This is a genomic window from Prevotella communis (assembly GCF_022024115.1).
In the GTDB taxonomy this organism is placed as follows: Bacteria; Bacteroidota; Bacteroidia; order Bacteroidales; family Bacteroidaceae; genus Prevotella; species Prevotella communis.
Genome location: NZ_CP091792.1, coordinates 2,132,571 through 2,188,930 on the forward strand (window position 1 = coordinate 2,132,571; position 56,360 = coordinate 2,188,930).

A 56,360-nucleotide genomic window follows, 5' to 3' on the forward strand; every position below is an offset into this window, starting at 1 on the left:
TCACCACCAAAGACCATCATGCTTTCGTCACTGCCTACTATGGCAACGGCTTCAACTCTTCCATCGAAGAGCCGTGTCCTACCATCACGACGAAAGACCGTATCTCAAAGGTCACGACGTGCTTCCTCGATAATCAGTATGGCAACGGCACTCCGTCATCTGCCGACTCGCCCTGTCCGACCATACCAACGAATCCCAAGCAGGCACTCGTAGAGGTAAAGCCGTGGGTAATGAACACCAACTTCCATAACGTAGGCAGCTCTGTAGAGGAACCGGCACAGGTAATCACGGCCAATCGCAAGTGGCATTACCTAATGAATCCTCAGTTTATGTCGAAGGGTGGCTCCGTCGATGACCCTTGCTTCACGCTCATTGCACGCATGGATAAGATGCCGCCGTATCTCGTACAAGCCACCGTTCCTGATGGTTCTCCATCGGGAAAGCCTGCTCTCGCTATCGCCGTCTATGAGTCCGACTCAGAAATGACCAAGCGCATAAAGGAGTTTATGGCCCTCTATGGCATCATCGACATCAAAATGAGGATGCTCAAAATCCCTGAACTCAAAAAGATCATGGGCTTCCCCGAAGATTATGTCCTCGTCGGCACTCAGGCAGAACAGAAGAAATTCATCGGCAATGCCGTCGAAGTAAACATGTCTCGCGTCCTCTGCGAAGCACTCTGTCAGAAACTCTCTAAACAAAATCTCATAGCATCATGAAAAAGAAATTCCAAATGTGTGTCCTCATTTCACTCTATGGGGACAACAAGCTACAGCGACTTCGTGAGCACGTCTTCTCAGACCCTCACTTTGTAGGATTCAACTACTATCAGTGTTATCGTGTGTTCTTCGTTTTTGACGAAGATGAAGATTATGTCGGCTTCTTTGAGACGCTGAAATTCAAACTCTCTATGGGAAGCAAATCGGCAACCGTCACCCTTCTCGCATTGGTGAAGGAAGAGAATCAGAACTTCTGCTTCAATCTCGCCTACTCTGAGTATTTGCAAGACAAATCATTGTTCCCTGGAACTTAGGACTATAAAACTTCTGTGTAATCATGAAAAATCAAGTAGAACAATTCAAAGCCGAGATTGAAAAGGTAAAACTTATCATTCAAAGCAACAGAGCGCAAGGCGCTTTCGCAGAAGGCTATCTTATCGGACAGGAAAGTGTTTTAGAGCACTTCGATAGATTTGTGAAATCCATCCAAGAAGAACCTGTAAGCGAGGACTTGGATGTTATAGCAAGAGAGTACGCAGGTATTCCGTGCGATGCTCCGAAGGATTTGACATACTGCGTTCATGACAAAAAGGCAAAGTATGACGCTGTGCTATTTGGTGCTCAATGGCAGAAGCAGCAGATGATAAAAAATGCTTTTCCAGCCGAGATTGGTAAGCAGCGTTCAGATTATAAGTGTGTACTTCATGGGAATTTCTTTAAACATAATGCAGGCGACAAAGTAAAACTGATAATCATTTAATAGTACTAACTATGGCAAAAACATTGGAACAAATTAAGGCTTCTGGCCTTGCTTTGGATATTCAAGAGTTTATATCCGAGCGCCCTGATTGTAACGACATGACCGTAGAGGACTTTGTGTACTACCTGTGTGATTTTGCACAAGGAAAGGAGGTCTGATTATGAATGTAGTTATCTCTAAAAACGTCTGGCTGTCATCACAATTGTCAATCGCTCGCTACTATGGCGGTTGCACAGTCGATGGCCACCAGTACACCGTCGTCGCAGGCTCAGAAGACCTCGTGCGAAACGACTGGCTACCCATCTATCGCCGCGTCGGTCCAAAGAAGACTGCTGAACTGGCCGCTCGTGGCCTCACTCCCAAAGAGGCTAAATCCGAATGTACTGTGCGACGTGGTTCTGCCACGTCGTCTTCCGAACTCTCAATGTTTGACGAATCATGAAGACTCCTATCACTTACTATGGTGGCAAACAGCAGATGGCAAAGACCATCATCGCTATGATGCCAAAGCACAAAATCTATTGTGAGCCGTTCTTTGGTGGTGGAGCTGTCTTCTTCGCCAAAGGGCCGTCATTCCTGGAGGCTATCAACGACAAGAACGAGCTGCTTGTTACATTCTATCAGCAATGCGTCGATAACTTCGATTCGCTGCAGCACAAAATTCAGAATACGCTTCATGCTGAGTCTGAGTATATCAAGGCGAAGAGGATTTACAACAGCCCGAAGTCTCATAAGAAAATCGATATCGCTTGGGCGGTATGGATGGTGACGAATATGTCAGTGATGGCTACGCCTCGTGGTGGATGGAAACGTGACAATGGTACCGGTGGCTCTCATATTGGTGTGTCAATGGAACGGCACCGTGCAAACTTCACAAGCCGTATCTACGACCGACTGAAATACGTCCAAATATCATGCCACGACGCACTCACTGTTATTCGCGAACGTGACACGCCTGAGACGTTCTTCTATCTCGACCCACCGTATATCAACTGCGACCAGAAGCATTACAATGGCTACGGAAAGGATGAATTTTTCGAACTGCTGTCTCTGCTGACAACTATTCAAGGCAAATTCATCCTTTCTAATTTCTGGTCCAACGAACTCTCTGCTTTCGTTGATCGTGAAGGATGGAACTTTCAGGTCTTCGACAAGAAATGCATGATACCAGCACTCTGCAAGAAGCCTCGGCGTAAGCAGGAAGTGCTCGTGTATAACTTCGACATTAATCCAACATTATTCTGATATGAACGTACAACAACTCACTCAACAGGCTTACCAGATAGCCTGCGCTCACGGCTTCCACGACAAGCCGCTACCCAACGAGCATTTATTCATGCTCATTATCACCGAGGTCTCAGAACTGGTAGAGGCTGACCGTAAGAACCGCCATGCCGACATCACCGACTTCAAAAAGGCTATGCGTGACATCAATCCTGAAACGCATCCATCTTACTTTATGACCTGCTTCGAGGACTGCATCAAAAACTCTGTAGAGGACGAACTGGGCGACATCGCCATCCGTATCTTCGACCTCGCTGGCTATCGTAAGTGGACGCTCGACGAACACTATGAACCTGAGTGGGGTCACGACATCACTCAGTTTGGCAAGTCTTTCACTGAGAAAGCCTACTACCTCTGCACTATCCTATGTGGTGACATCATCGGCGACGATGGAGAACAAAAGGCAAACTGCGCGCTTGCCTACGTCATCGACTTCGCCACGCTTCTTAACGTCAATCTCTCATGGCATATCGAACAGAAGATGCGCTATAACGCTCTTCGTCCAAAACTTCACGGCAAAAAGTATTAAGATTATGAACGAACCTGTCATCAACGGAAAGGCGCTCTACACACCAAAGGGAGCCGCCAGAGAGTATGCTGCCGTTGGCTGCAATTTCTACACTGGCTGTCCGCACGACTGCCAATACTGCTACCTCAAACGTGGCGCACCGTCAAAACAGCTCGGCGGTACCGAAGTGAAACTAAAGAAGTGCTTCAAGGATGAAGACGATGCTGTCACGCGCCTCGGCATGGAAATGGATGCTCACCAAGTCTATCTGCAAAAGGTGGGTATCTTTCTTTCCTTCACCTCTGACCCGCTCATTCCAGAAGAGCGTCACCTCACGCTGGTCACGATTCTAATGGCTCAGCGTCGCTCCATTCCCGTAGTCTTACTAACCAAGAACGCTGACTTCATCGAAGACGATAAATTCATGTCGTGGCTCCCGACAGAAAGTGATAAGAGAAGCATGATTGCTTTCGGCTTCACGCTCACTGGACGCGACGATATGGAACCTAACGCATCGCCAAACGTAGAGCGGCAACTGGCCATGAAACACCTGCATAATCATGGTTTCCGAACGTGGGCTTCCATAGAGCCTATCATCGACCTTGAAAGCAGCCTCGATGTCATCATGCACACGCTCGACTATTGCGACCTATACAAAGTGGGCCTCATGTCTGGCGTGAAGCGCGACTACTACAGCGACAATCTCTTACTCTGGTTCTTGGGAAAGCTGGCAACGCTTCACGACAATCATCATGTGAAGTTCTACATCAAAGACTCGTTCTGTAAGCGCATTCAGCATCCCATCGTCAATGCTATCTCAGTACCGAAGGACTATAATCTCTTTGCGCCATGATACAGGGATTTGAAGAACAGACCGAACCGCTCACCGAATATGAAGAGAATAAACTGCTCCCTCCTATCGTGCGTGGTCTGATGACAAAGGTAGGCAAGGAGAAAGCGGTCACGAATAGCGACATCGTGAATGGTCTCAGAAACAACCTTCACCTGTCGCTCACGGGTGCCAGGGTGCGTAAGATTATCAATCACATCCGCACACACGACATCGTGCCGTGCCTAATTGCTACATCCAACGGCTACTATATAGCATCTACCGAACAGGAACTTCGTGAATACGAAGACTCCCTGCTCGGGCGCGAAGAGGCCATCCGTCAGGTGCGTCAGTCCATACAGCGCCAACGCATAGCGCGTTACGCGCCACAACAACCTGTGTTGTTTCCATAATAAAGCGAGGGTCAAGGTTCATTACGCCTTGGCCCTCTTTTTTTTTTCAGCCACCGTGCCCTTCGGTTTTCCGAAGGGTCAGAACGGCCACTTCCAGCCCTTTATCTTCGCCACTACAAGCAAGATAACGAGCAAAATCCCTATAACCGTTCCTCCAAGCATCATCTTCCCGTAGTCACAGCAGAAACTTTGCCATTTGGTCAGCTCTTTCTCTACAGGAACAATCACCTGAACGCTGTCAACCTTTACCACGGTATCTGTCTTCTGCTCCTGCAGCTCTTTCAGCCGTCGTTCCAGTTCTTTCGTCTGAACGAGCCAAGCCTTCTGCATACCTTCCAGCCTGATACCATACTCAGCCATAGCAGCAGAGTCCAGTTCTCGGATGATAGTCTCTTTCTCGTGAAAGATGGAGTCTATCTGCTTCACCGAATCGGTGTGGTTGTGATACTCCTTATGCACCGTCTCTACCGGCACATACTGGGTCTTGCAACCCACCAAGCCCATAAGACCTATCAGCCCTATAAGCCACACAAAAATCATTCTCTTCATAACTATTCTGTATGTTGCGATATTATCGCAACCTCTAAATATGTGAATACTCAGACTTCGCATCAAAACTCGGACACGCCTTAATCCATTCGTTAGGCTCAATCATTCCGTCACCGTTCAGGTCGGGCGACGTGTCTCTGTGCCCAATGATCTTAGCATTCGGATAGAGAACACGCAGGTTCTTCAACAGAGCCTTCAACGATGCTTTCTGGTCGCCAGTCCTCGTGTCCTTGGCTTTCAACTTCTCGTAGGCAACGCCTGGCTTGTTCTCCAAGCCACCTACATAACTCACACCGATGGAGTGCGCATTATGGTTCTTGCAATGGGCACCTACAATGTTCACGTCCCTGCCCTCATGGATGCTGCCGTCTCGGAACACCACATAGTGATAACCGATATCGGAAAAGCCACGCTTCTTGTGCGAGGCACGTATCTGAGGAATCGTGCAGTCCTGTCCTTCGGGCGTAGCCGTGCAATGGACGATAATCTCGTCTATACGGCGCTTGCTCTTCTTCGGTACTGCATGTTGCTGTGTCACAGTAACCATGAGCTTCGCCATGGTGGCAGGACCAACCTTTCCGTCTATTGTCAGGTGATTCTCTCTCTGGAAGTCCTTGACGGCTTCTTCTGTCAACTTACCAAAGATACCGTCAGGAAGCAGGTGCAACGCTTTCTGCACCTGCTTCACGGTCTCACCTCTTGAACCAATCTTCAATATCGTCATAGTTCTGTCTGGTTAATTGTCATCTTTGTCGAGGATAGTGCGAGTAGCGGCCTTGCCGCCCTTGCCCTTACGCTCTTTCTTTTCTTCAAGCACGGAGTCTCTGTCTTTCATCTGTGCTCGTAGTAGCTCCAGCACTGTTTCCTTGTCAAGAACCTTAGCTAAGGCGGCAGATGCTTCGTCCATGCGCTTACGTGCTTTCTTGTCGGCTTTCTCCTTAACACTCCACGCCTCGACAACACACAGAATAATACCCCAGCCAATAGTCATCAAAGGAACATAGTACGAACCTTCCATAAACATGTCCCATGCGAAGTGAATCATCGTGTCTATGCAGACACCGATAATCAGGATTCCTTCGTAAATCAGGAACTTCGTCAGCGTTCGGCTGGCAGCATAGCTGGTATGCTCGTCACCGCGCATCTTTGCCTTGCGCCAGCCACTTACAAAATCTACCGCCATAGCAAAGATGACAGCAATCATCGCAACGACACTCAGTATATACATCACACCGAGGCCTTCAAAAATCTCTCTCATAGTCTATAAAAAACAAAAGAACAAAGTTGTCAGAATACATATCACTTCGGCCACAAACATATTCTTGTCGGCCTTTCGCTCCAAGAGGGTGTAAACCACGTAGAGCGCCCACAGAGAAAGCCACCACGGCCTGTTGAGGGCAACGAGCAGCTGAGAACAAACACCGCACAAGGCGGCGCACACATAATGTAGGGCATCACCGTGTATGGCGGTTTTGCCCTCATCTTTCGACAGCAGGGGATTGACACCTACGCCAATCACACCTGCCATCGACAGAAAGGCAAAGAACTCAGTATTTTCACTTGCGCGCTCCAACAGAAACGGCATCAGCAACAGCCCAATGCCGACCATCACGGCTGCAAAAATCCACTTGTTCCTGTCTTTCAGCAGAAACACCATCTGTGAAATGCTGTTAGGCATGTTCACGTCAAGCCAGTTCAAAAAATCCTTCATAGTCGTATCGTTTTATTATTATTCTTCTCTCTTCTTCCACTTGGTAAGCATCCAGTAAGCATTATACTTGATGGTGTCTTCCCAATACTGCGTATCTTTGTACTTCCAGAACGGACCTTCTACGGCTGTCAGCTCTATCCACTCATAGTCGCTGATGTCTAACTCGTTCTCCAAGTTGGAAGTGAACACGGAGGCGCCTGATGATTGAATGGTCTCACCAGTCCAGATACCTGCGGCATGGATAGGACCTGCGCCGCCACGCTCCGGCACGTTACAGATATAGGGCATACCGTTCTCGCCGTCATCGTCATGCTCGCCCTCGCCATCATCCTCGAAGTAGGCTTCCTGACCAGTAAGGCAGATACCTTCTGAATAGTCGGTGCGCGAGTAGTCCATATAGTCCAATGTGACAAACACACCACTCCAAGAATGGTCGGAAGGTATATTGCTGGCCATATTTGTAATCTCGATGCGCTGACCGACAAACAGATGGGGCGGCGGCAAGAAGACCCATACTTTCTTGGTGCCACCAAGCGCACAACCGATATACACTTGGTCGAACAGCAGCCTGCAGTTACGCAAGCCATAATAGACGGCAGGAGATTCACCTTCATAGATACGAACGGGATAGCCGTTGCTCTTGGCCTCGTACATCTTGACCATACCTTCCGTACTCCAGTAGTTGCTTTCGTAGGCAGCATGTTCCGGGTAGGTTACATAATGGCTCGGTGTAGTCACGAGTTTCACATTATGACTCATCAGCGCGCCATCAACTTTGATGTCACCATCACCGTCAAGAATGAACTTATCCTTCGCGCCATGCATCTTACCTTCTTTCAGGTTCACCCACCAGTTCGGATAGAAATGGCCTGTCAACTCCCAGTTGGCCATGAACGAGGCTTTGGTAGAGGCATCCTGACCATAATACACAATGGTATATTCTCCTGACTGAGCGGCAGTAAACGTCAGCGTGACCGTCCTTCTTAATCTGTAAATCCAAACTGAACTGCACATAGCAGTACTGCCCTTATAGATATTGAAGTAGCCATACTTGTTGTTGGTACCGTCGTAATAGGTAGTACCTGTAATGCGAACATTCAGAGTCACACCTCTCAGAACATAGATAGTAGCCAACTGCGCTTTGTCGTTAGAAATTGGCCCTTGGATATTCGTCCTATTGAAGTAGCCGTTCTGAATGGTGGGGTCACCCATGAACCGCGTGTAGGCAGGCGGGTTGCTGGCGCTAACGGCATTGCCGTCGGCACCTTCGCCATCGACTCGCTCAACGCCATTGATACGTCCATTGGCTGAATAGTAGTAGTCACCGGCCATCACGCCAGCGCCATTCTTGGCGAAACGAGCGAACTGTGCGCCTACCATTACAACGCCATAGTTCTCGGCGCGCGCCCAATAGTCGTTCTCGTCGCTCGGCGCATAGTGAACATTGTTCACAACGTTGGTGTCCTTCACCAGATACCAGTACTCACCATAAGCCTGAGCGTACTCGTTCCATGTGGCCATATTTGGATCATCGACAAACACAAGTGGAGTACGCGTACCGCTCTTCGTATAGGTCTGCTCGTTGTCATAGATACCGCAGGGGTAATAGGTAGGACCAGTGTCACCGTGCTTGTAAACAGGTATCTCCAGTTCGGCAAGATAGTCGCTGTGTGCTGTCGTGGCACTGTCATAAATACAGATGACCAGAGCGTCGTAGGTTCCAGCATTGATGCTCCTGCTGAGACTGCTCCAGCCAGTAGCCTTGCTGCTGAGTCTTGTAAGATAGATATAGCTGCTGCCCTTCTTTCTGAACAGACTGCAATGACAACTATAGGCTGTCTTGGCGGCACTGCCTACCTTCTTCCAGAACGTCAAACTGCCGCTGAATGTAGCAGTATTGGTGTTGCTGTCAACGGTAATACTTCCCATCGTTGACATAATGGAATAGACCTCACCGCCAGGGCCAGTACCGCCAGTGTTGCCGTTCTTCTTAATCAGTATCTCCTTCTTGGCAAGATAGGTCGTAGGAGCGGCACTTGCAAAACTGCTACTGCCGAGCGAATTACTATTGATAAATACCACAAAGGCATCATACAACGTGCCGTTCACCGTCGTACTGATGTCGGCAAACTGCTTCGTTGCAACCTTCGAACCGCTAAAGCTGATTCGCGTATAACTGTTACCCAAGCGTCTGTAAAGCGCCCAATGACACTCAAAGGCTACTGGATTGCTGCCTACTTCTTTCTTATAGAAGTCAACGGTGGCGTTCAGGGTGGCAGCAGTATTGTCTGCAGCAACGGTGATACTGTCCGACGTAGAGCGTATCTCATACTGAGGGTCTGCATCATTACCCTTCGTGTTACCGCTGATGGTGATACTCGTTGTCCTCGTAACGTCGGTACCATCAATGGTAGATTTCACGTCAATGAATATCTTTTGAGGCGAAGAGAGATTGGTACCGTTCTTGCAGTAGATTTTCACCTTGGCCGACGTGGTGCCTAAGCCTGTAATGGTGACCTTCCACATCTGGGCAGGTGTTGGCGAGCTTTCGCTGGCATAGTCAGGGCCAAGTTGATAGGATAGACTGTCAATGTAACATACAATACCGCCACTACTCTTGATGGTCTGAGCAGTGCCGCCCTTCTCTAACTTGATGTTGGCCTCGACATACTGCTCACTGGTGGTATTGCCGCTGGAGTTGCAAGTTAAACTGCCAGCAACGGTATCAATGTTGATGTTGATACTATCCTTGCCGTCATCACCTTTCGGACCTTGAATCTTTCCCATGTTCTGCCACCTCACCTGTGAGGCGGTGGCTTCGTCTGCAACCTTCATCCAAAGATAGCCGTCTACCAGATAGCCGTCACCAATGGCTTTCGTGTAACCTTCCCACGTACCGCTCTCATAGACATCAATATCATCGGCCGAATTGTTATTATGCAAGTAGGTGTCACCCTCGCTTGGCGATGATGGCAACGAACCGCCCCAGGCGATAACGCCCTTGGCTTCGCCTTTAATGCTGATGCTCCTACCGTCTTCCGACAGATAACTGTCAATGACAGGTGGCGACCATGATCCCCACACGCCGTTCTGGAAGCGGCGCTCAGTCATGTAACGGTAACGCTTCGAGCTGTCAATGGCCGTCGGTGTCGATGACCATCCGTAAAGGCTGGTGTTAGGGTCACTACCGGTATAGGTACTGGTACTGAGCGATTTGTACATACGCTCGTAACCGTCACCACTGACACCGTCCTTACGCTGTCGTCTGATGGGTATATGACCCTGCGCTCTCATTGTTGTCATATCTCAATATTCCTTTTTCGTTCATTTCCGTTTGCAGCGGTCTGCCGCTGTCTCGTGCATTTTGGTGGTGTTTTCGCCACCATGTCCTTCGGTTCTCCGAAGGAAGTAAGCGGCGGGGACAGAACCCCGCCGTCACGTCCTTACTCATAGATACTCCAGTCAATGGCATCTTTCTCTGCCCAGCCGTCATCAAGACACTGCTGAACGTATGCCACTGCGGCCAGATAGAAGCCGTTCAACTCGGCTACGCTCGTGAAGGTGTGATACACAGGGTTGCCCTCGGCATCCTCACCCATCTTGAACTTCACAGGAAGGCTTGCGCCCTCGGTCATCACAGCCACCCTCTGGGCCTCAGAGAAGTTATGCTGTTTCTCTTCACTCAGCCAGACATTGATACCTGCCTCGGCACCCTCTGGAGTCCATACAAAACCGCTCACAATCTTCTCGTCGGTTCTCGCGTTGATGTCACCGAGAACGGTCTTCTTCACTGTGTCGAAGCCAAGGTTTGGAACCTGCTTCTTGTACAGATAAACCTCAAACCACTCATAGTGATTCTTGTCAACTTTCGTCAGACCGTAGCTGACGATGTGGCGACTCTCATCCTGTCTAACAGGAGCGAAGTCTGTCAAAAGTCCATAAACTCTGTTCATAATCGTTATCCTAAAAAGTAAAACAATCTGTTTCTGTCTCTCTATGCTGCATCAGCGATACAGCCTCTTTCTATCTTGTAGAATTTCGTCATCGTCGTATCAAAGCCACCAGCCCGAAGAACATCTTCTCTCAGGAAGGTGGCACAGCGTATCTTGTAACTGTCATAATGAACCATCATGCCAAGGAAGGAGTTAATGCTTCTCCACACCTTCTCGGTATCGCTCATATCGAGATTGTTCAGACTGGTAAGCGTCCTGTGAAGGGTGTCGTTACTGATGTACGTTCTCCAAGGCTTCACAAAGGCACCAAGGAACTCCACACCGTATTTTACATCGGCAAGAATCAGCTTGCCTCTGTGCAAGTCAAGTCCAAGTTCTTCTTTCAGGAACTTCTCTATCTCAGGAACAATACTCAGCAGCCATGCCTTATCACGACTCACAACGTAGGCATCATCGACATAGCGGCCATAGTGTCTGCACTTCAACACGCGCTTCATGAACTGGTCAAAGGCATTCATATACACATTTGAGAACAGCTGACTCGTCAGATTGCCGATAGGCAGTCCACAACCTTCTGCAGTCCAGAACAGGCTCTTGTTCTTGTCAAGACCATCCCAATCGCTCTTGTCGCCCACGATCCTGCAATGGGTCTTTGGGTCAAGCATGATAATCTGACTGGTAAGCCACTTGATGAAGTCCATATCAATGACATCCTGCCACCGTTCAGTGTGCCCTGCGATTTTGTCGCAGGGTCTTAACGCCATCTTATCCAATGTCTCAATGGCAATAGCCAGCAGCTTCTTTCTGTTGATATGCATAAAGTAGCCCCTGATGTCGAGTTTCATCACATAGCACTTCTCTTGCCAGTTCCGGCTCTCTTGTCTGATATGCTGCTTCATGCGCTCAATGCCGTAGTGTGTGCCACGGCCAGGAATACAACTGTAGGTGTCCTGAATGAAGGTGCGCTCAAACAGTCTGTTGGTATAGTTATAGTAAAGATGATGCACAATTCTGTCACGGAACTGAGCAGCGAAGACCTCACGCTTCTTGGGGCGTTCTATGATAAAACACGAAGAGGGTTCTGGCACATACTGATGACTCAGCAATGCGTCGGCAAGCGCTTCGAGATTCTTGTCAAGGTCTCTCTCGAAAGTGCGCACGTATGCCTTACTCGTCTTACCCTTCTTCGCACATGCAAAGGCGACGTGTAAGTCAAGTATCAAAGCCTTTCTTGTCAGTCTATATGCCATAATATCCTTTCGTTTTCTATTTCAATATTTTCAGTTTGCGACGTGGTTTCCCAGCGTCGTTATTCAGATGTCGGTAAATGCTGAACAGCCCGCACAGAGAAGCCGTTGCGCCGATTGTTGTTGTTCTGAGGATTGACATTCGAACTATTGAAGTTCAAGTTGCGCGCATTCGTGGCAGAGTTGTACGTGGACGACCAGTAGTTGCCGTTCGATCCGCGATTGTTGAGCGACGTACCATCGTAGTTGCCAGCCGCAGGAAAGAATCCCCAATGGCCAGTTGTCACCTATTATGACAGAAGGAAAGAATTGCAGTTGCAAAGCCATCCTCCGTACCTTATTTTTCCCACCGTTTAGTATGTTGCCATGTTATGGCAACCAGCAGGACGGACAACCTATGAATTTGCCTAAATCTGAACAGCCTTGTAAAAGAACGCACCTCGTTTCATAGCGTGAGGCCCCGCTTTCTCAGGGTTATAGCAATGCCGCTATCTGTTGTTTCATCCTACTGATAAACTCGATATTCTGAGCAGGGGTGCTCGCCTCAACAGGGTACGACAGAATCTGTGACGCAATGTGAAACAGTCCTGAACGTCCAAGGTTCGCACTCTGGCTATTGCCATTCGTAATATCTTTCTGACCTTTGGCCTTCTTAGGCTATGCAACAGGCAACGACTCGCGCCAAGCAGCGTAAGCAGCTTCCATGTCAGCCACATCACTCGAAGCATCGGCTTCGGGAAGTTCAACCTCCACAATCAGGTCATCACCTTCAATCGTCTGAACGCTCTTGTACGAAGGTATGTACTTACTCAACGACTGCAAAGGAAAGCCGTACATCACATACTCCTTATCCTTGCCAGTGTATCGCTGTACCTTCGGTGTGGGAGCGCCCTCACCAACGCAACAGACGGTGCAGACAAGCCACGCACTCCAGTCATAGACATGATAGAAGCTACCGTCTTTGTTAAGCAGAATCTTGTTCTTGCTCTCTTCGTCGCTGCGCATCTTTTCATATTCAATCGCTGCAACCAGTTTCATAAATCATCTTCGTTTAATGAGTGAATAATTATTTTTGTAGTCGTTTCCTCTGACCATGCCGCGCCGCCCTTGTGGGTCGGCGGTAATCGGCATGGCCAAAGAAAACGAGTGTAGGCAAATTCTACTGAACAGCCCGCACAGAGAAGCCGAGGCGCCGATAGCTGTAGTTCTGAGGAAGGACATTCGAACTATAGAAGAGCAAGAGGCGCGCATTCGTGGCAGAGTAGTACGTGGACGACCAGTAGAGGCCGTACGATCCGCGATCGTAGAGCGACGCACCATCGTAGAGGCCAGCCGCAGGAAAGAACAGCGTGTTACCATTCACATTCGAGGTAAAAAGCCGACCAGCGACACCATTCATCGTAGTCCATACGCAGGTACAGTTGTCATACAACTCCTGGAACTCAGAAGCAGTAGGCAAACGCCAAGGCTGACCAAGGTTAGCACGAGCCATGTCCTGACTCAGCGACAGGTTGGCGCTAATAGAGGCGGCAGGTGTGGTGTCATACACGGCCTGAGAGAAGTCGTAGCCGCTTCCTTCTGCATGACCTTCTGGATTGCCCCAAGAGAAATACAGGCCGTAGCCTTCTGGAGTGGCTGCACCGATGTTACAACGCGCCCACTTCAAACCGCTGGGCAGGCCCATATCAACCATATCCTCGAAATCGTTGGCCAACTTCTCTCGACTGATGATATTCCAGTTCGTACCGTCATACTGCATCATGGCAACGGTTCCACTGGTGATGACACCTGCTTCCAGGGCGGCACCATGCAGGAAGATAGGCTTTGCGCCTGTGCTGCTGACATTCAGCGTAGCACCGTCAACGCTAACGTCTAAGTTGAAGAACACGCTTACGATAGCATTTTTCAGCAACACGAAATTGCTGATGCTAACGGTCTTAGCTGCTGTGGCAGCAGCGGTAGAGCAAACGCCATAGCCCATGCCAAGGCGCGCACCGTCGGCAATAGCGGCAGTGATAGCCTGAACGCTCATACGCCGGATGCTTCCACCAACTTCAACCAAAATCTTGTCATTACTGGTAAGGGAGCCGCTGGCGGCAGGAGCCTCACCCAAATTCTTCATTTCTGGCATAATTCTAATGTGTTAAATAAATAATGATTATTCAAAGAGGCAACTGTGCCCTGCGTTCTACGCAGGGACTCACAGCTACTCAGTCCAAGCAACATCGGCAGTCACCTCGACATCATACATCTCACCGTTACGGTCGGTATGTGTCGTGCTTACAGTGATTGTGTCGGTACTGCTGCTGGCAAGGGCAGTCCAGTTCTGCACGTTCATCACTTTCAGACTCCACGTAGGATTCTTGCCGGTCAGCGAATACTCGCTGTTGTCACTCATCTTCACCACGTAGGCCTGAACGGTAACAGGATTGCCGTCGCTGACCTCGGTGTTGGCACTGGTGATACGCAACTGAACGTCAAACTGGTCGCCTGCGTCGGTCAGCTTCACAGAGGCTTTGGCCACTGGCTGGGCATTGGTATTAACGCCGGGGTCTTCAAGATAGAAGTAGGCGGTCAGCATGGCCATGCCGCTGATGTCGGCACGAGTGATACTCTTCGTGGCCTGATAGAACGGCGAGTGACTGGTGGCCTTCACGGCATTACCAATGAAGCCGCTCTCGTTGTTCAGCACCTTGATCCAGAAATTCTGAACGTCGGCGGCACCCAAATGCAACTCACCGCGAACGGTGGTGCTCGGCGAATCAAGAGTCAACAGCTGACTGTCGGCAACCAGCGTAGCGTAGTAGCTCGAAGAGCCACCCTTCACAATCTCAATCGTCAGCACTTGGCTCATGTCATAGCCTACATTGTCTACGACGGCCTTACACTCAAAGCGCAACTCGTCATTCCAAGTGTTCGTGGCCGAAGCAAGGTTCTTGATGATACGGATTTCACCAGTAGTTGGAATCCAGGCAAAAGCACCATTATGATTGCTGCTCACATAATAGGTCTTGCTGTCGGCCTCGTAGGTCGTACTGCCCCAAGCGATAAGCGAGTCATTGTAGTACCACTTCGCATCATCCATCACAACGGTCTTACCCTTGGCACTACGCATCACAGGGGTACGGGTGGGCTGGTTGGCGGCGGTGTTCCAGTTGGGACTCACGCTGCCAAGACCTGTTGGGTCGTAGCCCTGCCACAAGGCAATGCCGTTGGTGTTCATCGACAGGTTGATAACATCACCTGTTCGCAGGCGTCGCACGGTTATGCTTCCCTGCGCAGAAAAATTCATTGCTCCCATATAATCTCATTATTAGAGGTTTTCAACCTGATGCTTTCCAGCGACTCAGGATAACCGCCAAGATACGTGCAGCGGTCTTCCATACTGCCATTCAAAAGCTGGTTCTGCATCACTTCTTTCTCATTCAGCAGCACCTTATTGTCTGCTGTCACCTTATGGCCGTCAAGTTTGAACTCAGCGGCCACGGCGCGCGTCTTGTCTATCAACGTATATCTCATAGCCCTATTCTCCTTAGTTAAAGATGAATGGCACATTGTTCTCGTCACAATAGACCTTACCACCATCAGAAGCACTCTCCTTGGCGATAAGATGCTTACCCTTTACCTCACTCTCTACCCACTGGTCAATCTCAGCGGTAGTGTAGTCCAGACCAAGGCCTGCCTGACCAAGATTGTACTCGGTGGTCTCGCCCTCGTTCTGCGTGTTGACGGTGTTACTGCCTACGGCCTGCGTCTTCCATAGAATCTTGATGGCACAAGCGGGATGGTCGAGGACATTACCTTCATAACGGCCTTGCAGAACGTCAATACGGTTCACGTCGGAAGGAGCGACACCTGCAGCATTGACAGGGGTGAGCTGATAGTCACCGTTGTGACGCTTCATGCCAAACGACTGTCTTGCCACCTCGGTAGTGCCGTGCTTGGCGATAAGCACATACTCTTCCTTCTCTATCAGGCGAAGGTCGATATTTAGCTGTGTCAGCGACATAGAGATAACCTCGTTCAGGTCCGACGTACTGATCTGCGTCAGAGCGCCAGTGCTGGCGTTCACGCGATACAACTCCAAGGTGTAGCCGCTATTCTGCAACGTAGTGCCTCGACGAACCTCAATGGGAATAGCCTGTCTGTAGCTGGTATCATCGTCGGCAGCTTCTTCGGCAGCATCGGTATGGACTATCTGACCGTGGGCTACCATGTAGTGATACAGGTGCAGTTGGTCTCTAATGGGGTCGTACTCCAAGGCTGGGTCAACACAGATACTAAGGCTCCACTGGTCTTTGCTCTTGTCAGTAGTTCTAAGAACGATAGGACCTGCGGTAACAGGAATGTTTAGGTTGGTACGTGGGTCGTTGATGACACCCTCGAAGGTCAGCTCACAACGCTCACCGACAGGGATATTCTTATACACCGTCAACGTACCTTTCAGCGAGTCATTGGTGTTCCTGATAGCGTAGCAGTCAGTCCATGCCTGAATGGTGGTGATGTCAACGCCGTTCACATACCACTTCATGTTGGCAAGGAACTGGTTGCCTCTGGCATTGACCATACTGCCATCATCGGCATTCAGCTCAATTATGGGGCGAACCATACAGGGGCTACCAACACCGCTCGACGTGCCGCCACGGTCTGGCTCGTAGCTCTGCGTCTCTGCGTCATAGACCTGCGTGAACGGGCTGCTGCTGCCAGTATGGCAAATCATGGAAGTCGCCACAGTCAGCGGCGAAAAGGTTCTTCTCAGTCTTCTTTTTTCTGTCTTCATATCTCGTAACTATTAATAGTTTTTCGTTCTCTCTCAGCTACGGGTCTATACCTCCACCTGCGCCTGCGCAATGACGGTGTTGTTCTTCTTCGCCTTGATGATGAAGATGGTAGGCACCTCGTCGCCAAGGTCATTAGTAGAGGCATTGTTGGTGTAGCGAATGGTAAAGGTGCCGTCGAAAGCCTGGGCGCGCTGGGTGGCGTTCCAAACAGCATCTTCTGCAGCATCACCGCTGTCACGCTCTATAGTCCAGTCATCAACCTTGTCGGTCACGTCTTCCTCACCGTAGTACACGGTGCAAGTCAGCTCGTTCTCTTCGCCAATATCCATGAAGTCGCCAAGGCTCAACTGCAAGTCTATCTTCACGACATTGCCGCTGATGGGAGTCCAATCGTCGCAGTCGAAGGCTGGCTCTTCATCGGTCTCGTCTTCAAGACACTCCCACAGGATGCCGTAGTTATACACCCTACTGGTTTCGAGGTCGTCCTTCCACTCCTTCAACATCTTCTTCCACAAGTCCAAGTCGCTCAACGACGCATTGGCAGGAGAAAGGCGCTCAGTCAGCCACATGGCCTTGCTGAAACTCTCGAAGTGATAGGGGTCGCTGATGGTGTCACCCTGAACATACGTTCCTTCCCAAGTGCGCACATGCTTCAACTCATTGGCCTGCTTCTCGGTCATCCTGCCTGCTGTCACCTCAATGGTGAGGTTGGCATCACTCAGCGTTCCGTCATGCTCGTACTCACCGCCTACACCGTTGTAGGTGGCAGTAGGAGAATCGTTCCAGATTCCTCGATCAACCTTCACCACGGCACAGGGGTAGTAGATGTGGTGCTGATGCTCGTAGAAGATGGTGTTCACATACAGACTCGGCATCTTCTTGTCGCGAGTGCTGGGAAGAATACCGGCATCGTCAAGAATCGTCGGCAAGATACCAAGACACAGAGCATAGTTGTCGGCTCTTAACTTTGGCTGGTCAACATTCCAGTAGTAGGTGATGCGCTTGTCGGTGGTGCTCAGCTCCCACAGGCCCTGTCTGTCGGGGTCGGTAGTATTACCGCGCTTGGCAACGGTCATCATCGGCTGTGGAGCGAAGTTCTGATTTCCAGGAACCATATTGTCCTCCCACAGCTGCACCGTCACCTCGTCTGGCTCCATGCCGTCATTCAGCGTCACACCGCCTTCAACGACACGCATCCATGAGGTGTAGTACATATAACTGCCACCGCTCTCCTGTAGGTCATCAACCTTGCCGTAGAGGATGTCATACTCACCAAAGCTGGTGTGTCTGCCCTCTTTCTCCTTGTGAATCTTCAACGTGTAGGTACCGTCGCCATTATCCACAACATCCTCGATATCGCCACCACCACTGAAGAGGTAGTCTTGCTCCATCACTTGGATCATGTTGTAGATAAGTTTGGCAACACGCATCCAACCGCGCACGTCCAAGCCGTCGGTGGCGATAACGCCTGTCTCGGCATCCATGTAGATGCCTGTGCCGTTCATGTCTGGAGAACCGCCAAGACTCTTCAAGATGCTGGTGAAGATGATGTCGGTGGCGGTCATGCGCTGTTCAATAGTCAAGTTACCAAGAACCTTCTGAATGACCTTCAAGTTCATGAAGTCACCGAGGCCGTTAGTAAGGATGGCAGCACCGTTATCATCGACACCTGCCACGTTTCGAGCGTAGGTACCGAACTCAGCAATGGCCTGTGACAACAGACCTTGCGCGAAGGTAATCTTACCCTGCGCCACATCATCGACAACCTTACTCAGCTTGTCTTTCAACTGGCGGGCGATACTCTCGAAACTGGCTGTGAAGTCGGCATTGGCTTCGTGAATCTTCACTTCGACCTTCTCCATTAGCGTAGCCTCGACATCATCATTGAGCTGTATCTCATACTGAGGGATGCAATAGTCATTGTCGCCTCCTTCTCCTTCCTTGATGACCAACTGACTGATAGTGACTGCGGCTTCCTGTATGCCAAGTTCAGTATCAGAGAACATCAGCTTCATGCCCTCAGTCAGACTGTCGCTCAAATCGGGATGCTCAGCCATGAAGATATTGTCTATCTCTGGTTGGTAGGTGTACTTCTCGTGGTCGTTCTCACTCAACCATTGCTGGGCAGCGGCCAGAAGACGTTGCTCGGCGGCTTCTACATACACGTCGGGCATCGAGATACCACTCAGAATGAAGTAGTCGCCAGCCAGCACTTGGAAGGTGCGGTTCGGGTAGTACATATTGATAGCGTTGTCATAGACACGCTGTAACGTCAGCTCATAGCCTGCGCTGACCCACTGAGGGTCTTTCTGCTTCACACTCAGTATCTCGAACTTGCCGTGGTCGCTCATACACATGCCACTGGTCATTTCGATATACGGTGTCTCGCCATTGATGCGCTGGTCCCAGATATTGAAGCCTACATTGGGAATAGTGATTTTGAACGAGGTGGTCATGGCCACGCCGTCGGTATCATGAGAGCCGTCTTCGTAAGTGCCGTCCTCGCTGACACCATTATCCTGAATGGTGGAACCTTCCACGACTCTATCCAAGGCACCGCTGTTGCCATAGCTCACCGTGCCATAGAAGCCGTCGAGACCCTGCAACTGTGAGGCGTTCATGCCTACCAGCGAAGGATAAATCTCTTCCCACTCTTCATCGCTGCCGTCAAAGAACTTCTCACCGTCCTTCTCGCCGTAGATGTCGCTGCTTTCACTGGTGATATAAGCATCCCAAGGATGTGTGCTCCAGGCAGAGTAAGGAAGCATCAGCTTAGGCATATACTTGCTCTCCAGTATGCTCCTGCCCTGCTTGAACATTTCAGGATGCAGTTCTGGGTCAAACAGTTCAGGATGCTTGCGCTTATAGTACTCATTATAGAAGCGATAGGGGATATTACGCTCAGAACCGTAGGCGCGCAACTTCGTCACAATCTTCTGCTCAGTGTTCACCGTCTGCGTCAGCATCTTCAAGCCGTGACCCTTGCCATAGATGAAGGTATGGTCGGCGGTCGTCTGACGAGCGCCAAGGGTGATAATCCTGTTACGGATGGTGAAGTTGACCTTGAAGATATTGTTGAACTGAGCCATCGCGTTCCACACGCTCGTTCCGGCACTGACAGAGAAGTTCTGGTCTTTCTTGATGCTGGCATCCTGACCATACTGAACCTTCCATACGTTCTTGCCGTACTTGTTATCCAAGCAGGCCTGAACACGATTACCGAAGTCCTGAACCTTCGACACGTAGAAGTCGAAGACGCTCAGACCTGTGTAGTGAATGAGGTTGTCATCCTGCACGTAGTCGGTAAACTGACAGTCTTCCAACTCGCCGTTGGTGCTCTTGAACTTGATGCTGTCATAGACAATGGCTGTGCCAGTGGCTCCACTCCTTGCCTGACGCTTCACGGCAGGGATATAGTTCAAGACAAAGGTGTCACCGCGATAGACGATAATATCACCTATCTCGAAGTTCACAGGGTATGGCGACTGAACAGTGACAGAGAGGTAACGGTCTGCCATATACTGACCGTTATACTCCAACTTACGAACAACGGCCTTGACCGTCGTACCAGTCTTATCGTATATATTCCACTCTCTTGCCATCGTTTACTGTTGCTCTATTTCTGAACCGTTCTCACTCTCTCCTGCTACCTGTATGGGGGCGCGCGACTCAGCAGAGAGTTTATTATGAACCCAATCTGGGAATACGCGCGTTCGTGGGTCGGTAACCTTCAACTTCACCTTGCACACCAACACCTCGCCTTGCTGGGTCTTGATATACTCTGGCTCATTCGAGATACTTACCAGTCTCACCTTCTGACGGCCTATGCCATTCCATTCGGAATAGAACATCAGCCATACGCCTGTGCCGTCACGACCTGTCAGATACTCACGGAAGGTATCTAAGGCGGCTTGCGCCTCGCCCATACGGTTATTGATACCATAAGGGCCATTGGAACCGCGCCAACGGAAGCCAAACTGCAACTCAATGTCGTAGGCACTCAATGGCAGACCGTCGCTCGGGCAATACTCTTCCACACCGTCATCGCCTGGCCATTCGTTGGTAGGCAGCTTCTTCACCTCACCACCTGCGGCGAAAGGAAGACTCATGCACCACCACCTGAAAGCGCTGACAGTCTCTTTCAAGTCGTATTCCACACTCTGACCGCCTGCGGTCGTCGTCGGCATCTTCTGTATGTAAAACTTCTCGTATCTCATCCTGAAAACACTCTTTTTGTTCCGTATGTTGCGATATTATCGCAACAATCCCTTGCAAATTTAGCGAATAATGATTGCATAAATATGCAGTCCACCGAAAAATTAAGCTTTTTAACTTTTTGCCACCGTTCCCAAGGCATCAGCCTTGTGCCTGCTCTCGCTCACGATAGGCCACTCTTCCCGACATTCTCACCTTACCGCCATGATGATAAATGAATATTCTTGCATCATCAATGGCCTCGGCATCTATCTCTACATCGTCGTAAGTGGTCACACGGACAATGGATTTTCCAGCAGCTACAATGCGCAACTTTCCTTGGTGCCTCACATAGATGTCCTTCGAGTCAAAACCGCCAAATTCAAGTGTCCCTTCGTTCTTGCCAAGGAACACCAAAACGCTCGGTTCTGTTTGTTGCGATGTTATCGCAACCTCTTCATCAATATACACGCCCCACCGTCTGCGAAACTCTGGCTCAAAATTCTTCTTGATAAACTCAGGACTCGGCCAGTTATGCTTCGTCGCAAAGTCAATACCGCGAATGAACTTCTCAGCCAGTTCGTCACGAGTGGAGTTGTCTCGCCACTCTCCTTGCCACTGCTGACAAAGCCCAAGGGAGATTGCCTCTCCCTTAAGCCTGTCACTCAGCGTCTTCTTCTTGAATAATTCCTTAAACATAATCATCCTTTCTTTTAGCTACCGTGCCCTGCGGTTCTTCGCAGGGTTATGCGTAAACCTTAACACTCAGTTTCTTCACACCTGTCATCAGCTGGTCTAACTTCTGATTCATCTTGTCAACACCGTCGGCACCACGAGCAACCTCCTTGCGAATCTCTTCCAACTTAGCCAACTGGGCGCCAAAACTCCTCGACATATCGGGAAGAACTTGATCCATCAGCCTGCGAAGGTCCTGAACATGGATGCTCAAATCGGCGCGCATGGCATTGATGTAACTCAGCAGGAGGTTAGTCTGGTCTTCGGTGATGCTCTTGATGGCGCTCTGACCACTGCTCTCTTCGGTGTTTTTAAGAGTCTCGCCGTGCTGGTTGGCAATCTTCTCCAAACCGTCCAGATAGGCATTGGTCATTTCAGCGGCCTTGTCGGCATCGTCGTACATACGTGCCAGTATCTCCATACCCCTCTCGTCGAGAACACCGTTGTTATCCTCGAAGTACTTCATGAACTCTTCCATGTTCTTCTCCAACAGGGGTTCGAGATACTTCTGCATGATGACCTTCGTACCAACCTCCTTCAAGATAGAGGTAATCTTCTTCTTGTAGGCATCGGCAGCATTGCCACCTGCCTCCCAGGCACTCACCAGAGCCTCAGCCAAACCGCCAGCCCAACTCTTATAGTCAATACTATACAGGTCTTTGGCCATTTCCTCGGCAAGATACCTAATCTGGTCGTTCAGCTCCTTAATCTGCTGCTCGTAGTCGGCAATCTTACCATCATCAGAGTCTTTCTTATCCTTCTCAGACTCCATCTGATGGGCGGCTTCGTCACGCTGGGCCATCAGATTAGCCTTGTATGCATCATAATAGCTACGGCTCTGCTGTGCCTCCTGAATCTGGTCGGCTGTCTCTTTGCTGACATAGTTCCTGCGAGAAAGCAACGAGTCATATAGTTTATTCTCGCTGGTGCCATTATCCAAACGGCCCTGTGCAGCAGTACCTCGATCGTACTTGTCTTTGTACTCAGCAAGTTTGTTCATGGTGGCATCGTCAGCCTTGGCTGTATAGAGACCGCCCATCGTATGCTCCAGCATCGTTTCCATGTTCTTGACAAGATTCTCCAAGAGTTTCTGACGCTCCTTACTGGCTTGAATCTCCTTCTCAATGGCGGCATCGTGCATGGCGAACAGACTGCCCATGATACTCAGACCGGCAGCGGCAGCGGCTCCGTAAGGACCAAGGCTGCTCAATCCCAAGGCGTTCAGTCCGTTGGCGGCTCCTGCAGCAGCACCAAGGGCATTGTTACCCATCTGGAACAGATTCGACAGGTCTTCATTACCCAAGGCAGCGAAGAGGTCAACCACGGGCTGCATCACATCTTGCAGAGCCTTGAACTTATCACCAATCTTCGATATCGAATCAGCGAAACCGCTTCGGTTACTGCGGATGTCATCCTGTAGGTCATCGGCGCTGATGGTCTGACCTTTCTTATAGCCGTAGCGCTTGGCACTGGCTTCGGTCTGGAATGTATAGTTACCCTGCCACTGGCCGTTGGCATCCTTACTGAACACGCCTGAATGGAGCAACTGGTTACGATGAGTACCAAGGCGCACGTTCTCGGCCATGGCGGTAAATGGGTCGCGGTTGGCCTGCTCGTTTCTCAGTTTCTCCAAGGCATCACGAAGTGCTTTCACCTCTTCGACGCTCAGACCGACAGTAAGGGAGAAATTCTCCACCTTCTCTATCATCGACTCAATGGTGCGCATACTCACACGGTCGAGGTCATCGAAAATCTTCACCCAGTTAGAGCCTTCCTTAAACTGCTCAAACTGCAACTTCGACGACTTCTTCTCATGCTCCTTCGTCAAGCCTTTCTCGGCTTCGGCGCGCATCTGTGGGTCACGAATCTCCTTCAACAGGGAGAGCTGATACTGGTAGTTCCTGTTCTCGTCTTCTATCTGCTGTTCGATGGTTCTGTTCTTCTCGATCGTAGAGAGAAGAAGGTCAAGACTCTCCTTCTGCAACTTCACAAGATGCTCCTGGTAGGCAGTATAGATGATGCTCATCTTCTCGCTGTTCTGGCCGTAGGTGTCATTGAAGGTCTTCTTATCCATAGAGAGGGCAGACTTGGCCTTGCCTGCATCACCGCCCATGGCACTGGTCATCTGCTGAACGAGATAGTCCTTATAGGTCGCACTCTGCATCATCCTGCCACCAAAGGCAACGCTGGCGGCTCCGCGCTGGTCACCTGTCAGCTTATACAGCTTCTTATAGGTCTCGTACTGCTCGTTCAAAATACCGAGTTGGGTCTTCAAAGCGTCGTTGACGGAAGTGATGGCAGCAGCCTCTTCCTTTCTGCGCTGGGCCTGAACGTCGGCATTCATGGAGTCGAAGAAACTCCTGCGGTCGCCACTCTTGCCGACACCACCCTTCAAGCGTCTCTGAATCTCTTCCACGCTCTTGGCATAGTCACTCAGGTCACTGAGGTTCCAGCCGAACACAGTCTTGAACTCTGCGTCGTTCTGCAACTTACGCATGGCACCTTCCTTGCCGTACATCTGAGAATACTTCTCGTACTCGCCCCAGAACTTCTTATATAGCTCATACTCCTTCTCCAATGCCTGCAGAGCCTTGTCGGTCTTGTCACCGTCTTTATGGCTTCCGTCCTTCTTCATGTCAGAGAAGTCCAAGCCGTTAGCCTTGGCAAAGGCATCCGTCTGCCCCTGACTGGCAAGAGCATCCTGCAAGGCTTTCAGCGTGTTATACAACTGCGGGTTGGTGAACTGATACTTGCTTATATCCATGTTCTGAATACCGTCCAACTTGATACCTGCATGGATGGCGATAGGCCCAAGTTTATTGATGGTGGTTTCAGCAGTACCGTAAGCCTTGCGAATCTCTTCCACAATCTGTTCCATGTTCATGCCCATCTTAATCTGAACAGGAGTTTTATCCAACTTAGCCTGCAAAGTCTTGCGCCAACCTGTCAGAACATCAGGAGCATCGCCAAGAGAAGCAACGACCTTGAAAGGTATTTCAACGCCTTGACCGAAGGTCTTTTCCATTAGTGGAATGAAATCAAAACCGTACTTGGCAATCAGTTCATCCTTGGCGGCAGTATAGAGGTCTTGCGCCTTCTTCTGCATGGCTTCATCCATTTCAGTACCACTGGCAATAGCCTTGGCAAGTTCGGGATTCAGATTCTTCATTTGGTCGGCAAGTATCTTCGGCAGCGTGTTACTACCTGAGTCATAGTCACCCATCATCAAGTTATCCCAAAACATGTTGGCGTAGGTTCTCATTTCAGCAGAGAACTCATTGTCACCCATCCACTGTGTAGCAAGGATGTGAAAGAGACTACGACCTTGGTCATTAGCAAGACTCTCGTTCTGCTGCTCAATGGCCTTTTTAATCTCGTCGTACATCTCCTTGATCTGAGTATCGAATGTTCCCTTCTTGTTGTCAATGCCGATAATATTGAACTTGTTACCAGCACCAAGAATAGAGGTGCTATTAGCAAAGCTGACAGGCTCGCGGCTATTCACATAGCCAGAGATTCTGGAACTCTGCCAACCGATACGACGTGCAACGGCTTCGAGTGAATTTCCTTGGTTAAGCATTTTGTTTATCTCCACGCCAAGGTCTCTCAGCATTGTAAGATAATCTTTATTGGCATCGCTGAGTTCTCCAAACTTATCGGCTGGGATTGAATCGTAGGCTTCTTGAAGTTTCTTGGCAAAATCTCTAAAGTCATTCTCTGACCACTCCTTCGTTCTGTTCTTGAAGTCATTGATGGCATCCTGGAAGTCCTGCATATTGTCCTTAACTCCCTCGGTATTCCACTTGTTAGCTTCGTCGGCAGCTGTTGCAAAAGCACTGGCAAGAGCCTTGGCCTTCTCCTGAATATTATTCATAATCTGCAACTCGTCACGCAGATTCTTAAGCATACGCTCGGCAGCTTTCGCATCGGTCATATAAGCACCGCCATCTGTTCCTGCAGCACGACCGATAATAGCATCTGCAACGTCTGGGAAATTGCTGCGCAACTGGTCTTTGTACATCTGAATCATGTTCTTCATTTCGTCCAAATCGCCAGTCTTGATAGCTACCTCAATAGGTGTGTTCTTGATGAACTGAGACACGTCCTCATAGCGCTGCTTGATGCTGTCAAAGGCAGTCTTTATACTTTCGTTCAACTCATTGCTGCTCGACCACGCACTCATAAGTCCGGCCACAATAATATCAATAGCTATCATGGCCCAACCAAGTGGACCAAATGCGGTTTTCATAGCGTTGCCAAGACTACGAATGCCTACCTCCAAAACTCTACCCTTCATAATGAGTTTGGCCATGGCACGGTCTATCTGACCCATCTGAACCAACGTGACAAGCATCCTGCGGTTACTGATGGACTGATAGTTCATTCTCAACAACTGCATGGTGTTCATCCTGCCAGCAAGGGCAAGCTGTGTTCTCCACATATTGGTGTCGCGGTTGCGTATCATCAACGACTGCATTTCAGAAGCGTTAATCTCGCCCTGAATATAACGCTCTCGAATCTTGATGGCGTTCAATTTCTGGGCCTGTGCGATACGCTTTGCCATAGTGGCCTCACCAAGCGTAATGCCGTTAGTAGCAAGCCCAACAACCTTGCCAACACCCCAGCCGATAGCCAAACCACCAAGCAGCGGAGCAATCTTATTCAGATTCTCAATAAGAGTCGTAGTCCACGTAACCATGGTCTTTAACACCTTTCCGCTCAGGCTCTCGCCTCGTGCAAACTCGCTCAGCATAATCTCCCAAGCATCCTGCAAGTTACTCCACTTACCTGCCAGCGTGTCGGCCAGCTCGTATTGCATGTTATAGAACCTACCGCCCTCGTCGGTCATTTCCCAGAGAATCTTCTTCACCATCTCAAAAGGAACGGCGCGCTTCGAGATCAACTCAAAGACCTCGCCAGTGGTCACGACACGGCCATTGAGTTTCGTGAACTCGTCGGCCAACGCCTTTACCATAGGAATACCTGCCTCAGTAAACTGGCGCAACTCCTGACCTCGCAACACGGCGGCACTTCTCACCTGACCAAAGGCCAAGATAAGACGGTTCATATCCACGCCAAGACCTGCGCTGATGTCGGCAAGCCTCTTCGTGGTGTCATACATTTCTTCGTAGGGAATACCAAAGGCGGCTACCTGCTTGGAGTAGGTGGCCAGCTGCTTGAAATTGAATGGAGAAACAACGGCCAACTGCTTCATTTCGTTGAACATGGTGTTGGCCTGTTCGATATCGCCCAAGATGCTCTTCAAGGCGATATGCTGAACCTCAAACTCACCACCAATCTGTATCACGTCGTTAAGCAGACTCTTCAAACCGTAGAAGCTGACAAAGGTACCTGCATAGCTCTTCATCTGCTCCCACATCACATTGGTACGCTTACCGGCCTCTGTCACCTTGTCGTAGGCAGCAACCAAGTCCATATTGGCCTGTGCTGTGGCCTTGGCGGCAGCAGCCTGCTCACGCAAGGCGGCGGCAGCGCGCTTGGCACTGTCACGCTCCTGCTGACGGTTCAATCGTTCTTGCTCTCTGGTCAGACGCTCCACTCCTGCAGCAGCATCGACGGCATCCTGCTTCAACTTCTTATAGTCGGAGTCAGTAGTGGTGTAGCCACGGCCACCGTTCTTCGTGGCTCTCGCAAGCGACATCTGCTCACGCCATATCTGAGCGGCAACAGAAGAGGCCTTGCTGGTGTCAACGCCTGGAGCAGCACCGATAATAGCATTACTCAGACGCTCACGAATCCTTGCAAGGTCGTTGTAGCGGGTACGCAACTGGTCAACACGCTTTTCCTCCGCTGACTGTGCTGAGCGGTTGGCCCGCTCAGAAGCCTGAACAGACTGCGTATAGCGGTTCACACTTCGAGTCATCAGGGCGAAGTTGTTCTGACGCATGTGAGCGGCAACAGCTCCGCTCTCCATCATCTTCTTGTCATCACCCTCAATGGCCTTTAAGCCATTACGCAACTTCTCCAACTCCTGTAGGGTCTGCTGCATCTTGGCTTTCATGGCTGGGTCTTTGGCTTCGCCAAGGCTCTTGTTGATTTTCTCAATGGCCTCGTCGATCTTGTAATAGCCGTCCTTCAACTTAGCCACGTTCTCAGCGTAGGTGGCCGCTTTCTTGGTGGCATTGTCAAGACCTTGACCCATCTTGTCAGCCAGTTCAACACCCTTCTGTAATGTCTGAGTGAGATAGTCACGAACACCCATCTCAAACCAAAGCTTATTCTCGTCTGCCATAGTGCAAAATTGTTATCCTGTTATGAGTTAAAAATGTCCTCTATCGAGAAGTTTCCACCTACAAAGGTCTTACCCTGTCGGTTCTCTTCCCATGCCAAGGCTAAGGCATCCATTTCTTTCTTTCCTGGCTCTTCGTTCTTCTTGTCATCGGCATGGTAGTCGGTAACTGGCTGGTCGAAGATGCCTAACTCTATCTGGGAGCAGGTGTAGCCATCCCAATACCCCCATGCCTTGGTGAACCAATGCGTCTCGAAGAGGAAGGGGTATTTCTCGCTTAGGCTCCAGAACGCTCCCCAACTGGTCCGGCTTGGGTACGTTCGGCTTCCTCCCTTGTCTGACTCATGAGAGTGTCCATCATACTTATCGCTAATCCCGTACACATCATAGAGGGTTCTAAGGGAATTTTTTTTTTACTCGCCTCCATGATACGCAACACCTCTACTTGGTCGAGGTCGGCAACATAGTACAACCACCTCCAGTAAGCCCACCAGAGAAACACAATCTTCCATTTACGCGCCAAAAGAAGCAAGGCCACAAGCTGAACATTCAGCTTCCATTGGTCAGTGTGCGAAGCGGTTTTGCCGCTTCGCTTCTTCTTGGTGCCTTTCAGCATCAGGTGCGTAAACCTGCGCTTCATGTAGTTCCTCCACCAGTGTATCTTCCACGTCTTGCCTCGGAACTCTATCTCGTCGGGAGTAGCCTCTAATACTTCATCCAAAAGTTCCTGCATACTCCTGTTCGGTTGCTCTCTCTCCATATCATTCTGTTTTTATATACCGCGTCAGCGTCGCGGCTCGTTTGTCAAACTGAAAAGGGGCGGTGGCACAATCACCACCACCCCTCGTATCGCGCTTCGCGGTCGAACCGCAAAGATTTAGGCCGTCTTCTTCAAGAAGAGGATGTCAGGGCCATCCGTGGCCTCCATAGTACCGTTGAACTGAACGGCATACGGATCGGTCTCGGCGTTCTCGAACTTCATAGCTGCCCACACAACAGCGTTGGCGATGATGAGCATACGGTTCTTGGCCTCGTTCAGCAGAACGATGGTACCGCGAACCTCGTGCTTGGCAACATTGATACCAATACCTGCCCAAGTGGTCTGAGCGGAGCCAGCACCACTGTTAGCAGCCAAAGTGGCACCAACAGCCTGCACGTTCTCAGCACCGTAGGCCATCTGCATGACTGCGGTATGCAGCGTGGGAACGAGGAACGAAATGTCGAAGTCACCCTTAGTGGCGGTTGCCACCCAGTCAGAGTCATCACCGAGAACCTTGTAGTGGTTCACAGTGGTATCACCCTCGTTCAGCGAAAGGTCGCCGACGTGGACGGGAAGGTCATACTCAGGGGTGAGAGCGATAGCGCTCACATCGTTCTGGGTAATCTCATCCCACTTGGCAGCAGTCCAAGCACCTGCCTCGGAAATGGCGGTCTTGCACTTGTAGTACTTGCCATCCTTCTGCACCTTGTCGCCGACAGCATAGGTAGATGTCGCACTGAACTCAGGCAGGTCGGCCAGGGCAGGGAAAATGGGAGTCGTCTGGAACAGCAAGGATGCTACACCCTTGAACACGTCCTTCAGTTGTCTCTTGTTAGTCATAATCGTTATCTGTAAAAAAGTTATTAAAACTGTTTCTTGTCACCGTGCCCGTCGCATCAGCGTCGGGTTAAGTAGAGAGGCCCGCATGAATGCGCGTATAGTGAAAACCGTTACCGTCGCTGTGGGCTGGAACAATGACGCGAGGCTTGACAGCGGTTACGCCAGTAGTCGAGTCAGAGAAGGGGAATAGTCCTTTCAACTGCTCAGCGTAGGTCTCTACCTCGTTAATGGCTACTTCATTCGGATTGGCGGCTTTCACATTGTCCTTCACAAACAACTCAATAATGAGCGTCGTGTCGCTCCAGTCGAAAGAGGCGCTATCCAAGGCACCGTCCTCACCAATAATCTGGTTGCGGATGCTGGTCAGAGAAAGAACGATGAAAGAGGTCTGCGCCTTGTCAACAGCCGAAGGCCGCTCAAAAAGGTACATCTTCATCTTCATCGGCTTCAAGGCCGTGCATACTGCCTGTAACAGTGTCTTAATCGTTGCCATAGTTATTCATTCATCCTTGTTACTTCTGCACCCATACCGGCAAGCTCGTCTCTCACCTGTGTCAACACATTCGCTTTCTGCTTGGTCTCAAGATACTTGGCGTAATCAGTAGCAGCTACAACCTTGTAGCGCCAGCCCTTGCCTTTCGGCGCTTGGGACTGCAGAAACTCCAAGGCTTCTTCCTGCGCCCAAAAATTCTCTTCCTGGGGGGAATCGTCTGGAGCCTTATAAGGGGAACCAAGATGCTCTACTGGTGTGCCATCCCAATAGTGGGAAAGGTCATAGGTCTCACCATGAACGAGGGTCATCCGAGTAGGTGCCTTGTGCAAGGCATCAAACGAGGTGGCCACGCCAACCAGTTTCCTGTCGTTGTAGAGGGCTACGGCAATAGAGTTGCGGGTGTTACCAGTAACATTCGCAAAGCCACTCATCTCGTCGAGGATGACATTCACTAAGAACTTCAAACCTCCAAGGAGAAAGGGTTCTGCTTTCTTATCGCGCTCTTTCTTCAAGTTCACGATAATCTCTTCAAACCGTTTCCGTACATGACTGTTCATAATCACCTTACCCTGCATTTCCGCAGGCTTCTTACTGTCTCGTCAGTTCCCAATATATCACAGAGCGATTGTTGTCTGGCTCAAAGTCTCTTACCTTGCCAGCTTCGGTAACATTTCCCTTCACAACCTCAATGATGTCACCATCCATCGGCCATAAGGGGGTCTCACTCTCGCTTTCTTCCTCGCTTCCCTCCTGTTCTGTCTGTTGCTGTGACACAGCAAGACCATCCCATTCATCGAAACGTACTGGAATACTCGCCTTACGCTTATTAACATCAACGGAGCCTGTGTCGTTTGTCGTAGTGTCGGTATAACTGCGACCATTCCCTTCATAGATGATAATGGTCTCTTCACCACCAGTGGCGCGCTCAAAGGGGTCGTCGCTCTCAACAGCTTCCTTCCTGCGAGTGATTTTCACATGGTGAGGGTATCTGTCGTTCACTATTACTTCCTTCTTCATAGCCGTTAGTGTGTGTCGCGATTGTGTCGCGGCAATGGGGTTCCATCAACATCACGCAACGCTGGCATAATGCCCATGGAGCGCATACGGATGGTACGCTTGCCAAAGACGCTCGCAGGCTCTAACTCTTCATAGATGGCATTGGCCTCGTTCATCAGCAACTTCTTGTCGTCTTTCGACAACGTGTAGCCACCCTCAGAATGACTCCAGCCATTATCAGAGTCGGAAACTCTGTTAGTGCGACCAGCACCCAAACATATCCACTTCAACAGGTCGGCATAGAGAAGACGCACCTTCGGAGCCTGTTCGGTATCTTCGGGATTGTACTCGTCGCTGCCTTCAACACCACGCTTCTTAAGAACGCCTCTTACAGCGCTCTCAGGAATAGAGAAGTTGATACTGTCATAGAGGTGCTGCTCGATGGTGTAAACCGTCTCTGCCTCTGGTTCTACAGAGGGTTCGGGCTGAGTCTCTACTACAGTTTTCTGCTCTTGCTCCTGCTCTTCGATGATGTTCTGTTCGTCTGCCATTGTCGTTACATTATTTATATATATAGGCTCCCATGTTCCTCACCATGATTCCCATGGGAGCCTGAATGAAAGGAGGATGTCGCGGTTACGCTTACGCCGTAACGGTAGAGTAGAACATCCACTGCGGTACGCTCGGTACGCACAACTGAGCAAACTCGCCCTCGATATACACCGAGTGAGTCTTCTGGTTGGCGCGCTGGGTCAGCAGCAGACGACCTTCGTCGTAGTAAGCCACATGCTCAGGCTCGTAGCCTACGCTCAGAGGCTTCACACCCTGAATGTCACCTACGCAGCCTGTAGGCAGGAAGACAACATTCTTCGGGTCGAAGTTGTCAATCTGAGTGGTGATGATGTCGGGGTCGCCGTTGCTGTCGGTGCCGGGAGCCTCTACGAAAGCGTAGGTGTCACGGACGACAATCTCGTCAGCCTTAATCATCTTACGGATGGCTTCCTTCTTGGCGTCATCGTCAACGTCCTTGATGAGGTCGGCGCGAACATTGCCGTCCACGACGCTCGCAAAGAACTTATTGGCGAGGCGGGCGATAACCTTGGAGTGACCGAGCATATCATCCCACAGGTCCTGAGAAATCTCCATCTTCAAACCACCCTGATAGTGCTTCACGCGACGAATCCACTTCACGCGGTTCTGCAGATAGGTGATGGGGTCAGAAGAAGTACCCTCATGAGCGGTGTCATGGTTACTTGCGTCGGTCCACCAACGAGACTGACCAGTCAGCGTTTCCTTGTTGCCGTCGGGAACACCGAACAGAATGTCAATTCCCTGTAAACCACGAGGGTTGTTCACACTCGTCAGGGAGAACTGGCCCTTAGACACAACCTGATTACGGATGTGAGTCAGAGCGTTATAATACATCTTCACGAGGCCGTCGGTGCCTTCATCGACAAGACCCATGAACACGTCTTCCATCTCAGGAGTCAGAGCGGCATTGCCGTAGCGCTGGATAAGCTGCAACTGCTCGTTGATGATCGTGCGGTTGAACTTATAGAAACGCTTACCCGTGGGAATGTTGCCAGTCTTACCAGACAGCTCACGAAGAGCAGCCTCGTAGCCGGGACTCTCAGGGTCTACCCAAGTAGGAAGGGCCGTTGCGCCTGTGCTCGCAATGAGCTGCGCAAAGGTGTAACTGATGCTGGTCGGACTGAACTCGAAACCGTCAATCTGGATGCCGTCATACTTTTCCAAGTACTTGTCTACCCAGCCTTGCCAGTCAAGACCGCCAAGACCATTATCAAACACCGTAAAAAGTCCTATTGGATTGGTATTCATAATGAAATCCTGTAAAAATCGTTAATAACTTGTGCCTGTCACCGTGCCCTGTGCGTAAGCGCAGGGGTTGGTTTAGGACACGAACTTAATCTCACTCAATGCGGCCAAATCCTTGACGGCGGCCAGCACGTCTGGATCAACCATGTACGAATACATCTCACCTGCATAGACAACAGTAGCGGTTGCTACAGTGTCGCCAGATTCAATGTCAATGTCGTACAGCAAAGCACCGTTGATACCAAGAGAGGCCACGCCAGCGGCATCATGCTTCTCGTAGTACGTCTTGCTCTCCGTAACACTGGTGTCAGTGGTGGCAACATAGTCGTTACCGCTCTTCTCGTAGTAACCCTTGGTCTTAGGGTTGCCAGAAGGCTCGGCAACAGCAGTGTAGGTAGGACTCAGAGTAGCAAGAATCTGCTCCTTGGTGTAGCAGGTTACCTTCTTACCACCATTACTGCCAGCATCGAACCACTTGGCGAAAACACCACAGCGAATCTTGCCGACACCATTACTGAGCCAATCACTGATGTTGGTCACAACACCACCTGCGGGGAACTGGTCCTTCACCTCGCGCCACACCTTGCGAGCGTGGCCCATGCTCACAGACTTACTTCCGAAGGTATTACCCATCTGTCCCATAGTCGTAATGTGCTAATGTTAAACAATAAAATTCGGTTCTCTTGCCACCGTTCCCTGTGCGTAAGCGCAGGGTTCAGCGTTACTTTTTCCAACCTTCCTTCTTGCCCTTACGTGCAAAGAATCTGTCAGCGGCAGTTTCACCGGTTCCACCTCCGCGTTGGCCTGCTCGGGGCTGAACAGTCTTCTTTTCATCAAGACCTGCTTCTTTCAGGTGCTTGTAGTACAACTTCTCAGCCTTGCTCACAAGGTCGTCAACATCGTAACTCTCACCCTCTTCCAACTGTGGCAACTTCAAGTCGCGCATGGCCTGATTCAGAAAGTAGTCCTTGACTTCCACGTTACCCTTCTTAAAGGTGGCTTTCAAGCCCTGTTTCACCTCCTTCAACGTGGCGTTCTTCGCCTCCGTCTCTTTGGCGGTCTTCTGAGACTGTTCATACGCATCAAAACGGGCGTTCAGCTTCTTTGCCCATGCAGGCATGTCATCATCATCGTCACCGTTGCCATCACCTTCGCCGTCCTTCGGCTTGGTACTGGTCTGCGTAGTCTTCGGTGCAGGGTGGGCTTGCTTGTAGGCCCTTACCTGTGTGCTCACGTCCTTGTGGAGATTACCGTCCATGCGCTTCAAACGCTTTACGATACGACCGACAAAGGTTTCATCTACTTGGGCGTCATCTGTCACTCCTTCGAGAGCGTCATCAAGTTCACCGTTAATAGTCTCTTCGCTCAAAGTAAGGGTTCTTCCCTCACTCTCCAGAGCATCATTCACTTGTTCTAAGAGTGCTTCTCTTTCCATAATGTAAACTGTAAAAATGTTATCCTGAGCGCAATCCTTTTACGCTTCTTTAGTTGCGGGAGCCGGAATCGAACCAACGCACTCCAGGCTATGACCCTGGCGGGCTACCAACTGCCCCATCCCGCGATATTTACATCCAAAAACGTATAAAAATACAAATTTTCTGCAAAAATATGAATATTTTTTGCATAAACCAAATATTTTTGCGTATTTTTGCACAAAAATATGAATATTTATACAATTTGACTCTCTGCAAGACGGTTTTGCCGCCTTGAAATGAACGAATGAAGCAGTTTTCAGGATATAAAACGAAAAAGGGTGAGCCTATCCTCACGCAAGAGTATGCTCAATCCATCCGCGATGCCAATGACCCGCATCAAATCATTGCGCAACTCGGAGGACAGGAGAATGCGCTCGCCTGTCCTGCGCAAATCGTCATCTTCGGCGGTAAGCGTGGAGGCTCAAAGTCGTTCTCGGAACTGCTCGAAGCGCTCTATGACATTCAAGACCGTCATTTCCGTGCGCTTATCCTACGTGCTGAGAAACCTGACCTCGACTCGCTCATTGAGGACTCCTACAATGTCTATGCTCAGTTCGGCGACTACAACCGCTCGGATAATGATAAGACATGGAACTTCTACTCTGGTGCCAAACTAAAGTTCTCATACTACGAGGGAGAATACGAGAAGTTCAAGAAGCGTTTCCAAGGTAAGCAGTATGCATACGTCGCCATCGACGAGATAACGCATTGCGAATACAAGAAGTTCAAGTATCTGCTCACCATCCTGCGTAACGCTTTCCATATCAGACCACGCTTCTGGGGAACATGTAACCCTGATCCTGATTCATGGGTGGCTAAGTTCATTGAGTGGTGGCTCGACGAAGAGGGCTATCCTGACCCAGAGAAGGATGGTGTCATTCGCTACTGTTACATGCCGGGCAACGACGTGAACGAGATAGTATGGGGTGACTCGCGTGAAGAGGTCTATGAAATGTGCAAGGATGATATTCTTAAGCACTGGAAGCCTGCTTACGCGAAGTATGGAACACCGCAAGACCTTTTCATCTTCTCGGTGGCTTTCGTAGAGGGAAAACTGGAAGACAACATCAAACTGATGGAGTCGAACCCAACATACCTCGCCAACCTCGCCAACCAAGACGAGGAACAGCAGTCGCGTGACCTTGACGGTAACTGGAAGTTCCGTGCCGCTGGCGATGACCTCATAAAGATGGAGGATATGCTTCGCTTCTACGCGAACTCCTACCGTAACAAGATGCTTGGTGGCGATGATGCAGAACTATACGCTACGGCTGACGTGGCCCTGCAAGGTGGTGATAACTTCGTCATGTGGCTATGGCAGGGATGGCATATCAAAGATGTGTTCGTCTGCAGGTTCGACTCCAAGACACTTGTAGAGACCATCAAGGCGAAGCTGCTGGAATGGGGAGTGCAGGAAGACCACTTCACCTACGACTACCAAGGCATCGGCCAGCTCGTTCAGGGATTCTTCCCAGACGCTATACCGTTCGTCAACCAAGGTACGCCTATCGCACTCACCAAAGACGAGGAAGAGGGCATCAAGAAACTCTATAAGGACTTGAAGAGCCAGTGTGCCGTGCTGCTCTATAAGAAGTTCCGCGATGGTGAGTTGTCTATCGACAACCACCTGCTGGATATGACCTTCGACGGACACGGCTACGGAAAGACAAAGCTACGCGACATCCTCATGAAGGAACGTAAGTGCATCAGACGCACTCAGGATTCTATCGGAAAGGCGTTCAAGTTGATACCGAAGGAGGATATGAAGAAAATCATCGGACACTCGCCCGACTTCTTCGAGTCGCTGCTCTTCCGTATGGTCTTCACGCTGGTCAAGAAGAAGCACCGCAAGGCAAAGAACACATGGTGCATCTAACCACAGTGCCCTGTGCATCAGCGCAGGGATAATCAGAAACCAATTGGTAATTAGATATGGATAACATTCTCAACTACAAGGAAATCCTCGTTCGGGAACCGTTCTACGAAGTGCTCCCGACTGGTTACAAGGCGAACCGCACAGTTCGTCGTGGGCAGAAGGTGTCTGAACCTAACGACCGTCTGCACATGCGCATACTGACGCAGGCTGACTTCCTGCGAATGTACTACCCGTCGGGACATAAGATTATGGACCCGCAACTATATCCTGATATATACAAGCAAGACCCAGAGACGAAGAAATGGTATATGCAGCCGGTCTTCCGAACGGCATTCGCATTCCAGAAAATTATCGCAACCAAGCAGATTGTTCACCTCGTCGGCAACGACATACAGTTTGAACTCTCTGGCAAGGTGGAGGAAGACATGAAGGAACTGCGAAAGCAACAGGCATTGCTCACGCTACGGCAGGGATGGCTCGACATGAACATGGAGTACCACTTCTATCAGGCTGTGGAGTCTATCAAGGTGACAGGCGACACGGCTGTTGTGGCTTACTTCGATAAGGATGGTAACGCGCGCTGTAAGACGCTATCTTACCTCAACGGCGATACGCTCTATCCGCATCGTGACTCGCTGACTGGCGACATGCTGCTCTTCGCACGTAAATACTCCGATATCGACGAAGACGGTACATACTCGTCTGAGTGGGTAGAGGTGTGGGATGACAAATACTACTACCGCGCTCGCCGTGGCCTCAACAAGAACAAGACGCTCCAGAAGATTAAGGACTTCTTCGGACTCGGTGGCTACGAGATTATAGAACAGAAGGAGCATGGATTCGACTTCTGTCCTGTGGCTTACCATCGTGAGCGCGATGGTGCCTGCTGGCTTCCTTCTCAGAACACCATCGAGACCTACGAAGAGGCGGTATCGTACTTCTGCGAGAACAACCGCGCTTTCGCATTCCCCATCATGTACACGAAGGGCGACGGCGTGGTGTTCAACCCAGACCAGATGACTGGTGCCGTCAAGTACGTGGAGATAGAGGACGAAGACGGCGATGCTGGATTCCTCAACAAGCCAGATGTCTCAGCGGCTTTCAACACGCAACTGAAGATTCTCTACGACATGATCTACGAGCAGTCGTTTGGAGTGAAGCCGCCTGAACTCAAATCGGGCGACCTACCAGGAGTGGCTATCAAACTGCTCTTCTCGCCTGCAATCGAGCTGGCAATACATGACTGTCTCAAACTGCAGCCGTTCCTCAACGACCTCGTGAAGTTCGTCAAGTATGCCTATGGCTACCAAGAGAACTGTCAGGCTACGCTCATGGGCCTCAAAGTGAACACATGGATTGAGCCGTACATCCATCAGAACGACTCGGAGCTGATGCAGAACCTCCAAATCGGTGTGCAGAATAACTTCATATCGAAGCAGACGGCATCGGAGCGCGCTACGAAGTATGCGAAGAACGACGAAATAAAGCGCATCATTGCGGAAGACCTCGAGAAGCGACGCCTCGACATGCAAGATGAGATTCAGAAGCAGAAGGCTCAGACTGACAACGAAATTCGCAAGATTCGCGCTCAGAACGCACTCAAAGGTCAGGATGTCAATACTGGCAACGGCTCTACGGCACGTACACGCAACACCGACCAATGGGGCAACCGTCCTAACGAGAATAACTGGAAGTCGTGGAATGCCACCCACTAAAACAAAACAGCTATGGAAGTAGAAGTAACATCATCAACAGCAAAGACGGCACGCTCTTACAAACTCGAACCGGAAGAGCTGGCTTTCGCCGACCTCGTGGCCACTGGATGGGAACCAGAGGACGCTTGGGCTGTGGCCATCCGTAAAGGTGCCACATGGAACCGCACGGCGCGTAAGGAGGCCATCACTCAGCTGCTGGAAAAAGAAACGACTCAGCAGCGCATCGAGGACACCAAGGGCATACTCTCCAAGGCCCAGACGGAGCGTATTCGCTCTGAGATAAACGCTGACTCCAAGGCGCTCTTCGCACGTGCCACCGACAAGACTTCAAAGATTGTAGAACTGCAAGCGAAACTGGAGGCTTGTAAAGACACTGGCGAATGGCTGAAAATCAATCAGCAAATCATCGACGTGACACGCATGAAGCAGGAAGAGACGAAGAAGGATGACAACACCACGCACTTCTTCCTTCCAACACTCTACCCTGAGTCCTGCGAATACTGCCTACGCAATCCAAAAAACAAGAACAAGTAGTGTGCGGCATGGTTCTGCCATGTCGTCCTCAAAGATATACTGCATTTCAGTTTTGTAATTCATATTGCAAAAAAGAAGGGGCCACTCGTGAGAGCCGCCCCTTTTCCGTTATGTATGTCGCCATGCTATAGCGACCCATTCTCCTTCATGCGCCCATACTCAGCAATCAACAGAGCATCGGCATTTTTCAGCGTCACCTTGGTCTTAGGGAAGAGCTGCTGGGCCTTACCCTTCAAGCGGGTCTTGTGCTGAGTATAGCTCTCGTCTTTCTTGGACTTTACACTGAGGGCTGTCTGCCACTTGCTCGGCAACACGTCAATGCAGCGTATCTTGTGACAGGCAACAGCCATCTGAACATAGCCATAGAACTGGCCAAAGGTGAAGGTGCTGGAAACACCTTGCTTGGGCATCGAATGGACTATCTCAATATAGGCGCACTGAGCATCTTTGTGACGCTCTACAAAGTCGCTGATGTCGGCCAGCGTCTCAGGCATGGCAGTAACATCAATGACTTCATGGCTCTCGCTGTCAATAACAGCAAGGCCACCGCCTTTCCCTGGGTCTATACCTAACACTTTCATAGCAGCTTCTTACGCAGTTTGGTGATACACTCGCAGATGTTACCAAGGGCATCCATCATCAGCGCATTATGCAGACTCGGAATATGCTCGGGCATCGGCTTGCCTTCTTGGATATTGCTCGACACATGAACGATAAAGTCTTCTATAAGAGCATGATCCTCGACAATATGGCGCAACTCGTTATTTTCCATGCTTGCCTCCTTTCTTCTTAGTGGTCTTCTTCTCTGCCACAGTGCCCGAAGCCTTAGCGTCGGTTTCCACAGCGGCCTTGCCCATAGCCACGATGTTCGCTCTGGCCTCTTCCATCTTCTTCACGTCTTCAAGAATGGCATCATCCTCGGCCTTGCTCTCAGGAGTCTCTTTAGGCGCTTTCGTGCGCTCCAGATACTCCTTCAACAGACGACCCTTGGCATCAATATACTGACCGTCGCCCATGATGGTGGTGTCACCATAGAACAACAGGAACAGAGAATACAACGCCTTGTAGTTGTCATCACTCAACTGGTCACCGACAAAGCGGGAGTCAATGTAATAGAACATGGTGGCGTTACAGCCAAAGTGCAACTCCCAGTCACCGCCACGAGTGAACACCTTGATATAAGGCACACCGCCACGGGTAAGGTCAATACCGCGCTGCTTGGCATAGACAGCAGCCCCACTACTGGCTCGCAGAGCCATCAACTCTTTTCTGGTCAAAGTCTTCATGTACTTCAACACAAAGTAATTGCCAATCTGAATCTTCTTGCCGAATGGCATTCCTACTTTCTTGTTCTCTTCCATAATCGTTAGTATTTAATGATTTGATACGTCTCGTCAGGATGGCTCGCTTCAAGACCTTCCTTCCAGTGTTGGGCACTCTCAAAAGTCTGCGAATGAAAAACGTCGACCCAACTGCCGTCTTTCTTCTGCTGAACTCGATACTTATACATAATAATAGGGGTTAGTCATCCTCAGTAATAAAGGTTCCTTTCTCTTCGATATAGTCTATCTTCATCGACTCCTTGCTGATGATGAAATGCTCCTTCAATCGCTCAGGAGTACAGCCGAAGATTTGATACTCACAGCCCTTATGACCACGTTTCTTGAAGAAGCCGCTGCCGATACGGGCCATCGTCTGACCAAACTTCTGCTTAGACACCATCTCTACCTCGTTGTCGGCACAGAACTGCTCCAGACTCTCTAACAGCGTGTCGGTGGGTATCATCACACCGACCTCGTTCCTTGCGCGCATATCCCAACGCATCTGATAAGAATTGATCCAAGCCAACACAGGATTGACACGTAACTGAGCCAACAACATCTGTCGCCTGTTGCCCTCACTCGATGGGAAGATGAAGTTCCTGCGGCGCAACTCGCGAGCACCCCTCAGAACCCAGTTGAAGATGCCGGGATATTCGGCTATCAACTCCTGACTGAGACTCTTGTTCTGGCGCTCCTTGGGAATGGTGACATCAAAGCTGATGAACTGCAACCTGCGGATGAAGCCAAGGCTCTGGTCATCAGGATAAGGCAACTCGTTCAGATTGAAGATGAGGTAGGGCAGGTGGTCGTTCTCACGCACATCCTCACCAATCTTTCGGTCGGTGACCGGCTCACCGCTGACAATACGCTTGAAGACACCTGTGCGCTTCCTGCCAAACGTCCTGCTGTCGGAGTCGCTGCTCCAGTTGAACAAAGCGTCTCTCAGCAACCGTCGGGCGCGCATACCTTCATCACCAGGAGAAGTAAGTTCGTCGTAGTCGATGCCGCTGATACGGTCACGGCCATAGATGCCCATAGCAGTATTGAAGATGACGCTCTTACCATTACTGCCTGAGCCAATGAGTATCAGACACAGCTCTACCTTCGCACAGTCCTTGCCCTCGCAAGGGTTATAGACGGTGCCACGCTCAATCAGGCCCAAACCTAAGAACATCTGCAGAATCAGACGACTGTTCTTGTCTGGCAACACCTCATGCAGGAAGTTGTTCCACTTGTAACACTTAGCGCGCTCGTTGTACTCGTAGGGATGATAATAGGTGACGTGGAACTTCGGTGAGAAGTCATACAGTCGAAGGTCTCGCAGGTCCAGAACGCCGTTCTTGAACGCGATGACATCATTCCTCGGATTCAACGGATTGTAGTAGCGGATAGTGTCAATGAAATACTTCTTGCAGAACTGACGGTTGCCAATCATGGGAACAATACGCAGATGCTCTAACAACAGGTCGTAGGCACTCATGATCAACTCTTCTCTGACGGCAATGTATATCTTGTCGTCAAAGAGCCAGTACTGGCCGCTGTTATAGAGGATAGAGGCTTCCTTGGCCAAGCGACGGACATTCTTAGTGAACGTCAGCAGCTTGTCATTATAGCCGTCGGAGGTCTTGTAGCCCCACCTGCCTTGCAGGGCCTCAAAGCCATAATCTGGATTCGAGGCACTACTCAGCAAGCCAGCATAAATCTTATCTATAATAGTACTATCTTTCATACGCTCTCTTTTTTAGTATGAGGCTCCAGACAGTCCTCGGTGGCATAGCTCGGCACATATAGCTTACCAACGCGCACCTTGTAAAGGGAGAGGTCTTTCTTGACGGCCTCGCCATCAACCTTCTCACCTTTCTTAGCAACGCGCACGCGCACGATGGTTCCTGTCTTTCCCTCTACACTCGGGAAGATGGGACACGTCTTGATACGCACCTTGTCACCTCGCTTAAACATCGTTTCCATAGCCTTCTCACTCTTGTTCTTTCTCAATCTTCTTCACGGGCAGCTGATACATCTTCTCGTCGCCCTCCAAAGAGGCAAAGAACTGCTTGCTGCCATCCTCATAGGAACGAACGCTAAACGACACGTCTTTCAGACTGCCACAGATAACACCATTGAAGACATTGATGACCCAGCCGACATTCGTGAAGTTCGGCTCGTAGCCTTGCTCATTCAAGAACCGCTTCATCTTCTTCATCACTATCTGACAGTTGTACTGCTGCTTGCGCATCCACTTCTGATAACGCTCAGCTCTCAGACGGTCATTGACGGTCTTCTTGAAGTTCGGAACAAACACGTTCTCAAACAAGCTGCAGCAAAGAAGCCAGCCAAGGACACGCTGATACATCACAAAGTGGGTAGGATGATTGGCAGGACGGCTTGGGGCACCTATACAGCCACCATCCCACAACTCTCGCTTTCCGTGATACTTGCAGCCAGACAGGTATTCTACGGTGGCATGGTTGTCATCAAACGACACACGGATGCATTTCTCGCGATTCACGAAAACACCTCTCTTCTCTTTCTCAAAACCATTCCAGCGAAGCAGACTCTTCACGCTCCACGGACTCAAACGATTGTCTTCTCTAATCATAATTTCTATCTGTTAAGTTACTACTAAATTTGTTCTGTATGTCGCTATGTTATAGCGACCCAAAGAGGGCCTAAACGTCGATCTTCGCCACGCGCATCAACTCATTCAGGGCCTTCTCGTACTTCTGCTTCATCTTCAAACCAGACTTCCACATCTTCTCGACACCCTTCCTGACATCATCACCAAGTTCTTCACCGACATCCTCTAAGAACTGGTTGTACTGCTCTTCCATCATGGCGTAGTTCTGCTCAAACTTGGCATAATACTCCTTGCGCTCTTCATCGTACTTCTTGAAAGCCTCGATACACTTGTTCTTCTCGTCTAAGACGATACGCAGACGCTTCAACTCCTGCTCGGTACTGAGCTTCAAGCCCCAGTTCGTCAACTGATGGTGAACAGGCACCTGACTGCCATCTTCCAACTCTTCGTATGTCACATCGCCCTTCCTCACGTCAAGGCCAAGATGCTCAACGACAGGAGGCTTCTCGTCATTCCATTTCTCCAGCAGCTCTTCTTCAATGGCCACAGGATAGTCAAAGCCCTGTTCTTCACCATCAACAAGAACGCGAGTGGAATTGACGTACCACATCACCTGCACTTTGTCACGCAGGCCCAACACGAACTCCATACCGTTGATACGGTACTTCACGCGCTGGCCGCAGTCCTGCCGCACGACAACTATATCTCCATTCTGAAACTTACTCATATCACTCGTTTTTAGTCAAACAACATCGGATAATCAACTTTCTCTGCCTCCCTCTGTTCGATAAGGCGCTGGCGCTTCTCAATGCTCTTCTGACGGTCTTTATGGGCCTGATTCTGCATGTTCGCAATGCCACTCTTCAAAGCCCAGACGCGCATACCAAGGAGCCTCAGCAGTTCACGCTCTTGTTTGTCGTTGATAACATACTCATTTTGCTTGTTCATGTGACCAGCACGGACATTCACCCAGCATCTACGGCCACCGACTTTATCTTCCCAGTCACAATAGACAATGAGACCGGCACCATGAGGATTGTGCTCTGATGGGCTATTCACCTTCGAGCCATTCCAGGACACTCCTTTGTACTCACCATCATACAGCCAGTGGAACACCTTCTCTGCCATCCTGTAAGGAACGGCATAGTAGAGGTGGCTCAGTTTCTTATCGTAGTGGGTATGGTCTTTCTTGAAGTCGGCCATGAAGTCACTCCACGTCCGCTTTATCTCGACCTCAGTAAGCGTCCTGCGACTCGACACAACAAGTAAGTCGGCCTCGTGATTCAAGAAACCCCAAGACACATTAGGTATCACTAAGTTCTTCCTAATGTAGAACGGCGACCAAGGAGAGCCACATATCAGATGCTCCACCTGCGCCATTTCAAGGTATGTCTCTTTCTGCCTCATGACACTACTTCTTTTCTACAACAGCATCAACACCACAATGATGAACCTGCTCGTCATCATCCTTATCATCAATAAGGGCCTGCATCTTCTTCTTCAAGGCGAAATACTTCTCCTTCCAGTAACCACCATCCTTCGAGAACTCATACTTCAAAGGAATCAGCTTTATCTCATACTCAGTAGTACGCTGAGGCCTGAATATATCCATGCCACTAACACGCATATCTACTGGCTGAACACTCGGAACACACTCATAGCACAAATCGTAGAGATTCATGCCGTTCTTCTCGGCAAACTCATACAACGCCTTGTTCACTTCATGCGTAATCGTCTTCTGATCCTCCACGAAGCCGTCAAAGATGGCTCGGGCCAACTCGTCGTGAATCCTACGCTCACGCTCCGTCAACCTCACGCTGTCTAAGAACGACAGCGGAACAAACTCTTTGAAATTCTTATCCATCTTTCTTTGAAATTTAATCGTTAGCGGAGAGCACTGGAATCGAACCAGACCCGAACGCATCGAGCGAAGCAGATTAGCAGTCTGTCCCTATCACCATCAAGGCTTACTCTCCAGAAAATTTTGTCCCAGATAAACCGCTTTTCCCGATAAATCACATAACATGCATACTTATATTCCTCTATATCCCTCTGCGTATGAAGCGCGTCCGATAACGAAAAATGCAAAACACCAGTATATAAAGGACTTTCAGACATGTTCCGTGAACGATAATCTCGATTTCAGCGAAAATGGCCAAACCTAAGACTTCAAACCCTATATACCTATCATAGAAAAACGGAAACCATTGCAAAGATAGACAAAATCGTTAAAATCATACGCAAAACACATCAACCCAAATATCACGCATTAACATCTTTAACATACACAATCTCATAAATCTGCATAAATCCTTATTAAATACGCATTTACACTATGCCTGATTCTACATAAACACCATTCTTCATGCTCATAGAAAACGTGAACGATATTTTTTCACTGACCTCGTTATCGACACGAAATGCGTACATTCTTATACGCATCCTCGAATTGTTAAAACGCTCAGAAAAATAGGAAAAAAATTTTTTGAAGGCGACCGACATAGCAAAACTAATTCAAAGCAGGGGGGTGCCACCCCTGCATAAACATGCACTTTTTATGTATATATGCACATTTTATGCACATTTTATGCACTTTTCCGCTGATAGTATTATATATACTATCTATGTCAAAATGGCACATTTTTGGCCTAAAAACTGCCATTTTGTCACGTCTTCGCGCGCTCGGTGGCCGCTCAAATGTTCCACGAAAAAAGGCTGTGAAACACTTGCACACTATAAAACGCCATATATTAAGTGTACTTTAACCCCTTATGTTTCACGCATATACGCCTGAAATTAACACTTTTACCCTCGTATCTCCTTATATATCAAGCAGTTACGCACGTACTATGTAGATATATTATAAATAGGTCGTAACTTGCTGATTATCAGCGCCTTACGTCTTATTTATATTTAGTCCAAATTAACACTTACGTTTTGCTATGTTTCACGCTGATTTAGTGACACTTTGCTCAATGTTTCACGGATTTTTGTGACATATACGCAAAATATGCACAAATACGCATATATATGCATAACATTTAACATTTGACCCCTATCTTTTAACATTTAGGGCCAAATTGCACACATTTTATGCACTTTGTTTCACGCATAACTTGCTATATATCAGCGAGTTATGCGCTTGCAAAGTGTCACTGCAACCCCTATTGTGAGTAACACAAATTTTTATTATCTTTGTACCGTACAAAGGTACAAAGAGTTCTTTCACAGACTGAGACACCGAGACAAGCCAAGCCGACAAGGGCGCGCCGTGAAACATCGAGCGCGTGAAACATATTTAGTATTAACCCAAAGGGCCGAGCGTCAGGACGACCGCCAGCCGAAAGGCCGGAAAGCACCACGCACGAAGACTATGGCAATAAAGAACATGACCGCCGAGATTGCAAACGAAGTCAAGAACGTGAAGGGCGCAACCCGCAACACAATCGAAGACACAGTGAAGAACGCCGAAGCAATGGAAGGCAAGCAGGAACGAGTGAAGAGCGAACTCGCCAAGGCTTACGAACGAGCCGAAGCCGCCGCCGCCGCTCTCTTCCGTGAGAGTTATCTCTCACAAGTTCAGAACATGATGGCCGAGTGCATCACGAAAGCGATTGCAGACGAAGCCGAGAACATGACGAAGCGCGAACTCGCCGCCGAGTCGAAGACTCTCACACAGATTATCAACGAAGGCAAGGCCGAGAGTAAGGGCTTCACGGTTCGTTTTAGCGACACCGAGAAAAACGGTATTATCGAAGTACCCGCCGAGACGCTGCACGAGATGTTCGCCGCCGCCAAGCAGTCAATGCTGAAAGTGAAGATTGCCGAGCGCGAGCGCAAAGCCGCCGAAGCCGCCGCCGCCGAAGCCAATCGCATCGAACTCGCCGCCTCAATTGGCGTAACTCCCGAGATGCTGGCACAATTGAAGGAACTGGGCGTTATCAAGTAAGAGAGCGCCGACACCAAGCAGGAAAGAACCCGCCGCCGAGCGGGTTTTTTCTTGCCCTTTTGTCTCGTGTTTCAAGTTCGCTTATCCGTACATCAGGCGTGACAAGTGCCTGACACTCTTCGAGAGTGAGCCGAGAGTCAAGCGAACGAACGAGCCGAACGACCGAACGAGTCGAACGGTTCGCGGTTCTTTTTGAAGTAGTCGGACCGACTGACAGCCGACGAAGAAACGCGCCAGCGGTGCGCGAGTCTCAGCGAAGGAAAGTAAAACCTTCGGACTGGCCTAAATGCCAGCAGTCTGAAACAAGCAAGCGCAGATCTGACGGGAGTACGATGGAGCGAGAGAGAAATCTCTCGCTTTTTTGTGCTCTCTTCTGCGTGAAAACAACCGCGAAGAAATCATATTCTTTATTCCTGGCCACTTGGAATTGGCGGGTGGTTCCCGCTGAAAGTACGATGGTGTAGGCTTAATTCACTTTGCCGAACCTCGTGGGCGAACGAGCCGAGCGAACAAAGTACGACAGTACGATGAACGAGCGGAGCGAACGACCGGCAGACAAATAAGATATTAGGAAGGTGCAAGACCTGACCATAAAGAAACATGGTTCCCGAATGATTCACAAATCGGAAATAGCCGACGGTTGGGGCAAAGATGCCCTCGAAAGAGGAAAGTCCCAGGTGAATGAACGAAGTCGGCGAGACTACGGGAATGAGTACGATGTCCGAGCGATCGGCGCGCTGCTCATTCCTTCTATTGTTTAACCAAACTACAAGAATTATGATTACGTTAGAGAAAAATCCATTGAAGAAAGAGTTGTTTACGATGGCCGAGAATCTTGAAATGGGATTCATCAGCCCTCTGGAGTTCCTTTTGCAGTACGGTGACATTCTTCGTGCGTTAGGTGCTGAGAAATGTCTGAACGATAAGATGTCCGAGATTCTTGAACCGTTAGCGACAAGCATTGCCGCCATGGTGAAGAAAGGAAACGTGAACAACAATCAGATTGAGAACTTTGGAAGCCCTGCTTTCCAAGATTAGTCTTTCGGGCAGTACGAATGAGCTGCCCACCACTAACCAATAAATAAGAGTATGTTACAATCAGAATTTTACGACCGCACAGGCGTAACGCTCACCGCCGAAGAGTACGGTGACGTTGAGAACATTTACAATCGTGTTCAGATGGATAAAGACGAGTTCTGTAAGTTGTGGATGAAATGCCGCGACAACAAGATTATCAAAGAGCTTGTTCAAACCTGCATGGGCTACGAGAAGAAATGCGCTGCCTCAGAGAAAGCAAACAAAGAGTTTGAGGTAACGATGGCGAAGGAGTTGGCCGCTGGCCGCAGACGATTAGAAGAACTTGGCCGGAAGGTCATCCTCTACCGCTGTGACGATTCTCGCCTCTACGATGTCTTGGAAGAAGAATTCACGCTTGACTTCATCGTGAAGGTAAAGTTAGAGGAAAATCTCGATCTTGAAGACCATGAGCGCAAGCACCTTCTCGGAAAGTTGTAGTCTCTTCAGTCTGGCTGAACGACCAGGCCGAACGATTATTAACCAAAACTTGAAGAATTATGAAGAAGATTTTTCTCCTTTGCACGAAGTATATTCTCGTGCTTGCCTGCGCTATGTTTGGTGCTCTGTCAATCATTCTCATTGAAGACCTCAATGTCGGCGGTTCCTTTGCTTTCCTTGGCATTGGTGCTGGCACTCTGATTTGGGACGCGAAATTTTAGTCTCTTCGGCCTGACGTGGCCGAACGATTAACCAAAGCATAAGATTATGATTGTAACGTACAACGATTATCTTCCTCTTGATGGAGCTGGAACACTGCTTCATCCTGCCTTCAAATGGCTGAGGAAAGAGAGAACCGAAGTCTGTCACAATATCACAAAGGCAGGCAATCTCTATTACATGATGAGCGCAGGCGGTTACGTCATCCATTCTGTCGAGGTGGAGAAAATTACCAAGATAGAGTTTGGTGACATGATTGTTTCCTGTTCTCATTGCGCGAACGACCCTTATCCTTTCTGTGCCCAGTGGAACAAAAAGGACGGTCAGCACTACATGAACCAAGGTTGCGCTGAGTTCAGCGGCATCTTGGAATCAATCAGACAATATTTGCGTAATTAGTCTCTCGGGCCTGATGGCCCACAACAAACCACAATCCATCATTAGAGAGCGTGATTTGCCGCGCTGAGTTATCCGTATTTCCATCCACCCTTGAAGTGGCTCTCAGCGTCAGAAACAACAAAAGGCACTTGAAGCGTTGTGGGGCAATTGGAGAAACGCCAAATCTTTCTCCCGACAACATGGAGTGTTCGCTGCTTGAAATCTCACGTCAGCAGTTGCCAACCAAGTGGGCGCGAAAGGTTCAGATGTCGTAATAACCGAGGCCAGTTCTCCACCGTGTACCGACCTAAAACCACGCGGTGCGGTCCTGTGACACAAGTACGAAGTACAAGATGTTGTGCGGCAGGCGCGGAAAGAAAACCGTTCAAACACGTCGAAGCCGCTCAGGGACGTAAAGGCAGCGGGGGCAAGTAACGGCCTACTGAGTAACATTGGCTGATAAAGGAAAGCAGCGCAGTCCACCGAGCGTCAAGGGAGCGGATGCGGAAGACCACAACTTCCAAAGAAAAACAAAGGCTACCGTTGGACGATAACGTCAAAGCGTAACAATCTGAGTCTCTCTGACAGGGCGGTGACGATCGCCTTGTCACTACTAACCAAACTCACGAGATTATGGCAAAGTTAAACGTCTATTCCTTCGCAGACTACAACGCTGTCCGTTTCCTCGCTCATGACGTGAAAGACGGCAACAGTCGTAGCATCTGCAGGGCAGCGCAACTCATGGCACACCTCGTGTCGGTTATCTCTGACGAGAACAGCATCCTCGTGCCTATGCCTGGCCGAACGGGTGCCGCTCTTTACACAAAACTTCTCGCTGAGAAAATCTCTGAGCTGACCGGCATCGCGTGTCTCGACTGCCTTGGCTGTAAGCCACACATGACTCAGTACTACAGGAAGCGCAAGTACGGCATCCGCAAGATGTCGCTCCTTCACCTCTTCCTGACCTCTGACGTGCCGAGCGACTGTCATCCCATTCTCATTGACAATGTTCTCGACACAGGAACGACGGCTGTTTCTGCCCTCAATGCGCTCAATGTCTCTGCCGACTGCGTAGTGCTGGGCAACACAGACAACTTCCGTCTTTTCAACTATCCCATTTCTTTCTTCGAACACAGTCTCTCGAGAGCGTGAGCAATCGCGCCCTCACAATTTTTGTTTCACCCTTAAAAAAATAAAGATTATGAGGTATTCTTGCGATTACTACAAAGCAATTGTGACGCTGAAGAACGGCGCACACAAACTGATTCGTGTTTCTTACAGAATGGTGGCCCACCTGAACGCCAAGTTCCAGGAGGTGAAGCGTAGCATCTTCAATGACATCGTGACCGTGGAAATCTGCGGCCAGCAACTCTGCATCAACGACATTTTGAAGTGCAAGTTCATCAACGAGCGCACTCACGAGGAACTGCTCACGCTCGCTTAGTCTCTTTGGTTGTGAAGCGAACTTCACAACCGCAACCAACCAATCCCAAATGATATGAAATCAATATGGCGCACAGAATTTCGTGGCACGAAGATTCTCTTCATGTCTAACGTGACGAGGTGGCTTGTTGTGACCGAGAAGGAGTACGGCATCACCATTGAGCCGACAGGCTTGCAGGATGATGTCTTTGGCCGTCAGGTCTTCCACAACTCCCATCAGAAGCTGTTCCACTCTCTGGCCGCTCTCCGCAAGTGGCTCAGAAAGCAGTAGTCTCTAAACCTGCCGATATCGGTGGGTTCTATGTCTAACCACTTAAACTACAAAGATTATGAAGGATTTACAGAAAATGCGTGACGAGTTCGAGAAGAAGATCGAGCGCGAGAGGATTGCCAACAATCTTGAAGAACGCTTCGGCGTTGAGTTCTATGTCTTCGAGCGTTTCCGCGCGAATGGCCTGCGCATCTTGGCGCATAATGACAACTTCCGCGACGAGACAATCAGCCTTGCATTGGCGAAGCAGCTGCTCGAAGAGTTTCCTGCCGATGAACGACTGTTGCTCAACGCAACGGCAAGCGGTCAGAAAGACGAGGTTCACGGATTCTATCATCTGTGTGCAGACCGTGGCTTCACTGCCCAGTTCACTTCTCTCAAAGTGCATTGGCTCCACAAAGGCAACGAGTACGCTTTCCACCTGCACATCGACGGCAATGAAGTGCTGGAGCAGTTCTTCACTCCGTCAACAAGAAGGATGGATAGCTCAGAACGCGACACCTACAAGCCCACTTATCGCGGCCACATTCTCCGTGAGAAGGATTTGCCAATCATGCGCTTCAAGTGTTCTCACATCTCTTACTCTGGTGGCCATCTTGCAGCCACCGACCTCGCCGTCATCGACGAAATCATCAGCGCCATCAAGAACGCTTAGTCTCATGAGGCTGTGAACGACTGACACGGCCTCGCTCATTAACCCTAAAAACTACAAGAATATGGAAGAAAGAATTGAGAAGCAGCACAGCATCTGTCTCACCGAGGTCTTCAACAGCCGCGACGAGTTGCAGATGAACGAGAACGAATGCGCCTATTACAAAGACGAGTTCGCTGAGATCAAGAAGGCCATGGTGAAAGAGTTACTGCCTGTGCGTGGTAACTTTGGGACTTTCTGCCCACACCTTCAGTTTGTCACACTCGACGCTCTGCGTCCCGAGGACTGGCCGAACAACATTGCTCAGAACAGCATCTATCTCTATTTCGAGATTGACTTGAAGAGCAAGACTTTCGAAGTTGCACAATGCGGTCACATCTGGCTCAGCAAGCACGACCAGGACAAATCCTATCTCGCCATGTGTTCCATGAAGAAAGCCCACCAGCATTTGGGCGGCAAATGGCTTCGCAAGAGCAAGTACAAGGACGCGAACGACCTCACGGCCAAAGTCAAGAAGTTCTACGATTCTGTCATGGAAAACGTGACCAAGGCCACCGGCGGCTATCCGTACAAGAAGATGCTCATTGACATCTATTAGTCTCTAAGGGCGCGCCATGCGCCCACCATTAACCAAACTCTGAATGATATGATTAAGTACAAAGGTTATTCTATTTGGAACGAGCCTACACCGTCAGGCCGTCCGAATTGGAAAGTTGGCACAGTCCAAAACGATGGAAAGATGTTAGTCCATGCGTCCGGCTACGGAAGCTGCCTGACTGCGAAACGCGCTGCCGATGGTCACTTTGGCCGTCTCTGAGTCTCACCACCATTTCGTGCACATCCACGAAATGGTGCTCACAACCAATCCATTTTAGAATATGAAACACGAAGATTACAGAATCCGCTACAATGAAATCATGTTCGACGAACGCGACATGATTAAGAAGTTCTTGGAGAAGACAGCCGACATCCGCTACGGTAATCAGATGTTTGAGTACACGCTGGAGCCAATGGTGGAAGTTATCTCTGTCACAGGACTGAGAGTGAAGGTGCGCGAAGTCGTTCTCAATGATGATGGCGACGTGACTTTCCTCGTCTATCCCTACAAGACCTCAACGATGGAACGCTGGGAGTGCTCGAACTTCGCCCTGGGCGAACTGTCTAAGATTATCGACGCTCTACCCGAGGCTGACGACTTCATCTATAAAGATGCTCAGCACGACCTTCGTATGCTCTGCCGTCAGTGTGATGACAACACCATCGACCTCGAAGAGTGTCCTTTCTCGTGGAAGAGCGGCAACTCTACATTCACGGTGCATACCGTCTTTGTGGATGCTGCAGACGATAAACTCAACTACGAGATTTGCGAGCAGTCGCCTACGGTTCCCGACCCTCAGAAGAACGGTTGGGGCGTGTGGGAAGAGCTGTCTGCCGACAATGCCAAGGCTCTCGCTCGTCACATCAAGCGCCATTTCCTGCGAGATACCAAAGAGTACAAGCAACTCAGAAATCTCCTGCTGGAGCATGGACGGCCTGATGTCAGCAAGGACCAGCACTATTTCCTGTGGTCAGAAGACAATATCCCAAGCGTCTCTATCAACTACCAAGGCGTAGAGTTCGCCGTTGTCGAGGTGTTCCTCAATGTCGAAGAGGGTAGTATGTTCATCTATACGCATCCCGTAGAGAGTCGTATAGGCAACGAGTACACCTTCCACGAGCACGACCTCACGGCCAAGGAGTTGAATCCTGTCCTCGAAGCGATCGAGCAGTTCCTCAAAAGCAAGAAGTCTATGGAGATTCGTATCTCTGAGGTACGCTCACGCACTATCACTGTGCCCACCGACGACTTCGACGAAGCCAAGCGTCTTGCCAAGGAGATTCTTCTCAAAGAGCCGCTATGCGAAGCCGACTCAGACGGCATCGAGTTCTCTTAGTCTCTATGCGCCTCGTGGTTCTGCCACGAGGACCTACAAACCAACCCAAACGAATATGAAGTACAAAGTAGAAATCACAGAGACTCTCCAGCGCATCGTTGAGATAGAGTCAGAAGATGCCGAGTCTGCCGTCAAAGCAGCACGTCAGATGTATCGTAACGAAGACATCGTGCTCGACGAAGGCGATTACAAAGGTGTCGATTATGTTGTCATCAACTAATCAGTCATAGTCTTGTAGTTGGCGGTTGCCACCGTGCCCTTCGGTTTTCCGAAGGGTCTCTGGTACCGCTTTCAACCAACCGTCTCTCCATCATTTTCGTGACCTCACGAAAATGGTACTCATTTATGTCTAACCCATTAAACAAAAGAATTATGAGTAAACGTATCACAAAGGCAATGGCAGAAGCCGCCGCACACGAACTGGCCAAGATTGCTTTCGACAAGAAGGTAGAGAAGGCAGAGAACGATCTCCAGCAGCTCGCAGAGCATTTCGTCCGCAAGTACATTCCGGAAGAGGTGCGCGAAGTAGGAGTGACCTATGTTGAAGCCTATGACCACGAGAGTAGAGCCGAGTTTACCACAGAAGGTAATGGTGGCTACAACTACAAGTACGTCAGACTGTCCTACGAGCATCCGAAGTTCAAGCGCATCCAACTTTCAATTGAGGATTGGCGCTCTCTCGAGAAGGCCGACAAACTTCTGCGCGACATGCAGGATGCTTGTCGCGACTACGACTATGACGTGCAGACAGCACTCTTCAATCTCCGCACAGAGCGAAACGTCACCGACCAGTTCCCCGAGGCCCTTCCGTTCCTCAACTTCACAGCGTGTACCGCCCTTGCACCGAACCTAACTCCGCTCCGTGCACTGCTCAATCAGAACCTCTAAGTCTCTCTATGCTGCAACACCGTTGCAGCAACTATCAACCAAATCAAGACGAATATGACTGAAATGACTTACCTGCAGCAGTTCCAGCAGCTAAAGACGAAGTACGCCGACGCGCTCTTCCTCTTCCGCTGTGGCGACTTCTACGAGGCTTATGGCGACGATGCCGAGGTTTGCTCAAAGGAGTTAGGTGTCACGCTATCCAGCGTGGACGATATGAGATTCTGGCCGGAAGACCGTCTTGTCTCATTTCCCCATCATGCTCTCGATGCGTACTTGCCGAAGCTGGTGCGCAACGGCCACCGCGTGGCCATCGTCGACCAACTCGAAGACCCGCGTAAAACCAAGCAACTCGTCAAACGAGACGGCCTCTAATTGTGCAAGTTATTGTGCAACTTATTGTTCAATTTTTGAACAATAACCTGAACAATAAAATGCAGTTAAATATCAACTTATTGTTCAAATTCTGAACAATAAAACTCTCGTCTCGCGCGTGCGCGATAGTTACTCTATAGAATATAAATAATTATAATATATTTATATATCGGTCGAAATTCAAAATTAAAATCGTAAATTTGCATCTGAAATTCATCAAGAAATGAACAAGTTCGCACTGTTCCTTTGGTGGTGTACCATCATCATCCTCTTCACTGGCTACCTCGGCTTCCTGCTGACGGTGGCTATCGCATCTGTTATCATCTTACTCTACCTGCTTTTCTACAAGTATCTCCTTCATCGGCAATGGCGAAAGGAGCAGCGCGACTATCTCGACGCGCTCTTCCAATACGAGAACCGTGAGGAATACGAGCGTAAGCGTCAGGAGTACATCGACAATTGGGGTAAAGACCCAGGCTCCTACGACGAGCGACGCGACCGGCTCAAACGTGAGCTGGCTAAAATCAAGTAGTCTCTTTAGGGTTAGTGCAGCGAGGTTCGTCCTCGCTGTAAACCCACCAAGTTTAACCAAACCCTAAAGCGTATGAAAGAAATCAAGTCTCTGTCTTTCGAGGAAAACAAGCGCTATCAGGCAGCTATCGTCAAGGGCTATTTCGACACCTACGACGATGACCCGCGAGCATGGCGCCGCTCATTCCTCGGAACATTCATTTGGAAGCATCCTACGCGCATACCCACCATCGACATCTTTACTGAGGTCGTTGGTCACTTGCCGACGTGGGCAGACATCACAGACCAAAATCTGCGCGAACTTCAAGAGGCTATGGCCAAGCGTTATTGCGCCAACACGTGCAAGAACCGCTTCGCTGAGTTGAAGGCTATCATCAATGAGTATGCCGACGAGCAGCCAATGGCCACTCAGAAGTTCAAGCGCATCCTCGTTGCAAAGAGCGAACCGTCTCAGGCGGTCTATCTCAACACTCACGAGATTGCAAAGATTCTGGACTACCCTCCGCTCACCGATATCGAGCAGTATGTGCGTCGCATCTTCCTCATTGAAGCGCTCACAGGTGCTCGTAACTGCGACTCTGTGCGTCTCACGCTGGAGAATGTTGACTTCGAGAAGGAACCACCGCTCATAACGTACTTCTCTCAGAAGGTTCGTAAGAACGTCCATGTTCCCATGCACGCCTCGCTTCACGCCATCCTCGCTGAGAAGGTGGAGTGTCCTGCGCCGTGCCTCGACACGTTCAACTCCACGTTGCGCACCATCTGTCATCGGTGCGGCATCAACGAGCGCGTCACAATCTTCCGACGCGGCAAAGAGACGACAGACGAGAAATGGCGCTATGTCAGCTCTCACACTGGCCGACGCTCTTTTGCCACTAATCTCTTCATGCAGGGAGTTGACCCTTACGAAATCTCTGAGTATATGGGCCACTCTTCTCCGCAGATCACTATTCAGCGGTACATCATCGGACACAAGAACACGTCCGACGCTGCCATCCGCTTCTTCACAAAAGAATTATGAACTACCAAAACGACACAACCTACTCGTTTGAGGAAGGTAAGACCTTTAGCCTCGACACGCTGCCGAAGAATGCGTTACTCGTAGTCTTCGACGACTCTTTCATTATCACGCATGGCATGAGCCGCGCTCTCAGCAAGGCAATGGCGGGCCACGGCACGGTGCTCACACCTGCCGAGGCAGCACAACGCTTCCCTGACCGCTTCTCCGTCAAGCAGCACAACGTCTCTGTTCTTCTCTCAGAAGCACAGTACAAGTATGCAAAGATTCGTGGAAAAGGCTCGCCTGCTAAGTACATTCGCGAATTTATTGACATGGATATGAACTTAAATCCCATCAAGCCAATGAAAACATGACAAAACAAGAACTTCTCAGCGAACTGCAAGGCATCTTCGCTGACGCGGAAGCAGGCACCGACCTCGCAAACATTGAGCATCGCCTCTCTATCGCCGCCACGAAAGTTGACGCGCTGATAGAGTCAGGCAATGCTCCCGAAGGGTTCACGCGCTTCCTCACCACTACGCTCGACGCTATCAGAACTGCCATCGGCAAAGACCCCGACAAGGCCCACTTCTACATCAAGGCTTTGTCTGAACTTGTCAGAGGCAACGACGATGCTGCCGAGGATGCAATCATAGACTATCAGGTCCGTGAATTTATCAAAGGGAATAATCTGAGCCAGTAGACTCAGATTATTCTCAGATTATTTCCCATTCAGTCTCTCTTCAAATCCCTTCATCGCAGTAATGATGGATTTGTCCAACAACTTTGCGTAGGTGGCCCTCGTCTGCCGTGTGCTGGTGTGACCAAGAATCTTTGAGATTACTTCCAT

At 49.8% G+C, this 56,360-nt stretch carries 67 protein-coding genes and 2 tRNA genes (2 of these 69 cut by a window edge); 30 read left to right on the plus strand and 39 right to left on the minus strand.

Annotated elements, in window-relative coordinates; translation table 11 throughout:
• The 9 genes in view from L6468_RS08735 to L6468_RS08775 are tightly spaced (at most 44 nt apart) and all read left to right on the plus strand, a layout consistent with a single transcriptional unit that may run on beyond the window.
• On the plus strand, nt 1–719 hold the end of the coding sequence (locus tag L6468_RS08735; protein ID WP_237792963.1) for a DNA cytosine methyltransferase. 1,021 nt of this gene lie to the left of the window's left edge; the window shows 719 of its 1,740 coding nt (coding positions 1,022–1,740); its start codon lies off the left edge, out of view; its stop codon occupies nt 717–719.
• Complete coding sequence (locus L6468_RS08740) at nt 716–1,033, plus strand: hypothetical protein (RefSeq protein ID WP_237792964.1); 318 nt, start codon at nt 716–718, stop codon at nt 1,031–1,033. Before L6468_RS08735 ends, L6468_RS08740 begins: the two co-directional genes overlap by 4 nt.
• Nucleotides 1,034–1,056: 23 nt before the next feature.
• Complete coding sequence (locus L6468_RS08745) at nt 1,057–1,479, plus strand: hypothetical protein (protein ID WP_237792965.1); 423 nt, start codon at nt 1,057–1,059, stop codon at nt 1,477–1,479.
• A gap of 11 nt (nt 1,480–1,490) precedes the next feature.
• Nucleotides 1,491–1,637 (plus strand): hypothetical protein, encoded by a 147-nt coding sequence (locus L6468_RS08750; RefSeq protein ID WP_237792966.1) that lies wholly within the window; start codon nt 1,491–1,493, stop codon nt 1,635–1,637.
• Nucleotides 1,638–1,681: 44 nt separating this feature from the next.
• A complete protein-coding gene (locus L6468_RS08755; protein WP_237792967.1) occupies nt 1,682–1,921 on the plus strand; it encodes a hypothetical protein in 240 nt (79 codons plus the stop codon).
• On the plus strand, nt 1,918–2,724 hold the full coding sequence (locus L6468_RS08760) for a DNA adenine methylase (RefSeq protein WP_237792968.1): 807 nt from the start codon (nt 1,918–1,920) through the stop codon (nt 2,722–2,724). Before L6468_RS08755 ends, L6468_RS08760 begins: the two co-directional genes overlap by 4 nt.
• 1 nt (nt 2,725) lies before the next feature.
• A complete protein-coding gene (locus L6468_RS08765) occupies nt 2,726–3,292 on the plus strand; it encodes a nucleoside triphosphate pyrophosphohydrolase family protein (RefSeq protein WP_237792969.1) in 567 nt (188 codons plus the stop codon).
• 4 nt (nt 3,293–3,296) lie between these two features.
• A complete protein-coding gene (locus tag L6468_RS08770) occupies nt 3,297–4,124 on the plus strand; it encodes a radical SAM family protein (RefSeq protein ID WP_237792970.1) in 828 nt (275 codons plus the stop codon).
• Nucleotides 4,121–4,513, plus strand: a complete 393-nt coding sequence (locus L6468_RS08775) for a hypothetical protein (protein ID WP_237792971.1) — start codon at nt 4,121–4,123, stop codon at nt 4,511–4,513. Before L6468_RS08770 ends, L6468_RS08775 begins: the two co-directional genes overlap by 4 nt.
• Before the next feature lie 78 nt (nt 4,514–4,591).
• On the opposite strand, the gene L6468_RS08780 is transcribed toward L6468_RS08775, so the two are convergent.
• From L6468_RS08780 to L6468_RS08910, 27 genes are all read right to left on the minus strand, one after another.
• Nucleotides 4,592–5,062 (minus strand): hypothetical protein, encoded by a 471-nt coding sequence (locus L6468_RS08780; RefSeq protein WP_237792972.1) that lies wholly within the window; start codon nt 5,060–5,062, stop codon nt 4,592–4,594.
• A 34-nt stretch (nt 5,063–5,096) separates the two neighbouring features.
• Nucleotides 5,097–5,786: a peptidoglycan recognition protein family protein gene (locus L6468_RS08785; RefSeq protein WP_237792973.1), complete on the minus strand. Its 690-nt coding sequence runs from the start codon at nt 5,784–5,786 to the stop codon at nt 5,097–5,099.
• Between the two features lie 12 nt (nt 5,787–5,798).
• Complete coding sequence (locus L6468_RS08790) at nt 5,799–6,320, minus strand: phage holin family protein (RefSeq protein ID WP_237792974.1); 522 nt, start codon at nt 6,318–6,320, stop codon at nt 5,799–5,801.
• A gap of 3 nt (nt 6,321–6,323) precedes the next feature.
• A complete protein-coding gene (locus L6468_RS08795) occupies nt 6,324–6,773 on the minus strand; it encodes a hypothetical protein (RefSeq protein WP_237792975.1) in 450 nt (149 codons plus the stop codon).
• Between the two features lie 18 nt (nt 6,774–6,791).
• The gene (locus tag L6468_RS08800) at nt 6,792–10,076 is read right to left on the minus strand and encodes a dihydrofolate reductase family protein (protein ID WP_237792976.1); all 3,285 of its coding nucleotides are present in this window, start codon (nt 10,074–10,076) and stop codon (nt 6,792–6,794) included.
• Nucleotides 10,077–10,216: 140 nt separating this feature from the next.
• On the minus strand, nt 10,217–10,726 hold the full coding sequence (locus tag L6468_RS08805; protein ID WP_237792977.1) for a DUF4376 domain-containing protein: 510 nt from the start codon (nt 10,724–10,726) through the stop codon (nt 10,217–10,219).
• A gap of 41 nt (nt 10,727–10,767) precedes the next feature.
• The gene (locus L6468_RS08810; RefSeq protein ID WP_237792978.1) at nt 10,768–11,976 is read right to left on the minus strand and encodes an RNA-directed DNA polymerase; all 1,209 of its coding nucleotides are present in this window, start codon (nt 11,974–11,976) and stop codon (nt 10,768–10,770) included.
• 59 nt (nt 11,977–12,035) lie between these two features.
• Entirely contained in the window at nt 12,036–12,260 is a 225-nt protein-coding gene (locus tag L6468_RS08815; protein WP_237792979.1) for a hypothetical protein, read from the minus strand.
• Between the two features lie 370 nt (nt 12,261–12,630).
• Complete coding sequence (locus L6468_RS08820; RefSeq protein ID WP_237792980.1) at nt 12,631–13,011, minus strand: hypothetical protein; 381 nt, start codon at nt 13,009–13,011, stop codon at nt 12,631–12,633.
• A gap of 121 nt (nt 13,012–13,132) precedes the next feature.
• Nucleotides 13,133–14,104: a DUF1566 domain-containing protein gene (locus L6468_RS08825; RefSeq protein WP_237792981.1), complete on the minus strand. Its 972-nt coding sequence runs from the start codon at nt 14,102–14,104 to the stop codon at nt 13,133–13,135.
• 75 nt (nt 14,105–14,179) lie between these two features.
• Nucleotides 14,180–15,274 carry a hypothetical protein gene (locus L6468_RS08830; protein ID WP_237792982.1) on the minus strand — a complete coding sequence of 365 codons (1,095 nt, stop codon included), beginning with the start codon at nt 15,272–15,274 and terminating at the stop codon, nt 14,180–14,182.
• Nucleotides 15,262–15,492 (minus strand): hypothetical protein, encoded by a 231-nt coding sequence (locus tag L6468_RS08835; RefSeq protein ID WP_237792983.1) that lies wholly within the window; start codon nt 15,490–15,492, stop codon nt 15,262–15,264. Before L6468_RS08835 ends, L6468_RS08830 begins: the two co-directional genes overlap by 13 nt.
• A gap of 13 nt (nt 15,493–15,505) precedes the next feature.
• Nucleotides 15,506–16,753 carry a hypothetical protein gene (locus tag L6468_RS08840; protein ID WP_237792984.1) on the minus strand — a complete coding sequence of 416 codons (1,248 nt, stop codon included), beginning with the start codon at nt 16,751–16,753 and terminating at the stop codon, nt 15,506–15,508.
• 45 nt (nt 16,754–16,798) lie between these two features.
• On the minus strand, nt 16,799–20,356 hold the full coding sequence (locus L6468_RS08845) for a hypothetical protein (RefSeq protein WP_237792985.1): 3,558 nt from the start codon (nt 20,354–20,356) through the stop codon (nt 16,799–16,801).
• Nucleotides 20,357–20,359: 3 nt separating this feature from the next.
• Nucleotides 20,360–20,971 carry a hypothetical protein gene (locus tag L6468_RS08850; RefSeq protein WP_237792986.1) on the minus strand — a complete coding sequence of 204 codons (612 nt, stop codon included), beginning with the start codon at nt 20,969–20,971 and terminating at the stop codon, nt 20,360–20,362.
• A gap of 139 nt (nt 20,972–21,110) precedes the next feature.
• Nucleotides 21,111–21,647 (minus strand): hypothetical protein, encoded by a 537-nt coding sequence (locus L6468_RS08855; protein ID WP_237792987.1) that lies wholly within the window; start codon nt 21,645–21,647, stop codon nt 21,111–21,113.
• A gap of 46 nt (nt 21,648–21,693) precedes the next feature.
• Nucleotides 21,694–27,936, minus strand: coding sequence for a tape measure protein (locus L6468_RS08860; protein WP_237792988.1), 6,243 nt, complete (start codon nt 27,934–27,936; stop codon nt 21,694–21,696).
• 20 nt (nt 27,937–27,956) lie between these two features.
• Entirely contained in the window at nt 27,957–28,316 is a 360-nt protein-coding gene (locus L6468_RS08865) for a hypothetical protein (RefSeq protein ID WP_237792989.1), read from the minus strand.
• A gap of 494 nt (nt 28,317–28,810) precedes the next feature.
• Nucleotides 28,811–29,533: a hypothetical protein gene (locus L6468_RS08870; RefSeq protein WP_237792990.1), complete on the minus strand. Its 723-nt coding sequence runs from the start codon at nt 29,531–29,533 to the stop codon at nt 28,811–28,813.
• Between the two features lie 67 nt (nt 29,534–29,600).
• On the minus strand, nt 29,601–30,026 hold the full coding sequence (locus tag L6468_RS08875) for a hypothetical protein (protein WP_237792991.1): 426 nt from the start codon (nt 30,024–30,026) through the stop codon (nt 29,601–29,603).
• Between the two features lie 2 nt (nt 30,027–30,028).
• Entirely contained in the window at nt 30,029–30,583 is a 555-nt protein-coding gene (locus L6468_RS08880) for a hypothetical protein (RefSeq protein WP_237792992.1), read from the minus strand.
• A gap of 31 nt (nt 30,584–30,614) precedes the next feature.
• Nucleotides 30,615–31,043, minus strand: coding sequence for a hypothetical protein (locus L6468_RS08885; protein WP_237792993.1), 429 nt, complete (start codon nt 31,041–31,043; stop codon nt 30,615–30,617).
• 5 nt (nt 31,044–31,048) lie between these two features.
• The gene (locus L6468_RS08890; protein WP_237792994.1) at nt 31,049–31,573 is read right to left on the minus strand and encodes a hypothetical protein; all 525 of its coding nucleotides are present in this window, start codon (nt 31,571–31,573) and stop codon (nt 31,049–31,051) included.
• Between the two features lie 91 nt (nt 31,574–31,664).
• Entirely contained in the window at nt 31,665–32,861 is a 1,197-nt protein-coding gene (locus L6468_RS08895; protein ID WP_237792995.1) for a hypothetical protein, read from the minus strand.
• A gap of 72 nt (nt 32,862–32,933) precedes the next feature.
• On the minus strand, nt 32,934–33,500 hold the full coding sequence (locus tag L6468_RS08900; protein ID WP_237792996.1) for a hypothetical protein: 567 nt from the start codon (nt 33,498–33,500) through the stop codon (nt 32,934–32,936).
• A 79-nt stretch (nt 33,501–33,579) separates the two neighbouring features.
• Entirely contained in the window at nt 33,580–34,293 is a 714-nt protein-coding gene (locus L6468_RS08905) for a hypothetical protein (RefSeq protein ID WP_237792997.1), read from the minus strand.
• Between the two features lie 53 nt (nt 34,294–34,346).
• A tRNA-Met gene (locus L6468_RS08910) sits at nt 34,347–34,419 on the minus strand.
• A gap of 158 nt (nt 34,420–34,577) precedes the next feature.
• On the opposite strand from L6468_RS08910, the gene L6468_RS08915 reads away from it, so the two are divergent.
• The 3 genes from L6468_RS08915 to L6468_RS08925 are packed head-to-tail and all read left to right on the plus strand — an operon-like array spanning nt 34,578 to nt 38,458.
• On the plus strand, nt 34,578–36,209 hold the full coding sequence (locus L6468_RS08915; RefSeq protein ID WP_237792998.1) for a terminase large subunit domain-containing protein: 1,632 nt from the start codon (nt 34,578–34,580) through the stop codon (nt 36,207–36,209).
• 56 nt (nt 36,210–36,265) lie between these two features.
• Nucleotides 36,266–37,924 carry a phage portal protein gene (locus L6468_RS08920; protein WP_237792999.1) on the plus strand — a complete coding sequence of 553 codons (1,659 nt, stop codon included), beginning with the start codon at nt 36,266–36,268 and terminating at the stop codon, nt 37,922–37,924.
• Nucleotides 37,925–37,936: 12 nt separating this feature from the next.
• Complete coding sequence (locus tag L6468_RS08925; RefSeq protein WP_237793000.1) at nt 37,937–38,458, plus strand: hypothetical protein; 522 nt, start codon at nt 37,937–37,939, stop codon at nt 38,456–38,458.
• Between the two features lie 125 nt (nt 38,459–38,583).
• Here L6468_RS08925 and L6468_RS08930 read toward each other — a convergent pair whose 3' ends face one another.
• The 11 genes from L6468_RS08930 to L6468_RS08980 all read right to left on the minus strand — a co-directional run bounded on the left by L6468_RS08930 (nt 38,584) and on the right by L6468_RS08980 (nt 44,334).
• Nucleotides 38,584–39,039 carry a crossover junction endodeoxyribonuclease RuvC gene (locus tag L6468_RS08930; protein WP_237793001.1) on the minus strand — a complete coding sequence of 152 codons (456 nt, stop codon included), beginning with the start codon at nt 39,037–39,039 and terminating at the stop codon, nt 38,584–38,586.
• Entirely contained in the window at nt 39,036–39,230 is a 195-nt protein-coding gene (locus tag L6468_RS08935; protein WP_237793002.1) for a hypothetical protein, read from the minus strand. The genes L6468_RS08930 and L6468_RS08935 overlap by 4 nt, the downstream gene beginning before the upstream one ends.
• Nucleotides 39,220–39,819, minus strand: coding sequence for a hypothetical protein (locus L6468_RS08940; RefSeq protein ID WP_237793003.1), 600 nt, complete (start codon nt 39,817–39,819; stop codon nt 39,220–39,222). Before L6468_RS08940 ends, L6468_RS08935 begins: the two co-directional genes overlap by 11 nt.
• Nucleotides 39,820–39,824: 5 nt before the next feature.
• Complete coding sequence (locus L6468_RS08945; protein ID WP_237793004.1) at nt 39,825–39,968, minus strand: hypothetical protein; 144 nt, start codon at nt 39,966–39,968, stop codon at nt 39,825–39,827.
• 11 nt (nt 39,969–39,979) lie between these two features.
• Complete coding sequence (locus L6468_RS08950) at nt 39,980–41,509, minus strand: DNA primase family protein (RefSeq protein ID WP_237793005.1); 1,530 nt, start codon at nt 41,507–41,509, stop codon at nt 39,980–39,982.
• A complete protein-coding gene (locus L6468_RS08955) occupies nt 41,506–41,775 on the minus strand; it encodes a hypothetical protein (RefSeq protein WP_237793006.1) in 270 nt (89 codons plus the stop codon). Before L6468_RS08955 ends, L6468_RS08950 begins: the two co-directional genes overlap by 4 nt.
• Nucleotides 41,756–42,379: a hypothetical protein gene (locus tag L6468_RS08960; RefSeq protein ID WP_237793007.1), complete on the minus strand. Its 624-nt coding sequence runs from the start codon at nt 42,377–42,379 to the stop codon at nt 41,756–41,758. Before L6468_RS08960 ends, L6468_RS08955 begins: the two co-directional genes overlap by 20 nt.
• 70 nt (nt 42,380–42,449) lie before the next feature.
• A complete protein-coding gene (locus L6468_RS08965; RefSeq protein WP_237793008.1) occupies nt 42,450–43,085 on the minus strand; it encodes a hypothetical protein in 636 nt (211 codons plus the stop codon).
• 11 nt (nt 43,086–43,096) lie between these two features.
• The gene (locus L6468_RS08970; protein ID WP_237793009.1) at nt 43,097–43,765 is read right to left on the minus strand and encodes a hypothetical protein; all 669 of its coding nucleotides are present in this window, start codon (nt 43,763–43,765) and stop codon (nt 43,097–43,099) included.
• Nucleotides 43,766–43,769: 4 nt separating this feature from the next.
• Complete coding sequence (locus L6468_RS08975) at nt 43,770–44,222, minus strand: hypothetical protein (RefSeq protein ID WP_237793010.1); 453 nt, start codon at nt 44,220–44,222, stop codon at nt 43,770–43,772.
• Nucleotides 44,223–44,246: 24 nt separating this feature from the next.
• Nucleotides 44,247–44,334 (minus strand) — tRNA-Ser (locus L6468_RS08980).
• Nucleotides 44,335–45,731: 1,397 nt separating this feature from the next.
• Here L6468_RS08980 and L6468_RS08985 point away from each other — a divergent pair.
• From L6468_RS08985 to L6468_RS09070, 18 genes are all read left to right on the plus strand, one after another.
• A complete protein-coding gene (locus tag L6468_RS08985; protein WP_237793011.1) occupies nt 45,732–46,307 on the plus strand; it encodes a hypothetical protein in 576 nt (191 codons plus the stop codon).
• A 777-nt stretch (nt 46,308–47,084) separates the two neighbouring features.
• Nucleotides 47,085–47,345, plus strand: coding sequence for a hypothetical protein (locus L6468_RS08990; RefSeq protein ID WP_237793012.1), 261 nt, complete (start codon nt 47,085–47,087; stop codon nt 47,343–47,345).
• 51 nt (nt 47,346–47,396) lie between these two features.
• Nucleotides 47,397–47,822, plus strand: a complete 426-nt coding sequence (locus L6468_RS08995) for a hypothetical protein (protein WP_237793013.1) — start codon at nt 47,397–47,399, stop codon at nt 47,820–47,822.
• A 59-nt stretch (nt 47,823–47,881) separates the two neighbouring features.
• Entirely contained in the window at nt 47,882–48,043 is a 162-nt protein-coding gene (locus L6468_RS09000) for a hypothetical protein (protein WP_237793014.1), read from the plus strand.
• A 46-nt stretch (nt 48,044–48,089) separates the two neighbouring features.
• Nucleotides 48,090–48,440 (plus strand): hypothetical protein, encoded by a 351-nt coding sequence (locus tag L6468_RS09005; protein ID WP_237793015.1) that lies wholly within the window; start codon nt 48,090–48,092, stop codon nt 48,438–48,440.
• A gap of 612 nt (nt 48,441–49,052) precedes the next feature.
• On the plus strand, nt 49,053–49,571 hold the full coding sequence (locus tag L6468_RS09010) for a phosphoribosyltransferase (protein ID WP_237793016.1): 519 nt from the start codon (nt 49,053–49,055) through the stop codon (nt 49,569–49,571).
• 49 nt (nt 49,572–49,620) lie between these two features.
• Nucleotides 49,621–49,863 carry a hypothetical protein gene (locus tag L6468_RS09015; RefSeq protein WP_237793017.1) on the plus strand — a complete coding sequence of 81 codons (243 nt, stop codon included), beginning with the start codon at nt 49,621–49,623 and terminating at the stop codon, nt 49,861–49,863.
• A gap of 54 nt (nt 49,864–49,917) precedes the next feature.
• Nucleotides 49,918–50,133 (plus strand): hypothetical protein, encoded by a 216-nt coding sequence (locus tag L6468_RS09020; RefSeq protein ID WP_237793018.1) that lies wholly within the window; start codon nt 49,918–49,920, stop codon nt 50,131–50,133.
• A 58-nt stretch (nt 50,134–50,191) separates the two neighbouring features.
• Entirely contained in the window at nt 50,192–50,788 is a 597-nt protein-coding gene (locus L6468_RS09025) for a hypothetical protein (protein WP_237793019.1), read from the plus strand.
• 61 nt (nt 50,789–50,849) lie between these two features.
• The gene (locus tag L6468_RS09030) at nt 50,850–51,383 is read left to right on the plus strand and encodes a hypothetical protein (RefSeq protein WP_237793020.1); all 534 of its coding nucleotides are present in this window, start codon (nt 50,850–50,852) and stop codon (nt 51,381–51,383) included.
• A 280-nt stretch (nt 51,384–51,663) separates the two neighbouring features.
• Complete coding sequence (locus L6468_RS09035; RefSeq protein ID WP_237793021.1) at nt 51,664–52,719, plus strand: hypothetical protein; 1,056 nt, start codon at nt 51,664–51,666, stop codon at nt 52,717–52,719.
• A 55-nt stretch (nt 52,720–52,774) separates the two neighbouring features.
• On the plus strand, nt 52,775–52,939 hold the full coding sequence (locus L6468_RS09040) for a DpnD/PcfM family protein (RefSeq protein WP_237793022.1): 165 nt from the start codon (nt 52,775–52,777) through the stop codon (nt 52,937–52,939).
• A gap of 152 nt (nt 52,940–53,091) precedes the next feature.
• Nucleotides 53,092–53,607, plus strand: a complete 516-nt coding sequence (locus tag L6468_RS09045) for a hypothetical protein (RefSeq protein ID WP_237793023.1) — start codon at nt 53,092–53,094, stop codon at nt 53,605–53,607.
• Nucleotides 53,608–53,661: 54 nt separating this feature from the next.
• Complete coding sequence (locus L6468_RS09050; RefSeq protein ID WP_237793024.1) at nt 53,662–53,979, plus strand: MutS N-terminal domain-containing protein; 318 nt, start codon at nt 53,662–53,664, stop codon at nt 53,977–53,979.
• 223 nt (nt 53,980–54,202) lie between these two features.
• The gene (locus tag L6468_RS09055) at nt 54,203–54,511 is read left to right on the plus strand and encodes a hypothetical protein (protein ID WP_237793025.1); all 309 of its coding nucleotides are present in this window, start codon (nt 54,203–54,205) and stop codon (nt 54,509–54,511) included.
• 72 nt (nt 54,512–54,583) lie between these two features.
• A complete protein-coding gene (locus tag L6468_RS09060) occupies nt 54,584–55,531 on the plus strand; it encodes a tyrosine-type recombinase/integrase (RefSeq protein WP_237793026.1) in 948 nt (315 codons plus the stop codon).
• Complete coding sequence (locus L6468_RS09065; RefSeq protein ID WP_237793027.1) at nt 55,528–55,884, plus strand: hypothetical protein; 357 nt, start codon at nt 55,528–55,530, stop codon at nt 55,882–55,884. Before L6468_RS09060 ends, L6468_RS09065 begins: the two co-directional genes overlap by 4 nt.
• Entirely contained in the window at nt 55,881–56,213 is a 333-nt protein-coding gene (locus L6468_RS09070; protein ID WP_237793028.1) for a hypothetical protein, read from the plus strand. The genes L6468_RS09065 and L6468_RS09070 overlap by 4 nt, the downstream gene beginning before the upstream one ends.
• A gap of 18 nt (nt 56,214–56,231) precedes the next feature.
• On the opposite strand, the gene L6468_RS09075 is transcribed toward L6468_RS09070, so the two are convergent.
• Nucleotides 56,232–56,360: the 3' end of a site-specific integrase gene (locus L6468_RS09075; RefSeq protein WP_237793029.1), read on the minus strand. The gene runs 1,041 nt beyond the window's last position; 129 of the gene's 1,170 nt are visible here — the last part of the coding sequence; the start codon falls outside the window, past its right edge; it ends in the stop codon at nt 56,232–56,234.

Coding starts and splice junctions, on each gene's coding strand:
- L6468_RS08800 (WP_237792976.1), bottom strand. CDS start 10,076: ATGACAACAATGAGAGCGCAGGGTCATATACCCATCAGACGACAGCGT.
- L6468_RS08750 (WP_237792966.1), top strand. CDS start 1,491: ATGGCAAAAACATTGGAACAAATTAAGGCTTCTGGCCTTGCTTTGGAT.
- L6468_RS08830 (WP_237792982.1), bottom strand. CDS start 15,274: ATGGGAGCAATGAATTTTTCTGCGCAGGGAAGCATAACCGTGCGACGC.
- L6468_RS08885 (WP_237792993.1), bottom strand. CDS start 31,043: ATGAAGAAGGAAGTAATAGTGAACGACAGATACCCTCACCATGTGAAA.
- L6468_RS08880 (WP_237792992.1), bottom strand. CDS start 30,583: ATGAACAGTCATGTACGGAAACGGTTTGAAGAGATTATCGTGAACTTG.
- L6468_RS08900 (WP_237792996.1), bottom strand. CDS start 33,500: ATGGGACAGATGGGTAATACCTTCGGAAGTAAGTCTGTGAGCATGGGC.
- L6468_RS08965 (WP_237793008.1), bottom strand. CDS start 43,085: ATGAGTAAGTTTCAGAATGGAGATATAGTTGTCGTGCGGCAGGACTGC.
- L6468_RS09040 (WP_237793022.1), top strand. CDS start 52,775: ATGAAGTACAAAGTAGAAATCACAGAGACTCTCCAGCGCATCGTTGAG.
- L6468_RS08905 (WP_237792997.1), bottom strand. CDS start 34,293: ATGGAAAGAGAAGCACTCTTAGAACAAGTGAATGATGCTCTGGAGAGT.
- L6468_RS08770 (WP_237792970.1), top strand. CDS start 3,297: ATGAACGAACCTGTCATCAACGGAAAGGCGCTCTACACACCAAAGGGA.
- L6468_RS09060 (WP_237793026.1), top strand. CDS start 54,584: ATGAAAGAAATCAAGTCTCTGTCTTTCGAGGAAAACAAGCGCTATCAG.
- L6468_RS09035 (WP_237793021.1), top strand. CDS start 51,664: ATGAAACACGAAGATTACAGAATCCGCTACAATGAAATCATGTTCGAC.
- L6468_RS08895 (WP_237792995.1), bottom strand. CDS start 32,861: ATGAATACCAATCCAATAGGACTTTTTACGGTGTTTGATAATGGTCTT.
- L6468_RS09055 (WP_237793025.1), top strand. CDS start 54,203: ATGAACAAGTTCGCACTGTTCCTTTGGTGGTGTACCATCATCATCCTC.
- L6468_RS09045 (WP_237793023.1), top strand. CDS start 53,092: ATGAGTAAACGTATCACAAAGGCAATGGCAGAAGCCGCCGCACACGAA.
- L6468_RS08745 (WP_237792965.1), top strand. CDS start 1,057: ATGAAAAATCAAGTAGAACAATTCAAAGCCGAGATTGAAAAGGTAAAA.
- L6468_RS09030 (WP_237793020.1), top strand. CDS start 50,850: ATGGAAGAAAGAATTGAGAAGCAGCACAGCATCTGTCTCACCGAGGTC.
- L6468_RS09005 (WP_237793015.1), top strand. CDS start 48,090: ATGATTGTAACGTACAACGATTATCTTCCTCTTGATGGAGCTGGAACA.
- L6468_RS08835 (WP_237792983.1), bottom strand. CDS start 15,492: ATGAGATATACGTTGATAGACAAGACGCGCGCCGTGGCCGCTGAGTTC.
- L6468_RS09015 (WP_237793017.1), top strand. CDS start 49,621: ATGAGGTATTCTTGCGATTACTACAAAGCAATTGTGACGCTGAAGAAC.
- L6468_RS08935 (WP_237793002.1), bottom strand. CDS start 39,230: ATGGAAAATAACGAGTTGCGCCATATTGTCGAGGATCATGCTCTTATA.
- L6468_RS08790 (WP_237792974.1), bottom strand. CDS start 6,320: ATGAGAGAGATTTTTGAAGGCCTCGGTGTGATGTATATACTGAGTGTC.
- L6468_RS09000 (WP_237793014.1), top strand. CDS start 47,882: ATGAAGAAGATTTTTCTCCTTTGCACGAAGTATATTCTCGTGCTTGCC.
- L6468_RS08920 (WP_237792999.1), top strand. CDS start 36,266: ATGGATAACATTCTCAACTACAAGGAAATCCTCGTTCGGGAACCGTTC.
- L6468_RS09050 (WP_237793024.1), top strand. CDS start 53,662: ATGACTGAAATGACTTACCTGCAGCAGTTCCAGCAGCTAAAGACGAAG.
- L6468_RS08850 (WP_237792986.1), bottom strand. CDS start 20,971: ATGAGATACGAGAAGTTTTACATACAGAAGATGCCGACGACGACCGCA.
- L6468_RS08775 (WP_237792971.1), top strand. CDS start 4,121: ATGATACAGGGATTTGAAGAACAGACCGAACCGCTCACCGAATATGAA.
- L6468_RS08760 (WP_237792968.1), top strand. CDS start 1,918: ATGAAGACTCCTATCACTTACTATGGTGGCAAACAGCAGATGGCAAAG.
- L6468_RS08825 (WP_237792981.1), bottom strand. CDS start 14,104: ATGCCAGAAATGAAGAATTTGGGTGAGGCTCCTGCCGCCAGCGGCTCC.
- L6468_RS08810 (WP_237792978.1), bottom strand. CDS start 11,976: ATGGCATATAGACTGACAAGAAAGGCTTTGATACTTGACTTACACGTC.
- L6468_RS08740 (WP_237792964.1), top strand. CDS start 716: ATGAAAAAGAAATTCCAAATGTGTGTCCTCATTTCACTCTATGGGGAC.
- L6468_RS08925 (WP_237793000.1), top strand. CDS start 37,937: ATGGAAGTAGAAGTAACATCATCAACAGCAAAGACGGCACGCTCTTAC.
- L6468_RS08845 (WP_237792985.1), bottom strand. CDS start 20,356: ATGGCAAGAGAGTGGAATATATACGATAAGACTGGTACGACGGTCAAG.
- L6468_RS09025 (WP_237793019.1), top strand. CDS start 50,192: ATGAAGGATTTACAGAAAATGCGTGACGAGTTCGAGAAGAAGATCGAG.
- L6468_RS08890 (WP_237792994.1), bottom strand. CDS start 31,573: ATGGCAGACGAACAGAACATCATCGAAGAGCAGGAGCAAGAGCAGAAA.
- L6468_RS08945 (WP_237793004.1), bottom strand. CDS start 39,968: ATGTATAAGTATCGAGTTCAGCAGAAGAAAGACGGCAGTTGGGTCGAC.
- L6468_RS08795 (WP_237792975.1), bottom strand. CDS start 6,773: ATGAAGGATTTTTTGAACTGGCTTGACGTGAACATGCCTAACAGCATT.
- L6468_RS08940 (WP_237793003.1), bottom strand. CDS start 39,819: ATGGAAGAGAACAAGAAAGTAGGAATGCCATTCGGCAAGAAGATTCAG.
- L6468_RS08870 (WP_237792990.1), bottom strand. CDS start 29,533: ATGACTAACAAGAGACAACTGAAGGACGTGTTCAAGGGTGTAGCATCC.
- L6468_RS08875 (WP_237792991.1), bottom strand. CDS start 30,026: ATGGCAACGATTAAGACACTGTTACAGGCAGTATGCACGGCCTTGAAG.
- L6468_RS09010 (WP_237793016.1), top strand. CDS start 49,053: ATGGCAAAGTTAAACGTCTATTCCTTCGCAGACTACAACGCTGTCCGT.
- L6468_RS08985 (WP_237793011.1), top strand. CDS start 45,732: ATGGCAATAAAGAACATGACCGCCGAGATTGCAAACGAAGTCAAGAAC.
- L6468_RS08950 (WP_237793005.1), bottom strand. CDS start 41,509: ATGAAAGATAGTACTATTATAGATAAGATTTATGCTGGCTTGCTGAGT.
- L6468_RS08860 (WP_237792988.1), bottom strand. CDS start 27,936: ATGGCAGACGAGAATAAGCTTTGGTTTGAGATGGGTGTTCGTGACTAT.
- L6468_RS08780 (WP_237792972.1), bottom strand. CDS start 5,062: ATGAAGAGAATGATTTTTGTGTGGCTTATAGGGCTGATAGGTCTTATG.
- L6468_RS08785 (WP_237792973.1), bottom strand. CDS start 5,786: ATGACGATATTGAAGATTGGTTCAAGAGGTGAGACCGTGAAGCAGGTG.
- L6468_RS08820 (WP_237792980.1), bottom strand. CDS start 13,011: ATGAAACTGGTTGCAGCGATTGAATATGAAAAGATGCGCAGCGACGAA.
- L6468_RS09020 (WP_237793018.1), top strand. CDS start 49,918: ATGAAATCAATATGGCGCACAGAATTTCGTGGCACGAAGATTCTCTTC.
- L6468_RS08805 (WP_237792977.1), bottom strand. CDS start 10,726: ATGAACAGAGTTTATGGACTTTTGACAGACTTCGCTCCTGTTAGACAG.
- L6468_RS08840 (WP_237792984.1), bottom strand. CDS start 16,753: ATGAAGACAGAAAAAAGAAGACTGAGAAGAACCTTTTCGCCGCTGACT.
- L6468_RS08855 (WP_237792987.1), bottom strand. CDS start 21,647: ATGTTTAAGGAATTATTCAAGAAGAAGACGCTGAGTGACAGGCTTAAG.
- L6468_RS09070 (WP_237793028.1), top strand. CDS start 55,881: ATGACAAAACAAGAACTTCTCAGCGAACTGCAAGGCATCTTCGCTGAC.
- L6468_RS09065 (WP_237793027.1), top strand. CDS start 55,528: ATGAACTACCAAAACGACACAACCTACTCGTTTGAGGAAGGTAAGACC.
- L6468_RS08970 (WP_237793009.1), bottom strand. CDS start 43,765: ATGAGGCAGAAAGAGACATACCTTGAAATGGCGCAGGTGGAGCATCTG.
- L6468_RS08960 (WP_237793007.1), bottom strand. CDS start 42,379: ATGATTAGAGAAGACAATCGTTTGAGTCCGTGGAGCGTGAAGAGTCTG.
- L6468_RS08990 (WP_237793012.1), top strand. CDS start 47,085: ATGATTACGTTAGAGAAAAATCCATTGAAGAAAGAGTTGTTTACGATG.
- L6468_RS08915 (WP_237792998.1), top strand. CDS start 34,578: ATGAAGCAGTTTTCAGGATATAAAACGAAAAAGGGTGAGCCTATCCTC.
- L6468_RS08975 (WP_237793010.1), bottom strand. CDS start 44,222: ATGGATAAGAATTTCAAAGAGTTTGTTCCGCTGTCGTTCTTAGACAGC.
- L6468_RS08765 (WP_237792969.1), top strand. CDS start 2,726: ATGAACGTACAACAACTCACTCAACAGGCTTACCAGATAGCCTGCGCT.
- L6468_RS08995 (WP_237793013.1), top strand. CDS start 47,397: ATGTTACAATCAGAATTTTACGACCGCACAGGCGTAACGCTCACCGCC.
- L6468_RS08930 (WP_237793001.1), bottom strand. CDS start 39,039: ATGAAAGTGTTAGGTATAGACCCAGGGAAAGGCGGTGGCCTTGCTGTT.